The organism is Acinetobacter sp. TG2027 (assembly GCF_000302435.1).
Lineage (GTDB): Bacteria > Pseudomonadota > Gammaproteobacteria > Pseudomonadales > Moraxellaceae > Acinetobacter > Acinetobacter pittii.
This window is the reverse complement of sequence record NZ_AMJN01000022.1, coordinates 1-57,671: the sequence shown is the minus strand read 5'-3', so window position 1 is coordinate 57,671 and position 57,671 is coordinate 1. Positions and strand designations below refer to the sequence as shown.

The 57,671-nt window shown below is 39.4% G+C and carries 57 protein-coding genes (1 of these 57 running past the window's edge); 34 read left to right on the top strand and 23 right to left on the bottom strand.

Annotated features, from left to right (window positions below; all coding sequences use genetic code 11):
* Positions 1–1,062, top strand: partial view of an NAD(P)(+) transhydrogenase (Re/Si-specific) subunit beta gene (locus B806_RS0105540; RefSeq protein ID WP_017387605.1) — the 3' portion only. It extends 393 nt beyond the left edge of the window; only the last 1,062 of its 1,455 coding nucleotides appear in the window; its start codon lies off the left edge, out of view; the stop codon is at positions 1,060–1,062.
* A 56-nt stretch (positions 1,063–1,118) separates the two neighbouring features.
* On the opposite strand, the gene B806_RS0105535 is transcribed toward B806_RS0105540, so the two are convergent.
* From B806_RS0105535 to B806_RS0105510, 6 genes are all read right to left on the bottom strand, one after another.
* Positions 1,119–1,940 carry an SDR family NAD(P)-dependent oxidoreductase gene (locus B806_RS0105535; RefSeq protein ID WP_017402741.1) on the bottom strand — a complete coding sequence of 274 codons (822 nt, stop codon included), beginning with the start codon at positions 1,938–1,940 and terminating at the stop codon, positions 1,119–1,121.
* A gap of 215 nt (positions 1,941–2,155) precedes the next feature.
* Positions 2,156–2,557 (bottom strand): ribosome silencing factor, encoded by a 402-nt coding sequence (gene rsfS, locus B806_RS0105530; protein ID WP_001047580.1) that lies wholly within the window; start codon positions 2,555–2,557, stop codon positions 2,156–2,158.
* An 81-nt stretch (positions 2,558–2,638) separates the two neighbouring features.
* Positions 2,639–3,433 (bottom strand): TIM barrel protein, encoded by a 795-nt coding sequence (locus tag B806_RS0105525; protein ID WP_017402740.1) that lies wholly within the window; start codon positions 3,431–3,433, stop codon positions 2,639–2,641.
* A gap of 13 nt (positions 3,434–3,446) precedes the next feature.
* Complete coding sequence (locus B806_RS0105520; RefSeq protein ID WP_017402739.1) at positions 3,447–4,316, bottom strand: NAD(P)-dependent oxidoreductase; 870 nt, start codon at positions 4,314–4,316, stop codon at positions 3,447–3,449.
* A gap of 12 nt (positions 4,317–4,328) precedes the next feature.
* Entirely contained in the window at positions 4,329–5,117 is a 789-nt protein-coding gene (locus B806_RS0105515) for a crotonase/enoyl-CoA hydratase family protein (RefSeq protein ID WP_017387610.1), read from the bottom strand.
* A 94-nt stretch (positions 5,118–5,211) separates the two neighbouring features.
* The gene (locus B806_RS0105510) at positions 5,212–8,019 is read right to left on the bottom strand and encodes an ATP-binding protein (RefSeq protein ID WP_017402738.1); all 2,808 of its coding nucleotides are present in this window, start codon (positions 8,017–8,019) and stop codon (positions 5,212–5,214) included.
* 172 nt (positions 8,020–8,191) lie between these two features.
* Here B806_RS0105510 and cysM point away from each other — a divergent pair, with 172 nt between their 5' ends.
* The 4 genes from cysM to B806_RS0105490 are packed head-to-tail and all read left to right on the top strand — an operon-like array spanning position 8,192 to position 13,693.
* Positions 8,192–9,124, top strand: a complete 933-nt coding sequence (gene cysM, locus B806_RS0105505) for a cysteine synthase CysM (RefSeq protein WP_002117176.1) — start codon at positions 8,192–8,194, stop codon at positions 9,122–9,124.
* A 12-nt stretch (positions 9,125–9,136) separates the two neighbouring features.
* Complete coding sequence (locus tag B806_RS0105500) at positions 9,137–9,955, top strand: 3'-5' exonuclease (protein WP_005066255.1); 819 nt, start codon at positions 9,137–9,139, stop codon at positions 9,953–9,955.
* Between the two features lie 9 nt (positions 9,956–9,964).
* Entirely contained in the window at positions 9,965–11,356 is a 1,392-nt protein-coding gene (rlmD, locus tag B806_RS0105495) for a 23S rRNA (uracil(1939)-C(5))-methyltransferase RlmD (RefSeq protein ID WP_017402737.1), read from the top strand.
* 30 nt (positions 11,357–11,386) lie between these two features.
* Positions 11,387–13,693, top strand: a complete 2,307-nt coding sequence (locus B806_RS0105490) for a bifunctional (p)ppGpp synthetase/guanosine-3',5'-bis(diphosphate) 3'-pyrophosphohydrolase (protein ID WP_002117181.1) — start codon at positions 11,387–11,389, stop codon at positions 13,691–13,693.
* 46 nt (positions 13,694–13,739) lie between these two features.
* On the opposite strand, the gene B806_RS0105485 is transcribed toward B806_RS0105490, so the two are convergent.
* Positions 13,740–14,513 carry an SDR family oxidoreductase gene (locus tag B806_RS0105485; RefSeq protein WP_017402736.1) on the bottom strand — a complete coding sequence of 258 codons (774 nt, stop codon included), beginning with the start codon at positions 14,511–14,513 and terminating at the stop codon, positions 13,740–13,742.
* Positions 14,514–14,625: 112 nt separating this feature from the next.
* On the opposite strand from B806_RS0105485, the gene mazG reads away from it, so the two are divergent.
* From mazG to yjgA, 9 genes are all read left to right on the top strand, one after another.
* Positions 14,626–15,432: a nucleoside triphosphate pyrophosphohydrolase gene (gene mazG / locus B806_RS0105480; protein WP_017402735.1), complete on the top strand. Its 807-nt coding sequence runs from the start codon at positions 14,626–14,628 to the stop codon at positions 15,430–15,432.
* On the top strand, positions 15,401–15,805 hold the full coding sequence (locus tag B806_RS0105475; RefSeq protein ID WP_017402734.1) for a ComEA family DNA-binding protein: 405 nt from the start codon (positions 15,401–15,403) through the stop codon (positions 15,803–15,805). Before mazG ends, B806_RS0105475 begins: the two co-directional genes overlap by 32 nt.
* 125 nt (positions 15,806–15,930) lie before the next feature.
* Positions 15,931–17,394, top strand: a complete 1,464-nt coding sequence (pcnB, locus tag B806_RS0105470) for a polynucleotide adenylyltransferase PcnB (protein WP_017402733.1) — start codon at positions 15,931–15,933, stop codon at positions 17,392–17,394.
* Positions 17,391–17,873: a 2-amino-4-hydroxy-6-hydroxymethyldihydropteridine diphosphokinase gene (gene folK / locus B806_RS0105465; RefSeq protein ID WP_014208398.1), complete on the top strand. Its 483-nt coding sequence runs from the start codon at positions 17,391–17,393 to the stop codon at positions 17,871–17,873. The genes pcnB and folK overlap by 4 nt, the downstream gene beginning before the upstream one ends.
* 45 nt (positions 17,874–17,918) lie before the next feature.
* Positions 17,919–18,728, top strand: coding sequence for a 3-methyl-2-oxobutanoate hydroxymethyltransferase (panB, locus tag B806_RS0105460; protein ID WP_002117298.1), 810 nt, complete (start codon positions 17,919–17,921; stop codon positions 18,726–18,728).
* Between the two features lie 3 nt (positions 18,729–18,731).
* The gene (gene panC / locus B806_RS0105455; RefSeq protein WP_002117191.1) at positions 18,732–19,580 is read left to right on the top strand and encodes a pantoate--beta-alanine ligase; all 849 of its coding nucleotides are present in this window, start codon (positions 18,732–18,734) and stop codon (positions 19,578–19,580) included.
* 23 nt (positions 19,581–19,603) lie between these two features.
* Positions 19,604–20,455, top strand: a complete 852-nt coding sequence (rapZ, locus tag B806_RS0105450) for an RNase adapter RapZ (RefSeq protein WP_005066272.1) — start codon at positions 19,604–19,606, stop codon at positions 20,453–20,455.
* Positions 20,452–20,721, top strand: coding sequence for an HPr family phosphocarrier protein (locus B806_RS0105445; protein ID WP_000567533.1), 270 nt, complete (start codon positions 20,452–20,454; stop codon positions 20,719–20,721). Before rapZ ends, B806_RS0105445 begins: the two co-directional genes overlap by 4 nt.
* Before the next feature lie 2 nt (positions 20,722–20,723).
* Positions 20,724–21,260 carry a ribosome biogenesis factor YjgA gene (yjgA, locus tag B806_RS0105440; RefSeq protein ID WP_017402732.1) on the top strand — a complete coding sequence of 179 codons (537 nt, stop codon included), beginning with the start codon at positions 20,724–20,726 and terminating at the stop codon, positions 21,258–21,260.
* A 46-nt stretch (positions 21,261–21,306) separates the two neighbouring features.
* On the opposite strand, the gene B806_RS0105435 is transcribed toward yjgA, so the two are convergent.
* Positions 21,307–22,944: an acyl-CoA synthetase gene (locus B806_RS0105435; protein ID WP_017402731.1), complete on the bottom strand. Its 1,638-nt coding sequence runs from the start codon at positions 22,942–22,944 to the stop codon at positions 21,307–21,309.
* 393 nt (positions 22,945–23,337) lie between these two features.
* On the opposite strand from B806_RS0105435, the gene thrS reads away from it, so the two are divergent.
* The 4 genes from thrS (at position 23,338) to B806_RS0105415 (ending at position 27,149) form a co-directional block, all read left to right on the top strand.
* Positions 23,338–25,260, top strand: coding sequence for a threonine--tRNA ligase (gene thrS, locus B806_RS0105430; protein WP_017402730.1), 1,923 nt, complete (start codon positions 23,338–23,340; stop codon positions 25,258–25,260).
* Positions 25,261–25,265: 5 nt separating this feature from the next.
* Positions 25,266–25,817: a translation initiation factor IF-3 gene (infC, locus tag B806_RS0105425; protein ID WP_075383312.1), complete on the top strand. Its 552-nt coding sequence runs from the start codon at positions 25,266–25,268 to the stop codon at positions 25,815–25,817.
* 229 nt (positions 25,818–26,046) lie between these two features.
* Entirely contained in the window at positions 26,047–26,667 is a 621-nt protein-coding gene (locus B806_RS0105420) for a glutathione S-transferase N-terminal domain-containing protein (RefSeq protein ID WP_017387621.1), read from the top strand.
* Between the two features lie 53 nt (positions 26,668–26,720).
* Entirely contained in the window at positions 26,721–27,149 is a 429-nt protein-coding gene (locus B806_RS0105415; RefSeq protein ID WP_017387622.1) for a YqaA family protein, read from the top strand.
* Between the two features lie 40 nt (positions 27,150–27,189).
* Here the strand turns inward: B806_RS0105415 and nreB are convergent, their stop codons facing one another.
* On the bottom strand, positions 27,190–28,440 hold the full coding sequence (gene nreB / locus B806_RS0105410; RefSeq protein WP_002117292.1) for a nickel resistance MFS transporter NreB: 1,251 nt from the start codon (positions 28,438–28,440) through the stop codon (positions 27,190–27,192).
* 38 nt (positions 28,441–28,478) lie between these two features.
* On the opposite strand from nreB, the gene B806_RS0105405 reads away from it, so the two are divergent.
* The 5 genes from B806_RS0105405 to B806_RS0105385 all read left to right on the top strand — a co-directional run bounded on the left by B806_RS0105405 (position 28,479) and on the right by B806_RS0105385 (position 30,454).
* Positions 28,479–28,667, top strand: coding sequence for a hypothetical protein (locus B806_RS0105405; protein ID WP_017387623.1), 189 nt, complete (start codon positions 28,479–28,481; stop codon positions 28,665–28,667).
* Between the two features lie 11 nt (positions 28,668–28,678).
* Complete coding sequence (gene rpmI / locus B806_RS0105400; RefSeq protein WP_002054552.1) at positions 28,679–28,873, top strand: 50S ribosomal protein L35; 195 nt, start codon at positions 28,679–28,681, stop codon at positions 28,871–28,873.
* Between the two features lie 11 nt (positions 28,874–28,884).
* On the top strand, positions 28,885–29,244 hold the full coding sequence (gene rplT / locus B806_RS0105395) for a 50S ribosomal protein L20 (RefSeq protein ID WP_000124858.1): 360 nt from the start codon (positions 28,885–28,887) through the stop codon (positions 29,242–29,244).
* A 91-nt stretch (positions 29,245–29,335) separates the two neighbouring features.
* Entirely contained in the window at positions 29,336–29,893 is a 558-nt protein-coding gene (locus tag B806_RS0105390; RefSeq protein WP_017387624.1) for an NADAR family protein, read from the top strand.
* Between the two features lie 57 nt (positions 29,894–29,950).
* Complete coding sequence (locus tag B806_RS0105385; RefSeq protein ID WP_025466077.1) at positions 29,951–30,454, top strand: GNAT family N-acetyltransferase; 504 nt, start codon at positions 29,951–29,953, stop codon at positions 30,452–30,454.
* Between the two features lie 3 nt (positions 30,455–30,457).
* On the opposite strand, the gene B806_RS0105380 is transcribed toward B806_RS0105385, so the two are convergent.
* A complete protein-coding gene (locus B806_RS0105380; protein ID WP_017387626.1) occupies positions 30,458–31,450 on the bottom strand; it encodes a hypothetical protein in 993 nt (330 codons plus the stop codon).
* Positions 31,451–31,608: 158 nt separating this feature from the next.
* On the opposite strand from B806_RS0105380, the gene pheS reads away from it, so the two are divergent.
* Genes pheS through B806_RS0105365 form a run of 3 tightly spaced genes read left to right on the top strand, consistent with a single transcriptional unit; the run spans position 31,609 to position 35,296 of the window.
* Positions 31,609–32,589, top strand: a complete 981-nt coding sequence (gene pheS, locus B806_RS0105375; RefSeq protein WP_002117277.1) for a phenylalanine--tRNA ligase subunit alpha — start codon at positions 31,609–31,611, stop codon at positions 32,587–32,589.
* A gap of 32 nt (positions 32,590–32,621) precedes the next feature.
* Complete coding sequence (gene pheT / locus B806_RS0105370) at positions 32,622–35,003, top strand: phenylalanine--tRNA ligase subunit beta (protein ID WP_017402728.1); 2,382 nt, start codon at positions 32,622–32,624, stop codon at positions 35,001–35,003.
* Positions 35,000–35,296, top strand: coding sequence for an integration host factor subunit alpha (locus tag B806_RS0105365; protein WP_000126166.1), 297 nt, complete (start codon positions 35,000–35,002; stop codon positions 35,294–35,296). The genes pheT and B806_RS0105365 overlap by 4 nt, the downstream gene beginning before the upstream one ends.
* 140 nt (positions 35,297–35,436) lie before the next feature.
* On the opposite strand, the gene B806_RS0105360 is transcribed toward B806_RS0105365, so the two are convergent.
* Entirely contained in the window at positions 35,437–35,679 is a 243-nt protein-coding gene (locus tag B806_RS0105360) for a hypothetical protein (protein ID WP_017387628.1), read from the bottom strand.
* Between the two features lie 94 nt (positions 35,680–35,773).
* Here B806_RS0105360 and B806_RS19250 point away from each other — a divergent pair, with 94 nt between their 5' ends.
* Positions 35,774–35,899, top strand: coding sequence for a hypothetical protein (locus tag B806_RS19250; protein WP_002117184.1), 126 nt, complete (start codon positions 35,774–35,776; stop codon positions 35,897–35,899).
* Positions 35,900–36,090: 191 nt separating this feature from the next.
* Here the strand turns inward: B806_RS19250 and rho are convergent, their stop codons facing one another.
* Both rho and trxA read right to left on the bottom strand, forming a co-directional pair.
* The gene (gene rho / locus B806_RS0105355) at positions 36,091–37,359 is read right to left on the bottom strand and encodes a transcription termination factor Rho (RefSeq protein ID WP_002117304.1); all 1,269 of its coding nucleotides are present in this window, start codon (positions 37,357–37,359) and stop codon (positions 36,091–36,093) included.
* A 322-nt stretch (positions 37,360–37,681) separates the two neighbouring features.
* The gene (trxA, locus tag B806_RS0105350; protein ID WP_002054512.1) at positions 37,682–38,008 is read right to left on the bottom strand and encodes a thioredoxin; all 327 of its coding nucleotides are present in this window, start codon (positions 38,006–38,008) and stop codon (positions 37,682–37,684) included.
* 275 nt (positions 38,009–38,283) lie between these two features.
* On the opposite strand from trxA, the gene ppx reads away from it, so the two are divergent.
* From ppx to B806_RS0105325, 5 genes are read left to right on the top strand one after another with little or no spacing between them, the layout of a single operon-like run.
* Positions 38,284–39,804: an exopolyphosphatase gene (gene ppx, locus B806_RS0105345; protein WP_014208409.1), complete on the top strand. Its 1,521-nt coding sequence runs from the start codon at positions 38,284–38,286 to the stop codon at positions 39,802–39,804.
* Positions 39,805–39,822: 18 nt separating this feature from the next.
* Entirely contained in the window at positions 39,823–40,644 is an 822-nt protein-coding gene (locus B806_RS0105340; RefSeq protein ID WP_005066304.1) for an acetyl-CoA carboxylase carboxyltransferase subunit alpha, read from the top strand.
* Positions 40,581–41,981, top strand: coding sequence for a tRNA lysidine(34) synthetase TilS (gene tilS, locus B806_RS0105335; RefSeq protein ID WP_079381076.1), 1,401 nt, complete (start codon positions 40,581–40,583; stop codon positions 41,979–41,981). The genes B806_RS0105340 and tilS overlap by 64 nt, the downstream gene beginning before the upstream one ends.
* Positions 41,956–42,792 (top strand): pyrroline-5-carboxylate reductase, encoded by an 837-nt coding sequence (gene proC / locus B806_RS0105330; protein ID WP_005804294.1) that lies wholly within the window; start codon positions 41,956–41,958, stop codon positions 42,790–42,792. Before tilS ends, proC begins: the two co-directional genes overlap by 26 nt.
* A 21-nt stretch (positions 42,793–42,813) precedes the next feature.
* Positions 42,814–43,383, top strand: coding sequence for a YggT family protein (locus B806_RS0105325; protein ID WP_000501183.1), 570 nt, complete (start codon positions 42,814–42,816; stop codon positions 43,381–43,383).
* 52 nt (positions 43,384–43,435) lie between these two features.
* Here B806_RS0105325 and polA read toward each other — a convergent pair whose 3' ends face one another.
* Complete coding sequence (gene polA, locus B806_RS0105320) at positions 43,436–46,207, bottom strand: DNA polymerase I (RefSeq protein WP_017402726.1); 2,772 nt, start codon at positions 46,205–46,207, stop codon at positions 43,436–43,438.
* Positions 46,208–46,361: 154 nt separating this feature from the next.
* Here polA and B806_RS0105315 point away from each other — a divergent pair, with 154 nt between their 5' ends.
* Complete coding sequence (locus tag B806_RS0105315) at positions 46,362–49,166, top strand: DUF2339 domain-containing protein (protein ID WP_017402725.1); 2,805 nt, start codon at positions 46,362–46,364, stop codon at positions 49,164–49,166.
* Here B806_RS0105315 and B806_RS0105310 read toward each other — a convergent pair.
* Both B806_RS0105310 and B806_RS0105305 read right to left on the bottom strand, forming a co-directional pair.
* Positions 49,156–50,073, bottom strand: a complete 918-nt coding sequence (locus B806_RS0105310; protein ID WP_005066312.1) for a mechanosensitive ion channel family protein — start codon at positions 50,071–50,073, stop codon at positions 49,156–49,158. The two genes, B806_RS0105315 and B806_RS0105310, sit on opposite strands and share 11 nt — an antisense overlap.
* Positions 50,074–50,082: 9 nt before the next feature.
* Entirely contained in the window at positions 50,083–50,904 is an 822-nt protein-coding gene (locus B806_RS0105305; protein ID WP_002117309.1) for a hypothetical protein, read from the bottom strand.
* A 96-nt stretch (positions 50,905–51,000) separates the two neighbouring features.
* Here B806_RS0105305 and gspE point away from each other — a divergent pair, with 96 nt between their 5' ends.
* Positions 51,001–52,491: a type II secretion system ATPase GspE gene (gspE, locus tag B806_RS0105300; protein ID WP_002117200.1), complete on the top strand. Its 1,491-nt coding sequence runs from the start codon at positions 51,001–51,003 to the stop codon at positions 52,489–52,491.
* 56 nt (positions 52,492–52,547) lie between these two features.
* On the opposite strand, the gene B806_RS0105295 is transcribed toward gspE, so the two are convergent.
* From B806_RS0105295 to B806_RS0105265, 7 genes are all read right to left on the bottom strand, one after another.
* Positions 52,548–52,979 (bottom strand): organic hydroperoxide resistance protein, encoded by a 432-nt coding sequence (locus B806_RS0105295; protein ID WP_005066315.1) that lies wholly within the window; start codon positions 52,977–52,979, stop codon positions 52,548–52,550.
* Between the two features lie 88 nt (positions 52,980–53,067).
* Positions 53,068–53,505 carry a MarR family transcriptional regulator gene (locus tag B806_RS0105290; RefSeq protein WP_005804299.1) on the bottom strand — a complete coding sequence of 146 codons (438 nt, stop codon included), beginning with the start codon at positions 53,503–53,505 and terminating at the stop codon, positions 53,068–53,070.
* Positions 53,506–53,670: 165 nt separating this feature from the next.
* A complete protein-coding gene (locus B806_RS0105285) occupies positions 53,671–54,045 on the bottom strand; it encodes a DUF4951 domain-containing protein (protein ID WP_017387634.1) in 375 nt (124 codons plus the stop codon).
* A 14-nt stretch (positions 54,046–54,059) separates the two neighbouring features.
* A complete protein-coding gene (locus B806_RS0105280; protein WP_005066320.1) occupies positions 54,060–54,884 on the bottom strand; it encodes a carbon-nitrogen hydrolase family protein in 825 nt (274 codons plus the stop codon).
* 29 nt (positions 54,885–54,913) lie between these two features.
* On the bottom strand, positions 54,914–55,435 hold the full coding sequence (gene gigB, locus B806_RS0105275; protein WP_002117273.1) for an anti-anti-sigma factor GigB: 522 nt from the start codon (positions 55,433–55,435) through the stop codon (positions 54,914–54,916).
* Positions 55,436–55,537: 102 nt separating this feature from the next.
* Positions 55,538–56,506, bottom strand: a complete 969-nt coding sequence (gene gigA / locus B806_RS0105270; RefSeq protein ID WP_002117221.1) for an RsbU family protein phosphatase GigA — start codon at positions 56,504–56,506, stop codon at positions 55,538–55,540.
* Positions 56,507–56,617: 111 nt separating this feature from the next.
* Positions 56,618–57,496 carry a VacJ family lipoprotein gene (locus B806_RS0105265; RefSeq protein ID WP_017387635.1) on the bottom strand — a complete coding sequence of 293 codons (879 nt, stop codon included), beginning with the start codon at positions 57,494–57,496 and terminating at the stop codon, positions 56,618–56,620.
* Positions 57,497–57,671: the final 175 nt, after the last annotated feature.

Here is a 57,671-nt window from a genome sequence, read left to right as displayed (position 1 = left end):
CATGCACACATGAGTAAGGTTCACTTATTTGAATTGTTTGTTGGTTGTTTCGTTGGTGCGATTACCTTTACTGCATCTGTGTTTGCGTATGGTAAATTGGCTGCGAAAAAATGGGCTAAAACAATTTCTGGTGCATGGGTTAAACCTGTTCAAGCACTTATCTTTGTTGCGATGTTGGCTTGTGGTTTCTACTTCTTTACAACTGGCAACATGACTGCTTTCTGGGCAATGACAGCACTTGCACTTGCATTTGGTTGGGTTTGGATTGCACCAGTGGGTGGTGGTGATATGCCTGTAGTGGTATCGCTTCTTAACTCATTCTCTGGTTGGGCAGCGGCAGGTATTGGTTTTACTCTTGAAAACAACATGTTGATCGTTGCAGGTTCGCTTGTAGGTTCATCTGGTGCGATTCTGTCGTACATCATGTGTAAAGCAATGAACCGTTCGATCATCAATGTATTGTTTGGTGGAGCAATGGGTGGTGCAGCAGTTGCATCTGCAGATAAAGGTGAACAAGTTCAACGTAACTACCGTTCAGGTTCTGCTGATGATGCTGGCTTCTTAATGTCAAATGCGGACAGCGTTGTGATTGTACCAGGTTATGGTATGGCGCAAGGTCGTGCTCAAAATGCGGTAAAAGAGTTGTGTGAACTTTTGAAAGAACAGGGTGTTCGCGTTCGCTTTGCAATCCATCCGGTTGCGGGTCGTATGCCTGGTCATATGAACGTACTACTTGCTGAAGCAGACGTAGCATATGAAGACATTTTGGAAATGGATGAGATCAACTCAGATTTCCCTGCAACTGACGTAGTACTTGTAATTGGTGCAAACGACGTTGTAAACCCAGCTGCGAAAGATGATCCAAGCTCACCGATTTATGGTATGCCGATTCTTGAGGCTCATAAAGCGCGTACAATCATGGTGATTAAGCGTTCTATGGCAACTGGTTATGCTGGTCTAGACAACGATTTGTTCTATAACGAAAAAACAATGATGATCTTTGGTGATGCTAAGAAAGTTGTTGAAGATATGACAAAAGCAATTAACGGTACAGGCCACTAATTTGCTTTGAAATAAAAAAACCACCTTCGGGTGGTTTTTTTATTTGGGCTGATTTTTTAAAGAAATTTTTCTACAAGATCCATAGATTGTTGATATAAGTCACGTGCCAGTTGCTGATTTTTAGCATGTGATGATTTCCAGTCTGGCATATGTGCACTGACATATTCGCCATTACGGTGTTGCCATGCTTCAGAAGTTGCCATTTCTGTAATGAGGTTTGCTGGAACTGAAGTTGGTACTAGTCCTAATTTCATCGCCGCATAGACAGGTTTTGGTAAGTCTCGATAAATATCAGAAGCAACACCACCCGGGTGTAATGCATTATTGGTAATTGAACTTCCAGCTAACTGTTCTGCTAATGCATTGCTGAATAGTAAATTCGCAAGCTTTGATTGACCGTAATAGAACAGGGGATTGTAAAAACCTTCTGCGTGAAATTTATTAGGTTTAATTGAACCCACCCAGTGAGCAATAGATGCAAGATGGATAATGCGCGCTTTAGGGGATTGTTGCAAAACTGGAAGTAATTTATGAGTTAATAAAAAATGACCTAAATAATTAACCCCAAATTGTTGCTCAAAGCCTTCACTGGTCAATTGTTTGGTTTTGGCAAATAAACCTGCGTTATTAATGAGTACATCAAGGTTGCCATAGCGATCAGCAATTTCATCGGCAGCTTTTCTGGTTAATTCAAGACTATTTAAGTCGAGAGAAACGATATCGACTTGTCCTTGGTTGAGTGAGCGTAGTTTGTTTTGTGCCTCTTGTGCTTTTTGAGGATTTCGACACGCCAAAATCACATGTTGCCCTTGTTTTACAAGTTGTTCTGCTGTGGCGAAACCTATGCCCGTATTAGCGCCTGTAATTAATATCTTCACTTTCTGTACTCCAGTTATGCTATTTATTGGTGGGGACTTCAAGAATTTGTATAGTGCTGCAAATCTGACAATTTGTCATGTCAAATTTGGTTGTAAGTGATGATTGGTATTTGTGGGGGCTGGAAAGATGATGGGATATTTGAAAATGGTTAAAATCTTTGTTTAGTAAATAAAAAAAGCGGCTCAAAAGAGCCGCTTTTTTTAAAAGCAAAATTTTAAGCAACCGACTCTGGAGCGGTACGCCATAAGCTTTCTAAATCATAGAATTTACGAGCTGTTGGTAGCATCACATGTACTACAACAAAGCCGAGATCAATTAAGATCCATTCTGCATCTCGTTCGCCTTCAACGCCAATCGGGCGGAAACCGGCTTTTCGAGCTTCTTCTGCAACATTGTCAGCAAGTGCTTTGACATGGCGAGTAGAAGTACCACTTGCAATTACAATAGCATCAGCGACATTGCTAATTGAGCTAACATCTAACTGGAGAATATCTTTTGCTTTTACATCAACTAAAGCGTCGTGGACGACTTTGAGACAAGCTTGTACGTCTTTATTTGAGGTGTTCATTGCGAAATCGTGAGAATTAGACACGCTGGGCGATGGTTCTAAATTCATATAGGGTATATTTTCCTGACAATTACTCACTATCTAATATAGTGGTTTTCGCACTAAATTTCAAACAGAAGTCGTAACAGTTTATATATTTACATCATCAGAAAAGTATTTTTTCTTCCATGTAAACGACTGATTTGAACCATTTTCAGGTTTATATTCCGCTGCAATATAGTTCTGATATGAACTTTGCTTTAACCAAGAAAAAATTTGTTCATAAGGAATTTGAGCTGTATCAGGCTCATGGCGGCCCGGACAGTCTGCAAATTGAATATGTCCAATTAAGTTAATATTCTCTTGCAAACCCTCAAGTACATCTTCACCCATCATGGCCATGTGATAGCAGTCATATTGCATTTTGAGGGCAGGGTGATTGACTGCTTCTAGCATTTCTTGGCCCTGCGCAATGTTCTGCACCAAAAAGCGAGGCATATCCGTGCCATTAATCATTTCAAAAACGGGTTCTATATCATGTTCACTGAGTAAGTTGCAGGCAAGTTTTAAATTGGCTGCTAGTGTTTTTAAACAAGGAAGTAAGTCAGCATCTAGTGGTTGCTTACCCGCCAAAATATTAACACGAGGAACGTTTAAAGCTGTGGCATAGCTAATAGCCAATTCTAATGCCTCATGGAAAGCTGTTTCTTGGCCGGGAATGCCTGCTAAACCGTTTCCGCCTTGCATAAGATCACCTGCAGGCACATTAATTAAACAAAGGCTGAGGTTGTAGTGTTCGAGTTGAGTTTGAATATCTGCAATAGACAATTCATAAGGAAATTGAATTTCGACATATTCAAAGCCCTGAGCATGGGCCAGAGCAAAGCGTTCAATTAAAGGAACTTCTGTAAAAATCATGGATAAATTGACTGCAAGACGACCCATACTCAAACTCCGTTTATTTTTGCTCTATTAATTGAATCATAGTAGCTAAATCTTTCTCGGCAAAGCCATTTTTTTGGTGAGTTTGTAGCTGTAATAGAGCTTTTTGTGCAACTGGGATATCTAAATTAACATTGTTAGCCAATGTTACTGCGTTGTTAAGATCCTTTGATAATGTTTGAACTTTCCACTGAACAGGTTCAAAGGTATGAGTTGCCATACGTGGGGTGAGAATTTGAAAAGGTTTTGAATCTGCAAATCCACCTGCTAAGGCTGGAGCGAGCAAAGTGGTATCTACACCAGCTCGGTCTGCTAGTGCAACAGCTTCTGCAATAAGCGCACTGTTGGCTGCAACAATGAGTTGATTGCAGATTTTGGTGGCTTGGCCAGTTCCTGTATCTCCCATTCGTGTTACACGTTGAGATAAAACATTATAAACAGGCGTTAATTTTGTAATGGTTTGAGCATCACCACCTGCAAAAATAACAAGTGTGCCTTGTTCTGCACCAGCGGTTCCACCTGATACGGGTGAATCAATCCATGTAACATCATGCGTGGCAGCAGTTTGAGCAAGCGTTTTTGTTGCAGCAACAGATAAGCTCGAGAAATCAACAATTACCTGTTTAGCTTTTAAGTTCGGCTGAATTTGTTCAAATACTGCCTCTACGGCTTTGTCATCTGCCAGACAGATTAAAATAACAGGATATTCGCCAATATTTATAAGATCTAGAGGCTGTGCGCCGATATCAATCAGTTCTTCACATGCAGAAGGGGTTCGATTCCAGACAGCAACTTGAAAACCTGCCTGAATAAGACGAGTTGCCATGCGGCTCCCCATAAGCCCTATACCTAAAAAAGCAATAGGGGCGTTGCGATCAAAATTCATAATCTAAGCTCTTTATTTATATTGGCGTGGTAAAAAATTAACTTCTGGATGTTTGTCTTTTTTACGAGCAAGTTTGCTATTTTTACCAAGTAATAATTTAAGTTGCCAGATTTTTTCTAGACGCAATGATTTTTCTGGTTGATGCTCCATTGCATCTAGTACGCGTTTTGCCGCTGTGAGGGCATCAGGTGAGCGTTGTAACATTTCAGTGGCAATTTCATTTGCTTTTTCTAGCGGAGAGCCGCTTAAATGAGTTACAAGACCAATTTCTTTTGCATAATTTCCATCAAAAACGCGGGCCGTTAAGGTGAGTTCTTTTGCAAGGTCAACTCCAATTAGTCCCTTCAAGGAGCGAGTAAGTCCCATATCTGGAACTAAACCCCAACGGCTTTCCATAATCGACATTTTTGTGTCTGGATGAGAAATTCGAATATCAGCTGCTAAGGCAAGTTGCATTCCGGCACCAAAACAATATCCTTCAAGAGCTGCAATCACAGGTACAGGTAAATTTTGCCAAATCAGGAATGCTTTTTGGAACAAGCTTTGTCCAGGTTTCACAAGCTCCCAAATGGCAAAGGCAGAATTTTTTGGATTATTCAGATCAGATAAATCAATTCCAGCACTAAAAACTTGTGCTTCACCTGTCAAAATCACACAGCGGATCTCTCTATCTTTTTTAATGGCTTTTGCTGTTGAAACGAGTTCTTTGAGAAGGGCAAAACTCATGGCGTTACGTTTATCAGGACGGTTTAGATAAACTGTTGCAATGCCATTATTCTTTTCAATACGTAAAAGTGCCATGAAATTCCCGCTTATTTTTTTATCGATAAGCGGAGCATAACATGGCTGTAATTTGGAAACATGACAGCTCAGTCATGCCTATTTAGTCGGTCTGTTAGTCAGGGATTACTAAGATTTGATGAGCAGCACTTTCTACTTCTTTTACAACAAGTCCTAACTCATCAAAGCGTCTCATAACTTCTTCAATAAAGCTTTCATCGGCTATACGGCGTTCTTTGCGTAGTGTTGAAACAAATTGCTCAAAGTCACCGGTCACTTGTTGTAGTTTTGGAGTCCCTACATAGCGTGTAGCGCCATAAAGACGATGTAAAACATGCTCAAGTTGAGGGAAGTCTTCAAGCTCAATAAGCTGCTGCATTTCGTCTAGCTCAGTTGGGAAGCTATCTACCAACATTTTGAGAAGATCTTGAGCTAAATCTTCTTTGTTTGCTGCCAGTTGTAAACTTTGCTGCCAATTTAAAATTTCTGGATCTAACGCTTCTGCAACCACATGATGATCTTTAGCTAGATTTTGCGCAGTGAAGTTGTTTTTCGTCCATTGCGTTAAAATTTGAATGATCTGCTCCATTTGAATTGGTTTGGTGACATAGTCATTCATACCAACTTTAAGAAGTTTTTGTTTTTCATCGGCAAGGGCATGGGCGGTTAATGCAATAATTGGAAGCTGCATTTCTCCATCTAAAGTCGACTCTAATGAACGAATAGCACGCGTGGTATCAATACCTGACATGACAGGCATTTGAATATCCATGAACACTAAATCAAATGGTTTGAGTTTCTGATCGATTCGCTCTTGAATCAGATTAAGCGCTTCTTGGCCACTGATTGCTTTAGTTGTTCTAACGTTGAGTTCACCCAGTAGGGCTTCTAAAACAATTAAGTTAGGTAAATGGTCATCCACTGCCAGAATGTGTAAACCCTGACCATTAAAGTCTTGTTGTTCTTCTTCAAATACAGGTTGATCGCTCAACAGTTGAATAAGACCACTTCGGCTGAGTGGTTGATAGAGAGGACGAGCACGATATTCAGTGAGCATATTTGGCTCAAGCGTCATTTGATAGCCATAAACTGCCAAATTACCTTGATAACGACTACGAATTTCTTTTAATAACGCTTCAGTATCACCACTATGGTCAACAATGAGCCAGGTATTATCTTTCTGATCAAGATGTTTTAAACGACTAAATAAGTCCAGAATCGATTGTGTCTCAATGTGCGGAACATGATAGTTTTCAAGGTAATAACGTAAAACACTTGCTGTAGCAGGGTGGGCAAGATAAGACACCACTTGTAAATGCTCAAAGTGTGGATGTTCAATCTCGTAATCTTCATCTACAACAAATTGTGCTGTAAACCAGAAGGTCGAGCCTTTTTCTGTTGGAGCGCGTTCTTGGTTATCCTCAAAGCCAATTTGGCCATGCATGAGATGAACAAGCTGTTTAGAAATAGCTAGACCTAAACCTGTACCGCCAAATTGACGTGTAACGGATGCATCACCTTGCGAGAATGATTCAAATAATTTTTTACGGTCTGTACCGCTTAAACCAATACCACTGTCTTGAACACTAAAATGAAGTAGGCATTGTCCGATATCATCATGTTCCATACGAACACGAACAATAATCTCGCCATCTGGAGTGAACTTAATCGCATTCGAAATCAAGTTGGTCAGAATTTGTTTGAAGCGTAAAGCATCACCAATCACTTGCTGTGGAATGTTATCTGCATAATAAAACGCCATTGCGATATGCTTTTGGGCAGCCAGTGGAGACAGCATATCCATGACATCAAAGACAGCTTCTTCTAAATCAAACGGTGCTGTTTCAAGCTCTAACTTACCAGCATCAATTTTTGAGAAATCTAATACATCATTAATTAATGCTAATAAATGGGCAGATGACTTGCGAATGGTTTGTAGGTAAAGGTTTTGTTCGTTATTTAGGTTTTGTTGACGAAGTAATAAATGAATAAAGCCATCAATACTGTTTAAAGGTGTTCGAAGCTCATGACTAATATTGGCAAGGAAAACCGATTTGGCTTGGTTTGAAGAAATCGCTTGGTCACGTGCTTGACGATAGGTAATGTTTTGAACTTCTAAGGTATCTAACGTTCTACGTAAGTCTTCTTCGGTTTGTTCGGTGTGTTCTTTTAACTCTAAAAAGCTAAAGTGTAATCGTTTAACAACATTCGCAATATCTCGCTGTAACAAACGCAATTCACCCGTACTGTTAATGACCATATGCTGGTCCAACGTGTCTGCATTTAAACGTTGCAACTGCATGCGAATTTCGTACATCGGCGCAATCCAGCGACGCGAATAAAAATTCAAGCAAAGTAAAAGTAACAGTAAGGTCATTAAGCCAGTAATGACGAGGGCAATCAAAATACGGTAACGTGCCAATTCTAGTGGCTGATTGTCCATCTCAATCACGAGCCAGACAGGTGTTTTTCCTGGTGTATCGCTAATACGAAGTCCATAAATATTGTTGTGGTTATAAGAGATTGGACCAAAAAAATTATTTTTTTCAGTAAAATTTGGCCAGTAACGATTGTCTCGATAACCGATACTTAAATAGGTTTGGCCGTTACTATCAATTAAAGCAGCACGTTTGAGATTTTTTTCATTAAACATGCTTTGCATGATGTGCTGAGCATGGTCATATTCATCAGGCTGTAGTTCAACTAGGTGGTATAAATCTAGTGCGATTTGATTATAGCGAGCTAAAATTGCTGAGGCATGATGTAGCTGTTGTTGTTTTACTGAATGTGAGGTTTCAGTTAAAACCAGAAAAGCACCAACACACGTTAAAATCATAATGGGCACAAAAATAAGAGCAATCAATTGCCCATATGCATGATTCAGACGTAAGCGTTTCGATAAGGTTTTATTGAAATTAGACATGGCTACATCAGATTTATCTCTCTGTACGGCATCTTATCACGCTTTATTTTAAAACAGACGGCATTTTATAAATGACCGAGCTTTAATCGCTTTCATGAAAAAGCATATTGAAATGGGTGCAGTACCGAGCATTTTTTCATACAATAGGCCCACCTCGATATAGGTGTTGATCATGAGTAATACACAACCTGATTTTTTAGCTGACGAATTTTTGTTAGATCACTATGTAGGTAAGACACCTCTAGTTCGTTTGCAGCGATTAGCTTCTCATACGCAAGCGATAGTTTTAGCAAAATTGGAAGGTAATAATCCGGCAGGTTCTGTAAAAGACCGTCCTGCATATAACATGATTATGCAGGCAGAAAAACGTGGTCAAATTAAACCGGGTGATACATTAATTGAAGCAACCAGCGGTAATACAGGTATTGCGTTGGCTATGGTTGCGGCAATGCGCGGCTATAAAATGAAACTTATTATGCCGAACAATATGAGCCAAGAGCGTAAAGACGCAATGTTGGCTTATGGCGCAGAGCTGATTGAGGTAACACCACAGCAAGGTATGGAAGGTGCACGAGATTTAGCCTTGCAAATGGAAAAAGAAGGTAAAGGTCACGTTTTAAATCAGTTTGGTAATCCTGATAATGTTGAAGCTCATTATCTAACGACTGGTCCTGAAATCTGGAAGCAAACAGGTGGGAAAATTACCCATTTTGTGAGCTCAATGGGTACCACCGGTACCATTATGGGTGTTTCTAAATATTTAAAAGAACAAAACCCAGATATTCAAATCGTTGGTTTACAACCTGCTGATGGCTCAAGTATCGCTGGTATTCGCCGTTGGCCAAAAGAATATTTACCTACTATTTTTGATAGTAGCCGTGTGGATCGTATTATTGATATTCCACAAATTGAAGCTGAAAAAACTATGCGTAAATTAGCTCGTATGGAAGGTGTTAGTGCTGGTACATCTTCAGGTGGTGCAGTTTGGGCATCAATCAAAATTGCAGAAGAAAATCCGGATGCTGTTATTGTTTGCATTATCTGTGACCGTGGCGATCGCTACTTGTCTACAGGTCTGTTTTCAGTACAGGACGATAACTCATAATTGAGAGAAATAATGCGTTTCCCTACCTTAGTTTTTGATATTGAAACTTTAACTGATTTAAAAGCGGGTGCGCATTTATATCATCTTGATTTACCTGAGGCCGATGTAGAGCAAGCATTGACGAAAATCCGTCGCCAAGAATCAGGTATGGATTTTCAGCGTTTGCCTTTACATGAAATTGTTTGTATTTCTGGCCTATGGATCGATGAGTCTGGTTTTAGATTATTTTCTTTTAGTCGAGAACAATATTCTGAAGCCGAAATTTTACAGAAATTTCTATCTATTTTTGATAAGCGCCATCCGACTCTAGTAAGTTGGAATGGTTCGCAATTTGATTTACCAGTTATCCTATTTCGCGCTATGTATCATGGGCTCTCTGCACCTGGTCTGTTTGATCAAGGTGAGATTGATAGCCAGAAGCGTTTTAATAATTACCAAAACCGTTATCACCATCGCCATATAGATTTAATGGATGTGATGGCAATGTTTAATGGTCGTAATTTTCAAAAGCTTGATGATATTGCCTGTATTTTAGGTTTACCGGGTAAGCGTGGTGAGTCGGGTTATCATGTGCCTGAATATGTTCGTAATCAACAGTGGTTAAAATTGACGAGCTATTGTGAAGGGGATGTGCTCAATACATGGTTTATTTATTTGCGTTGGTTAGTACTAAAAGGCCAATTAAATGCAGATGAGCATAACCACTGGATCAGTTCGAGTATTGAATATTTACAGACTATGCCACAGCAAGCCGACTTCCTTGAAGTATGGGAACGTACTTCGAAACATACTGAATTTACTTCTCACTATTTTAATTCTTCAGATTTTTAGGTTCATTCTTTGAAACAACAAGCCAAATCTCGCAACCTTCAACAATCTGAATATATTTTTCAGGTGGAAACACTTTCTCATGAGGGGCGTGGAATTGCGCATTATGGTTCTCATCCAGATCATCCGGCAGATAAGCATGGCAAAAAAGTTTTTATTCGTTATGCATTGCCAGGAGAAACTGTAAAAGCTCGGATTACCCATCAAGCGAAGCGTCTTGAAGAAGCTGAAATGTTGCAGTTGTTAGGAGAACCTTCAGCACATCGTATCGAGGCAATTTGTCCTCATTATGGTATCTGTGGTGGATGTAGCATGCAGCATATTCACCCTGATGAACAAATCCGTTTAAAACAAAATGTACTCCAGTCACATTTACAGCATTTCGCAGGTATTCAACCTGAACAGTGGCTAGAACCGATTCGATCTTTACAAAGTGATTATCGTCGTCGTGCTCGAATAGGCGTGCGCTATTTGCCAAAACCAGATCGCTTAATCATGGGTTTTCGCGAACATCATAGTAATCGTTTAACTTCGATCCATAGCTGTAGTGTTTTGGATAAAAACTTATCAAATAGTCTGCCTGAGTTACGCACTTTACTCCAAAGTCTAAAAGGCAAAGCGCACATTGGTCATGTAGAATTAGCAAAAGGTGATAATGAAATTTCTTTATTGGTTCGTCATGTAGAAAAATTAAACAATTCTGATGTCAACCAATTAAAGCAATTTGCGTTACACAAAGGGTGGCAGTTGTATTTGCAACCTAAAGGTCCTGAAAGCATTCGTCGTATTGATGATGAACACGGTGCTTTACGTTTACATTATGCCTTGGAAAGGTTTAATGTAAATTTTGCTTTTTCGCCATTGGATTTTACTCAGGTCAATGCCACAGTAAATGAACAGATGGTTCAATTGGCATGTGAATTGCTTCAGTTGCAACCAGGTGAAAAGGTGCTTGATCTATTTTGCGGTTTGGGCAATTTCTCACTCCCGTTAGCACGATGTGTTGGTGAGAGTGGTCAGGTTGTCGGTGTTGAAGGGAGTGAAGAAATGGTGCAGCGAGCAACAGCTAATGCGGAATGCAATAGTTTGGTGCAAGCAACCTTCTTTTCACAAGATTTAACAAAAGATTTTTCGCATCATTCTTGGGCAAATCAAGGATTTGATGCATTATTGATTGATCCTCCTCGTGCTGGTGCATATGAAATTATGCAGTATGTATCAAATTTTGGAGCAAAAAGAATCGTTTATGTATCATGTAATCCAGCTACACTGGCAAGGGATGCGGGTGTTTTGGTCCAATATGGTTACCAGTTAAAAAAAGCAGCAGTGATGGACATGTTTACGCATACCGAACATGTTGAATCCATTGCACTATTTGAAAAAATTCAAGAGATAAACGATTAAAAACATGAGTTACATATTGAGGAGAATGGTATGGTCACAGTACGTGAACAGTTACCTGAACAACTAACCGAGTTGTCAGAGGAAACGACTGTAGAGCATGCCGCCGAAACGCAAATCGGTTTAGCCTCATGGTTGGATCGGGTGCGTGAAATATTAGATGGGGCGGAGCTTGAACAACTTGAAAAAGTCGCTCATTTAACCCTGCAAAAAGAGTTAGATTCAACGGTTAATCATCGTTCCAATACTTTTGCTACAGGCGTTGGAATGGCCGACATTCTGGCACATCTCCATGTAGATGAAGATACTTTATCAGCAGCAATGCTTTATCGTAGTGTGCGTGAAGGCATTACCGATATAGAAGAAGTAAAACAGAAATTCGGGGAGCAAGTTTACAACCTTGTCAAAGGTACTTTGGCAATGGGTAAACTCTCAGAACTTATTGAAAAAAATAAACGGTTAGAAGATCACTTTAATAATAATCAACGAGAACATTTAAGCGGCATTTATAAAATGTTGATTTCGGTGACCGAAGATGTTCGTGTTGTTTTAATTAAACTTGCTGAACGTACTTATTCTTTGCGAGAGCTTGCAAATTCCTCTCGTGAACGCCAAGAACGTGTAGCGCGTGAAATTCTTACTATTTATTCGCCGTTGGCACATCGACTTGGTATTGCTCAGCTTAAATGGGAACTTGAAGATCTAGCGTTTCGCTATTTGGCTCCAGATCGCTATAAAGAGATTGCTTCATTACTCAACGAAAAGCGTTTAGAGCGTGAGCATTATATTCAGTTCGTCATTGACCGTTTGAAAAATGAGTTAGCGTCTTACGGTATTGAAGCTGAAATTACAGGTCGTGCAAAACACATTTATTCGATTTATCGAAAAATGAAGAGCAAAAACCTGAGCTTCGACCAACTTTATGACATTCGTGCTTTGCGTGTGTTGGTCAATAGTGTGCCAGAGTGTTACCACTCTTTAGGTATCGTACATCAAATCTGGCGTCATATTCCGCATCAGTTTGATGACTATATTACCAATCCGAAAGCCAATGGTTACCGTTCTTTGCATACGGCTGTAATTGCTGAAAATAAATCTCTTGAAGTGCAAATTCGTACTCATGAGATGCATGATGAAGCAGAGTTAGGCGTATGTTCACACTTTAACTATAAAGAAGGTTCAAAGAATACCGACCATTCCTTTAACCATCGTTTGCATTCATTACGTGCTGTTTTAGAACACTATCAAGAGCGTAATGAAACGACGGTACATCAAAACGAAGATGAAACAGAAGGCTTTGAACAGTTACAAGACTTTGAAGGCTTTGAGAAGATTTATGTTTTCAGTCGTGATGGTGATATTAAAGAATTGCCGCGTGGCTCAACAGTTTTAGATTTTGCCTATCATGTGCATACAGAAGTAGGGAATAAGTGTTATGCAGCGCGGGTCAACCAGCGTTATGTGCCACTTACCTATACTTTAAAAACGGGTGAACAGGTTGAAATTTTAACTAAAAAAGATCGTGAACCAAACCGTGATTGGTTGGTGAACTCTTTGGGTTATATTAAAACCTCTCGTGCACGTGACAAGTTGCGTCATTGGTTTAGACAGCAAGACCGTAGTAAGAATCTTGAAGTAGGCCGAGAACTGCTTAATAAAGAGTTAGCTCGTCTTGCGATTCACCCAAAAAGTATCGATCTAAACGATTATTCATCACATTTTAATGTGAAGACCGGCGATGACATTTTGGTGAATTTGGTCAGTGGCGATATTAGCTTACATGCTCTGATTAATCAGGTGAACCGCCAAATGCATCTAGATCAGGATGAGCCTGAACTAGTACTTAAACCAACGTTAAATCCGCGTGCTAGCCATACGCTATCAGCACATGGCATTTTAATTGATGGTTTGGATAATGTAGAACTGCACATCGCTCAGTGCTGTCAGCCGGTGCATGGTGAATCAATCGCTGGATATATTACTTTGAACCGTGGTGTCAGCATCCATAAAGTCATTTGCTCTGACTATCAGCGTATGATTAAGCAAGAGCCAGAGCGTGCTGTTGAAGCTGATTGGGAAATGCAGCCAACACGTGGTCAAAGCGTTCAAATTGTGGTGGAAGCTTATGATCGTCGTGGTCTGCTTAAAGACTTAACTCAAGTGATTTTCTCTGACCAAATCAATATTCGTCAGGTTAATACAATTTCTGAGGCAGATGGTATTGCCAATATGAAGTTGCTCATTGAGGTTAAAGGTTTAGCGCAGCTTTCTCGTTTATTGGCTCGCCTAGAGCAACAACCAGGAATCATTAGTGCTCGACGCATGATTCAAGGAGTTTAATAAATTAAGTAAAAAGGCTGTCAAATGACAGCCTTTTTATTGCAAATTACTTTCTAGATAAATAAATATTGGTTAGTCGATTTAGAAATTGTGGGCTCAACGTTGAGAGCTGATAAAGCAGTTTGGTTTTTATACCCACTGGAGTGTGGGTAGGCGTCCAAAAATGAGCCTTTTTCTCTACAAGCGTAAGCACCTGCTGAGCAATATCATTTGGGGTTAAATCTATCCCCATATTCTGAATGGTGCCTGCATCCATATTGTTAACCATTGCAGTTTGGACAAATAGCGGCATCACATCTAAAACACGGATACCATATTTTTTCCATTCCACATCTAAACCTTCAGTAATTCCACGAACTGCAAATTTACTAGCAGAATAAGAAATCAAATCAGCTTGCCCATAAATTGCAGAGGCTGAAGAGAGGTTGATAACACGTGCAAAAAACGCTTGCTTTAAGTAAGGGAGAGCAGCGTGACAGCCATTGATTACGCCGTTTACATTAATATTTATTGTTCTTTGATGAGCTTTAATATCAGTCGTTTCAAACGCGCCAGAATATAAAATACCTGCATTATTTACCAAAATATTAAGTTCACCAGCCCATTCGGTAAATTCTTTTAATATGTGTTGCCACTGGCTGTAGTCACTTACATCTAGATAGCCGGCACGGGCATTTGGCCCTAAGTCATTTGCTAGTTCCTGAGCAAGCGATTCATTAATATCATAAATGCCTACTTTATATCCTTGTTTGTAGAATACACGTGCAATTTCAGCCCCAATACCTTGAGCGGCACCACTAATCAGAATACTGTATCTCATCTTTTTTCTCTTTGTCAGTACAATAGTGCGACTGATTTAATCGCTTTGATTTTGATCATAACAAATTAAAATCTTAGATTGACTGACCGACTTTTTAAACTTGAGAGTTACCATGGATAAATTGCTTAAAATCATGCAAGAGTTACGTGAAAAATGTCCGTGGGATCAACAACAAACCCCAATGTCACTGACTAAATATGCGATTGAAGAGGCGTATGAAGTCGAGTCCGCCATCCGCCATGGCGATATTAATGAAATTAGAAATGAACTAGGCGATTTGTTATTACAGGTTGTGTTTCAATCACAAATGTTTAGTGAGCAAGGCGCTTTTAACTTTCAAGATGTTGTTGAGGCAATAAGTGAAAAGTTAATACGCCGTCATCCCCATGTTTTTCAGACAGATCAATTTAATAATTTAACACCAGAACAAGTAAGTGAGCTTTGGAAGCAAATTAAGCAACAAGAAAAACAAGGCAAGCCGCAATCAAGATTAGATGAAATTAAACATGGGCCAGCCCTGTTACAGACACAAGAAATTCAAGCAAATGTAGCTAAGGTTGGGTTTGATTTCGAAACGGTAGAAGATGCTTATGAAAAACTAGAAGAAGAGTTGGATGAGTTTAAGCAAGCCCTAAAAAATCAAAATGTTGATGAAATTCAAGACGAATTTGGAGATTGCCTGTTTTCATTAGTCAATGTTGGACGTAAACTTGCGATTTCAAGTGAAACATCACTTTTATCGACAATACATAAATTTAGATGCCGTTTTGCTTTTATTGAAGATCAAGCGCAAAAACAGCAAAGAACATTAGAGGACATGACCTTGTCTGAAATGGATGAATTGTGGAATCAGGCAAAGCGGCAGTTAAAGTTAGGGGAAAAAACACATGCAGCTCAGCATGAATCTTTGGAAGAATAAGCACAATATTTTCATTATTTTATTTTGGAGCCTGATCTCATCAACGCTAGTTCAGGCTCAATCTTTTGATCAAAATTTTAAGGAGTGGAAGGCTAAACAGCAGAGGTATGATCAGAATTTGAGCATGCAGCGCTCCGCTCATTCTAATAGCCCAAAAAGTTCAGTTATGACTGATTCGTCAGGGCAAATTCACTTGAATCAAGCCAATATTGATGAGCTCCAAAAGCTAAAAGGTATTGGTGAGAAAAAGGCTCAGGCAATTGTGGAATACCGTCAAAAGAATGGTGGCTTTAAAAATATTGATGAATTTAAAAACGTAAAGGGCATTGGTCCCGCCATTTTTGAAAAGAATAAAACGCGTTTGACTTTATAAATCATCTGTCTGTCAATTATCATTTCATGCGCAAACTACAGAGAATCAAATTGCCCTTTGTGTGCGTTAGAGCTATGATTAGCGACAACTTGTTATTTACGTCCTGACGTAGGAGACAGCGTCTTTTGCAAACCTTGCGAGCGTCAAAATGTGGTTTGTCCACAGCCCAACTTCCTTCTTCGATTTTAGATGTGATCGATAGCCTGACAAAAGCTGGCTATGAAGCTTATATTGTTGGGGGTGGTGTCCGTGATTTAATGCTAGGGCTTAATCCTAAAGATTTCGATGCAGTCACTAATGCAACACCTTCCCAGATTAAAGAAGTTTTTGGTCGACGCTGTCGAATCATTGGCCGTCGATTTGAATTAGCACATGTCTATTCAGGGCGTGAGCTTATTGAAGTTGCAACTTTCCGTGCTCCTCCAAAAAAAGCAGTCACTAGTGCTTCAGGCATGATTTTACGTGACAATAACTGGGGAACCATCGAACAAGACTTTGCTCGCCGTGACTTTTCAATCAATACGCTATATTACCAACCGCGTAAGAGTATTGTGCTTGATTTCTGCAAAGCAATTGACGATGTAAAAAATAAAACTCTACGTTTATTAGGTGATCCGGCACAGCGCTTCGAAGAAGACCCTGTGCGTATGCTGCGGACTTTACGTTTTGCAGCGAAGTTAAATTTTAAAATTGATTCAGATATTCTCGATATATTTGATGCAGAGATGACGCAACTATTGCGTGATGTTTCTCCGCATCGTTTATATGATGAGTCTCAGAAGCTCTTTACAATGGGACATTTGGCGCGTGTTTTGCCAATGTTGATTGAGTTTGGTGTTTGGAAACAACTGTTTGCCGATATTCAGCCTAACCTCACTCCATTTATTCTAAGAGCAGCAAAGAATACAGATCAGCGTATTCAAGTGGGTAAAACAATTAACCCTGCATTTTTCTATGCAGTCTTATTGTGGCAACCATTTTTAGAGCGTTGTGAATTTTATTTATCTAAAGGTGTGGTACCAGCTGAAGCGCGTGCACAAGCTGGTTTAGATGTCTTAAAACGTCAGGCAACACGCACTGTGATTCCTCGTTTTGCAGAAACTTTTATTCGTGAAGTTTGGGAAATGCAGACCCGTTTGCTTAACCCGAAACCACAGCAAATTGAAGCATTGGCTGGACATGCGCGTTTCCGTGCTGGTTTTGACTTCTTGTTACTTCGTGAAAAGTCAGGTGATGACACAACACAGGGAATGGGAAGCTGGTGGGAAGCCTACCAAGAAATGTCGAATGACGAAAAAGAAGCTGCAATTAGCCAGTACAATCGTCAGAAGGCTAGAAACCGTCGTAAAGCTGTTGCTGAACCTGTTGAAAGCAATAAAGTTGAGACGGAAATCGAACCTTTGGTTGATATTCTTGAACCACGCAGCCGTCGTGGAAAAAAAGAACGTGCTCGACAAGAACAATCGATGGGTCGTTTCGTTGAAAAAGCCTCTGCTTCAGAAGCTGGGGTGATGAGCGACCATCCGATTTTGAAGCGTAAGCGAGTACAACGCGATTTAAGCCAAGTTATTTTTGGGCCAACGCAATGACAACGAAGACCTATATTGGTTTAGGAAGTAATTTGGGTGATTCGCGCCAAATCTTATCTGAAGCCATTGCTAAGCTTAAAACTTTAGGTGGAGTGAAAGTTTCTAAACTTTATCAAAGTCCACCTATGGGGCCTCAAGATCAACCAAATTATTTAAATGCAGTTGCAGAGCTAAATACGGATCTCATGCCTTTAGATTTGTTAGACCAGTTACAGCGATTTGAGCAAGAAGCTGGTCGTGTACGCCTTCGTCGTTGGGGAGAGCGTACCTTGGATCTGGATTTGCTTATATATGGTGATGAAAAAATTCAAAATGAGCGCTTAACTGTGCCACACATTGGAATTCTAGAGCGAGATTTCGTTGTAATTCCTTTATTAGATTTAGACGCTGATTTACATATTAACGATCAGCCACTTAAAAATTTAGAACTCATACAGCAGCCTACGCTGACTGTACTTGCTGATGAGTCTTGGGCTTAAAGCCTGACTTATTACGTTCTGCAAACTCCTGTAGAGGATACCATCATGATTAGTCTAAGTGACTTAAGAAAATTTAAAGCCGAAGGACGTAAGTTCTCTTGTCTAACTTGTTACGATGCGAGTATGGCAAAAGCAATGGAACTTGCTGAAATTGATACAATCTTAATTGGTGATTCTCTTGGAATGGCAATTCAAGGTCGTGACTCAACTTTACCTGTAACTGTTGAGGACATGGCTTATCATACGGCGGCTGTGCGTCGTGGTAACCAGCATGCTTTGATTATGACTGATTTACCATTTATGAGTTATGCCACTTTAAATGATGCTTTGCAAAACGCAAGAACAGTTATGCAAGCTGGTGCCCAGATGATCAAAATCGAAGGCGGCGCTTGGCTAAGTGAAACTGTACAAGTGTTAACTCGTAATGGTGTACCTGTGTGCGTACATTTAGGTTTAACTCCTCAATCTGTACACGTATTTGGCGGTTACAAATTACAAGCTAAAACACGTGAAGCAGCTGATCAACTTATTGCTGACTGTACGGCAGTGGTTGAAGCAGGTGCGGCAGTTCTATTGCTTGAATGTGTTCCTGCTCAGTTGGGACAAGAAATTGCTGAACTATTTCCAAATACACCTGTGATTGGTATTGGTGCGGGTAATGCGACTGATGGTCAGGTACTTGTAGTACAGGACATGTTGGGCTTAACTTTTGGTCGAGTTGCGCGTTTTGTCCGTAACTTTATGAAAGAACAATCTGGTGAAACAGCAATCCTAGATGCTTTTAAAGCTTTTCATGCTGCTGTGCAGGACCAGTCATTTCCAGCCAAAGAACATACTTTCCACGTTGAGCTGTAATTCATGAAAACAGAAACCACCATACAAGGTCTTGCAGCTTCTTTAAATCCTGCTAGAGCTGCGCGTAAAATTATTGGTTTTGTCCCAACAATGGGAAATCTACATGAAGGACATCTCACACTTGTTCGTGAAGCGAAAAAGTTATGTGATGTTGTGGTTGTTAGTATCTTCGTAAATCCAACTCAATTTGGACCGGGTGAAGATTTTGACAACTATCCTCGTACTTTAGAACAAGATAGTCGTCTATTAGCCGATGTTGGTTGTGACATTATTTTTGCACCATCAGTTGAGCAAATGTACGGTACTCAGCCACGTTTAACCAATATAAGTGTTAGCCAAATTACTGATGCTTTATGTGGTAGCTCGCGTCCAGGTCATTTTGATGGCGTAGCTTTGGTGGTCACCAAACTCTTTAATATTGTGCAACCTAACTATGCTTTCTTTGGTCAAAAAGATTACCAACAGTTAGCAGTGATTCGCCAGTTTGTACAAGATTTAAATATCCCGCTAGAAGTAATTGGTGTGCCAATTGTTCGTGCAGCAGATGGCTTAGCTCTTAGTTCAAGAAATGGTTATTTAAGTCCAGAGCAACGTCAGGTCGCTCCGGTTATTTATCAAAGTTTAAAGCAAGCTGAGCAGCAGTTACATCAAGGCAAAGATCTACAACAAGTTTTAGAAGATATCAAAACTCAGTTGACAGATAATGGGTTTGTTGTGGATTATGTCGAAGCTCGTCAGTCAAATCTGTTACCTGCTACTCAGTTTGATCGTGATATTGTGTTGTTCATCGCGGCAAAATTGGGTGCAACTCGTTTGATTGATAATTTAGAAGTTGCCTTTACACCCCAATAAACAGATCAAAGGACAGCCATGCCATGAAGCGTATACTTATCGTGACAGGACAGTCTGGTTCAGGAAAATCTTCAGCTCTCCAAGTGTTAGAAGATTTGGGCTATTACTGTATTGATAATTTGCCTTTGGCATTGCTGCCCGAAATTGTGGCAAAGCTAGATCATGAAAATAACCTAGAGCAATTGGCATTAGGTGTGGATGTTCGAAGCACTCGTGCAGATATGCAAGAGTTCGATCATGTTTTTGAGCAACTACAAAAACATGGCACAGTTGATGTGATTTATCTGACTACGCAAGATCAGGATTTGATCGCACGTTTTAGTGCATCACGTCGTCCACATCCATTAGCCAATCGTTTTAAAAGTCTGTTGCAATGTATTCATGAAGAAAAGCAGTTACTGCTGCCAATTCAGTTCCGCGCTACTGTTCATATTGATACAACAGATAAAAGTGTGCATGATTTAAAGCATATTTTACTGTCTAAATTGGGGCAGTCAGATAAGCTCATCGTGATATTGCAGTCATTTGGATATAAACATGGCATTCCTTTAGATGCTGATTATGTTTTTGATGTACGGCATTTACCAAATCCGCATTGGGATTTAGAATTGAGACGTTTTTCTGGTTTGGATGAGCCAGTAAGACAATTTTTAGAAGCAAGTCCGCAAGCAAACGAAATGTTTGACGATATTCTTCACTTCTTAAAAAAATGGCTTCCAGCATTTGCTGAAGGACATCGTCACTATATGACGATTTCTATTGGTTGTACTGGTGGTCAACATCGTTCCGTTTATATCGTAGATAGACTAAAACAAGCACTTGAGGCAGAATGGTCTGTTCAGGTCTTACACAGAGAAATGAAGCACTGGTCATGATAGACACAACTGTTGATGTAATTAATAAACTCGGTTTACATGCTCGTGCATCAGGAAAACTGATAGAGGTCACTACAAAATTTCGTTCGTCGATCCAAATTGGAAAAGGCGATCATTTAGTAGATGCAAAAAATATTATGTCTTTGCTGATGTTAGGTGCAGGTAAAGGGACCACTTTACGATTGGTCATTGATGGTACCGACGAAGAGCAGGCATTAAATGAAGTACAGGCGTTATTCGCCGCAAAATTTTATGAGGCAGATTAATCGTGGCACGTCGTCCCCAACGTTATACTGAAGAAGATTTTGGCTCTTTAGAAGGACGTGCAAGTAAGACAGAGCAGAAAAAAGCAGTTCAACGTATGGCTGCTTTAGGTGAGCAGTTAGCACAACTTTCTATTAAGCAGATTCAAAAACTCCCAGTTGATGAACGTTTAATTGATGCGTTAATGGAAGTGCAGAACATTAGTTCTTTTGAAGCTCGTCGTCGTCAGTTTCAACGTATTGGTAAATTATTGCGTAATGAAGATGAGACCGTTATTTTGTCTTATTTAACTCCGCAGCAAGGCGCAAAAAAACAGGCTCAATTGATGCGTTGGGTTGATCGTATGATCGAACAAGGCGACCCTGCAATTAATGAATTTAGTAAAATTTATAATGCATCGGAACGTCACACCTTGCGTCAGCATGTGTTGAGAATCAACCGTGATAAGAGTCAACAAGTGAGTGAAGCAGAGCTTGAGGTGTCAAAAGGTAAATTTGTGAACTATGTGCAGCAAATTGCCCTATTGTCTGATCAAGGCTAAATGCTCTTCCATAAAAAAGCGACGCTCAAGGCGTCGCTTTTTTTATTTATACATTTTCAGCCCGTTCTTTTGCCCATTCACGTAAGATAAATTTCTGTAATTTACCTGTCGATGTTTTCGGAATTTCTGTAATAACCACATCTTTAGGCACTTTAAAGCGCGCTAATTCTTTTTGGCAGTGTGCAATAATTTCTTCAGGTGTTGCTGTAGTACCCATCTTTAATTCAATAAACGCGCATGGTACTTCTTGCCAACGTGCATCGGGTTTAGCGACTACCGCAGCGGTTAATACAGCAGGATGTTTATACAAAACATCTTCTACTTCTAAAGATGAAATGTTTTCTCCACCTGAAATAATAATGTCTTTCGAACGATCAGTAATTTTTGCATAACCATCTGGGTGGCAAACGGCTAAGTCTCCCGTATGGAACCATCCGCCAGCAAAGGCTTCTTGAGTTGCTTTAGGGTTCTTTAAATAGCCTTTCATGACAATATTGCCACGGAACATGATTTCTCCCATGGTTTGACCATCATTAGGTACAGGTTCCATAGTCTCGGGGTCTAACACACGCATACTGTCTTGCAACGGGTAGGGTACGCCTTGACGGGAATGAAGTTGGGCTTGTTCAGCAATTGATAGCTCATTCCATCCAGATTGAGAAGCACATAGGGCAGAAGGTCCATAAGTTTCTGTTAAGCCATATACATGGTTTACGTTAATCCCCATGTTTCGCATCCCTTCAATAATGGCAACAGGGGGAGCTGCCCCAGCAACCATAACTTCAACATGGTGATCAAAGTTCGCTTGTTTTTCTTTGGGTAAGTTAAGAATCATTGAAAGAACAATAGGTGCACCACAGAAATAATCAACTTTGTGTTCTGCAATCAATTGCATGACTAATTCTGGATCGACTTTGCGTAAACAAATATTGGTTCCACCACTTGCTGCTATGCTCCACGCAAAACACCAGCCATTACAATGAAAGAGCGGCAGTGTCCATAAATACACAGCACGTGGTTTCATTCCACAAGCCAAGATATTGCTTGCAGCATTAAGATAAGCTCCGCGATGATGATAGACCACACCTTTAGGATTACCTGTAGTTCCAGATGTGTAATTTAAGCTAATCGCATCCCACTCATCTTCTGGTAAATGCCAAGAGAAGTTAATGTCGCCTTGAGTGATCCATTCTTCATATTCAAAGGAACCTAAAAACTGATTTTCACCTTCGTATTCCGTATCGGCTACATCAATTACAATAATGTGTTGATTCGGAATAAGTGAGAGAGCCTCTCTTGCCAAATTCACAAATTCAGGGTCAACCAACAGTACTTTACTTTCAGCATGTTCCAACATGAAAGCGATTGTTTTTGCATCTAAACGTGTATTGAGGGTATTAAGTACCGCACCCGCCATAGGAACTGCAAAATGCGCTTCAATCATGGCTGGAATATTTGGCAATAAAACGGATACCGTATCATTTTTCTCAATTCCCAGCTGCTTGAGCTGAGATGCAAATTGACAGCAGCGCTGATAAGTTTCTTTCCATGAAATTTGGCGCTTACCATGAATAATCGAAGCTTGATCTGGGTAAATATAAGCCGCACGTTCTAGGTAGCGTAGAGGTGATAACGCAACAAAGTTTGCGGGTGTGCGTGGTAACTCATCATAAGCACTAACCATGTGAAACAACTCCGTGTTCTATTTTTAATTCATTCTTTGAACATATGATTTAATATTAATCAAAGCATCTATGCTTTAGTCTTAAAGAACGATACCCTCCAGTCAAAAAATGAGCAGAAATGCTATTTTCTTCATCTTAAACCACTTGTGTTAAACATGTTTAAAAATCATCTCAATATATTTTTTAAGTCATTTATTGCTGTTTACGTGATAAGCAAAATGTATTTATGATTTTATGGACTCAAAGGTTTTCACATTGCTTGAACAAGTGTAAAATCTTTCAGGTTTTTTAACTTTGATTTACACCGTTTTTATATTTTGAGGTTCGCCTCGATCATAATCTCGCGGTGAAATGCTCCTTCGTATAGGGCATCACTCCTTAAGGATTTTTTTATGCCAATTATCACATTGCCAAATGGCGATCAAAAGAGTTTTGATCACGCTGTATCTGTTATGGAAGTTGCCCAAAGTATCGGGCCTGGTCTAGCAAAAAATACTATTGCTGGCCGTGTAAATGATCGCTTAGTTGATGCATGTGACTTAATTACCGAAGATTCGACCTTACAAATTATCACTCCAAAAGATGAGGAAGGTCTTGAAATTATTCGCCATTCTTGTGCACACCTTGTAGGGCATGCTGTTAAACAGCTTTTCCCGGAAGCCAAGATGGTGATTGGTCCAGTCATTGAAGAAGGTTTTTACTACGACATCTGGATGCCACGTCCTTTTACATTAGATGATATGGCAGCTATCGAAGAGCGTATGAAAAAGCTCATTGATCAAGATTACGATGTCGTTAAAAAAATGACACCACGTGATGAAGTTATTGCTGAATTCACTGCGCGTGGCGAAGAATACAAATTACGCTTGATTGCAGACATGCCTGAAGAAACACAAATGGGCTTGTACTACCATCAAGATTATTTGGATATGTGTCGTGGTCCACACGTACCGAATACTAAATTCTTAAAATCGTTCAAGCTCACTAAAATCTCTGGTGCATACTGGCGTGGTGATGCGAAGAACGAACAGCTTCAACGTATTTATGGTACAGCTTGGGCAGACAAAAAACAGCTCGCTGCATACATCAAACGTATCGAAGAAGCTGAAAAGCGTGACCATCGTAAAATTGGTAAAGCTTTAGACTTGTTCCATATGCAAGAAGAAGCACCGGGTATGGTGTTCTGGCATCCAAATGGCTGGACTATTTACCAAGTACTTGAACAATACATGCGTAAAGTTCAGCAAGACAATGGTTACCTTGAGATTAAGACACCACAAATCGTAGATTTTACATTGTGGGAAAAATCAGGTCATGCGGCGAACTATGCTGACAACATGTTTACGACTCATTCTGAGAATCGTAACTATGCGGTTAAGCCAATGAACTGCCCATGTCATGTGCAAGTTTTCAACCAAGGTTTGAAGTCTTACCGTGATCTACCGATTCGTTTAGCAGAGTTTGGTTCTTGTCATCGTAACGAACCATCAGGTTCTTTACACGGCATTATGCGTGTACGTGGCTTTACACAAGATGACGCACATATTTTCTGTACTAAAGAACAGATCGGTCAAGAAGTTGCAGACTTTATTAAGCTGACTTTAGAAGTTTATAAAGATTTTGGCTTTGAAGAAGTGCAAATGAAACTTTCTACACGTCCAGAAAAACGTGTCGGTGATGATGCACTTTGGGATATGGCTGAAAAATCTTTAGCAGATGCTTTAGATGCAGCGGGTCTCGAATGGGAATTACAACCTGGTGAAGGTGCGTTCTACGGTCCGAAAATTGAATTCTCATTGAAAGACTGTCTCGGACGTGTATGGCAGTGTGGTACTATTCAGTGTGACTTCAACTTACCAGAACGTTTAGATGCGTCTTATGTAACTGAAGACAATGATCGTGATCAGCCTGTAATGTTGCATCGTGCAATTCTTGGCAGTTTTGAGCGTTTTATTGGTATACTAATTGAACACTACGCTGGTTTCATGCCACCTTGGTTGTCACCGTTACAAGCATGTGTCATGAATATTACCGACTCTCAAGCTGAAGCTTGTGAGAAAGTCGTAGCAAAACTCAAAGAAAATGGCCTTCGTGCTATTTCTGACTTGAGAAATGAAAAAATCGGATTTAAGATTCGTGAGCGTACTCTAGAGCGTATTCCTTACCTATTAGTTCTTGGTGATCGAGAAGTTGAAGAAGGTACAGTGAATGTGCGTACCCGCTCAGGAAAAAATTTAGGTACTATGTCAGTAGATGCATTCATTGACTTAGTGAAGTCTGCCGTCGCCGAACGTGGCCGGTATATTGTGGAGTAAGAAAGATTAAACAGCCTGACCGTAACCAACAACAAGGTGCAAAAAGCAACCGTCCAGCAATTAACGACGAGATCCGTGCAAAAGAAGTACGCCTCGTTGGTGCTGACGGTGAGCAAAAAGGAATTGTTTCATTAAATGAAGCACTGCGCGCTGCTGAAGAGGCAGATCTTGACCTAGTTGAGATCGTTGCAAACGCCGAGCCGCCTGTTTGTAAAATTATGGATTACAACAAGCACTTGTTTGACCTTAAGCAGAAGCAAAAAGATGCGAAGAAAAAACAGCATCAAGTGCAAGTGAAGGAAATCAAACTGCGCCCTGCAACTGATGTTGGTGATTATCAAGTTAAGCTTCGTGCTATTTTGAAATTCCTTGAAGAAGGAAACAAAGTGAAAATCACTTTACGTTTCCGTGGTCGTGAAATGGCTCACCAACAACTTGGCTTAGCTCAATTACAAAAGATTGAAGCTGATGTTGCTGAGTTTGGGGTTGTGGAACAAGCACCTAAAATGGAAGGCCGTCAAATGGGTATGTTACTTGGACCTAAAAAGAAAAAGTAATACTCAAAAAAAGCACTGCAAAAGCAGTGCTTTTTTATATCCTTATCATAATAAAAAAAGATGATTTAATTTTCTCTGTTCAGTTTTATTTAAGACAATTGCTATATCTTTTAAAAGAAATTCAATTCTTGAATTTTATGTATTTTTTAGTGTTAGAAATCTCATCGTCCCTCTTAAAACATGCTATAACGCAAGACGCAGTCATGATAACGATGAATAGGAAAATAGAATGATTGATCTATATTATTGGGGAACTCCCAATGGACATAAAATCACAATTGCCTTAGAAGAAATGGGACTGGACTACACTCTTTACCCAATCAATATTTTAGAAAATGATCAATTTCAACCAGACTTTCTGAGAATTTCTCCAAATAATAAAATTCCGGCAATTGTTGACCAAGATGGACCTCGTGGTGAGCCAATTTCAATATTTGAATCAGGTGCGATCCTGCAATATCTAGGTCGAAAAACTGGATTATTTTATCCAACTGATGAGCAAGAGCGAGTTGAAGTTGAACAATGGCTCATGTGGCAAATGGGTGGACTAGGGCCTATGCTAGGGCAGAATCATCATTTTAACCGCTTTGCACCAGAAAAAATTCCATATGCGATAGACCGCTATATAAATGAAACTAAGCGCTTATATGGTGTGCTGAATAAGCAGCTTATTGGTCAGAAGTTTGTTGCAGGTGAATACTCGATTGCTGATATGGCAATTTTACCTTGGATCTTGCGCTATGAATGGCAAGGTATTCAGCTAGTGGATTATCCTTATGTACAAGAATATATTGTTCGCTTGACGGCACGTCCTGCGGTACAAAAAGCACTATCAATTAAAGTCATCTAACTCTTATTGGTAGCGTAATGAATAAAGTGAAAGGTGATTTGGTCTAATTTAATATGCTAAGTTACTTTTTACTTTTTTTGAGCGCGTTTGGTGCTGCTACATTATTACCGTTACAATCAGAAGCTGTACTCGCCACCTTATTATTAAAAAAAGAATATTCTGCTTTTCTTCTAATTTCTATCGCCACTTTCGGAAATGTACTTGGCTCGTGTGTGAACTGGTGGCTTGGTTTAAAAATAGAGCAGTTTAAACACAAAAAGTGGTTCCCAGTTTCTGAAAAACGTTTAGAACAAGCTCAGCGTTTTTATCATAAGTATGGGTTTTATTCACTGCTGCTAAGTTGGACACCTGTGATTGGTGACCCAATTACTTTAGCTGCAGGTTTATTCAAAGAAAATTTTTGGCGCTTTTTAATTATAGTTTTGATTGCTAAAGCAGGACGCTATATTTTTATTTATTGGGTGATTACAGATTTTATTTAAAATAAAAGCATCCGAAGATGCTTTTATTAAAATGGTTTAACTAGTCTTCTGAGCTTTTAGTAATATCGACTTTAAATAGGTCATTGGTTTTTAGCCAACAGAAGGTGACCACTGCAAGTGTCATACAACCCCCAAAAATAGTCGCTGCAATTGTTCCTAAATATTTGGCTGCTAAACCTGACTCAAATGCACCAAGCTCATTACTTGATGAAACGAACATTCCGTTTACAGCAGCAACGCGACCACGCATATTTTCTGGTGGAAAAATTTGCAAAATGGTTTGTCTAACCACAACTGAAATACTGTCACAAGCGCCTGTCATAGCCAACGCAAATAGTGATAACCACATGTTGTTTGAGAATGCGAAAAGAATCGTGAAAACACCAAATCCTGCAACAGCAAGTAGCATGTTACGCCATGCATGTTGAGTTGGCGGGAAGCGAGTCAAAGCAATCATAGTGACGAGTGCTCCAATAGATGGCGCCGCACGCAAATATCCCAGTCCTTCTGGGCCGACTTTTAAGATATCTTCTGCAAAAATTGGTAATAATGCGATGACTCCACCAAATAAAACAGAAGCTAAATCAAGAGAAATTGCCCAAAGAACAATTTTAGTTTTCCAGATAAAACGGAAACCATCTCCTAAACTTTCTAAAACATTAGCAGTTTCAATTTTAGGAAAAGTACGCTTATGCAATAGGTTAATTAAGATGAAACAAATACCAAGTAAAACCGCAACACTAAATAGACTTGTTTCTCGGCCTAAATAGGCAAGCATGAAACCACCAAGCATTGGCCCGATAATTACACCACTTTGCCAACCGATCGTCGTCCATGTTGCACCATTTGCATACAGTTCACGAGGTATCAAAAATGGTTTTAAAGACGTTGCAGAGGGATTATAAAACCCGCGTATAGTACCTAAGCCAAAAATAACAGCATAAATACCCCAAGAAAGGAAATTTACGCTGATATGACCTAGACCATGCAGATGGAACAGCGACCACAACACTAAAGGAAGAGGAACCGAAAAAAATAAACAGATCTTCATAATAATCTGTTTATTAAATCTATCTGCAAAATAGCCACCCCAAAGAGAAAGAGCAATAAAAGGAATGGCTTCTGCGAGTCCAATTAAACCTAGAGTCAAAGGGTCTTTGGTGATTTGATAGAGTGAGTAGGCAACAATAATTTCTTGAATCAGAATTGCTAAAGTTAAGCAAAATTGATTAATCGTAACAATTGAGAAATCTCTGTAACGTAAGGCAGCAAATGCATCATGTTTCTGCATTAGGAATATCGTATGTTGATAATTTGATCGTATTATAAATGGAAAAAAGCACAGGTGCTTTATTTATTATTGATATTGTTGGCACGGTTGAATTTGGAAAAGTCTTTCTTGCACTCATAAAAACAGTAACTAATAGTTTTAATTTTAGTCAGCATGCTATAAAATACGCGCTTCCTTACCTGCAGGTCGATTTTGCAATGGTGCAATCGCGCCGAACAGGTGCCTAAAAGAGGTTACTATGGCTAAGTTAAAAACTCGCCGTGGTGCAGCTAAACGCTTCAAAGCGACTGCAAACGGTTTTAAGCGCAAACAAGCATTCAAGCGCCACATTTTGACCAAAAAATCTGCTAAACGTATCCGTCAATTACGCGGCTGTGTAATGGTTCATGTTTCTGACATGAATTCAGTTCGTCGTATGTGCCCATACATCTAAGGAGATTATAAATGGCTCGTGTAAAACGTGGTGTAGTGGCTCATCGTCGTCACAAAAAAATTCTTGCTCGCGCTAAAGGTTACTACGGTGCTCGTTCACGCGTTTACCGCGTAGCGTTCCAAGCGGTAATCAAAGCTGGTCAATACGCTTACCGTGACCGCCGTCAAAAGAAACGTCAATTCCGTGCTCTATGGATTGCGCGTATCAATGCTGGTGCTCGTCAAAACGGTTTGTCTTACAGCCGTATGATCGATGGCTTGAAAAAAGCTCAAGTGATCATCGACCGTCGCGTATTAGCTGACATCGCTATGCATGATGCAGTAGCATTTGCTGCTTTAGCTGAAAAAGCTAAAGGTGCATTAGCTGCATAAGCTTAGAGATTCAAAGAAAGACCGCTTTTTAGCGGTCTTTTTTATTTTTAGCGGTTCTATTTTAAAAAGAGATAACAATCAGAGATAAAAGATGAAAGACGAAAAATTTCTTAATGATTTAATTCAAAAAGTACAGCAAGGTCACCAGTTCAAATATTTATATTTCTGGGGACATACTCCTAAGAAAGTTGATCTTGTTGATAAGAGTTGTTTTAGCCAGTGGTTTCCTGCGCAATTTGAGATAGAGGGTATCGGATATTTTACTGCTGAACATTATATGATGGCGCAAAAAGCAAAAATATTTAATGATGAAGAAATTTTTGCACGGATTTTGCAAGTTAAACATCCTAATGAGGCGAAACAACTAGGTCGCAAAGTACGTAATTATGAGGAACAGATATGGCAAGAAAAACGGTTTGATATTGTCGTACAGGCGAATTTTGCCAAATTCTCACAGCATCCTGAGTTGAAGAAATTCTTATTAGCAACGAAAGACCGTATTTTAGTTGAAGCATCTCCAGTCGATAAAATTTGGGGAATTGGTATGGCGCAGGACCATCCACATATTCAAGATCCATCTCTATGGCAAGGACTAAATTTGTTGGGTTTTGCTTTAATGCATGTTCGAGAGCTACTTTTAACTGAGTAGGTTGGTTTGAGACCAATCAATGCTTCACTTTAAAAGTAGTGACGTGAGGGAAGTAAATTGAAATCATTAAATGACATGGATATTCGTATAGCATCACTTAAGGATGCATTATCTATTGCAGAAGTACATGTACAGGGGTGGAAAGAAACCTATACAGGTATAATTAAGCAAGAAATATTAGATGAGCTTAAAATCCTAGATAAGGAGTTATTATGGAAAGAAATAGCAAAAAGCCCTGATCATAAGTTATTTGTCTATACTGAAAATGGGATAGTGAAAGGCTTTCTCGATGGTTATTTAAACCCAGAAAATAATATTGCTGAAATTATGGCTTTTTATCTTTTAAAAGAAGTTCAAAAGCAAGGCATAGGACGTGAGTTATTTCAAAAGTTCTACCAATGCGCTTTAAATCAAGGATACAGTTTTATTCGCTTAGAAGTTTTTAATAAAAATCCAAGTCGTTTCTTCTACGAAAAAATGGGAGCTAAATTAATTGGGGAAGCCGAACTACCTGAGTTCGGCCCCGAAATAACAGAGTTATTTTATCAATGGGAACTCTAATCTTTAAAGTCCAAAATAATAAGCCAAAGCACAAATAATAATCGTTAGAATAACCAGTTTAATAACGCCTGAACCAGTGCCTTTATGGTGCTGAGACTTGAGATGCTGTGGATTTTCATTTGATTGCTCAAATGGAGATGCTTTAACTACAGGCACTATCTGAGCTGTCTGATAATGGTTGGCAACTTTTACAATAAGCTTGGCAAACAAATCATCAGTTTTTTGCGTAAAATTTCTTAAATTAATGAGTTGTTCTTGGTCTAGTTCTTCTCCCAAAGGATCATTTGCAATACGTTTCTTTTGTTCTAAGTAGTCAGCTAATGCTTGAGTACGAGATAAAAGTTGATGGGCATAATCTGCGGGATAATTCTCTGGAATTAATGCAAGTTTTGGTTCTAAGCTTTTAATATTTGTACCATCAAAAAGAGCATTTTGAAGTTCTGGCTCCTCAAAGCCTGCTGCATATTTACTATGAAATAATTCACTATCCATAAAATCAGCTATTTCTTGCCATGGCGGATTTTTTAAATCAGCTTCAATTTTTTTTGATAATTTTTCATTGAGTTCAAAACGCCAGAAAGTTTCTAAACGAAGCTCACAGGTTTGTGAGGCAGGGGCTTCAAACTCATTATCATTGTTATACCATTCGGCAAGCTCATGGCCAAAAATCCAAGCAAATTTCTTATCATTTTGATGACTCACAATAAAATGAGTATAAGGTAAGAGCTCGACATTACTGTTTGGATTTTGCTCTTCATTGAGAAGGCTTGATAAATGTAAACTGAGCTGAGTGGTGCCTTGTTTTTTTAGCGCTTCTAGCCAAACTTGGAAGTGTTGAGCGAGTAAATGCTGAGAAGCTAAGTCACGAAACTGAAAACTATGATGGTCGAAAATATGATGTTGTCGCCATTGGTTAAAGCTTAAATTCTGACGGAGGTATTCATTACCATATGTCACAAGCGTAAGTTGTTGTTTCCAAATCTGATTAAGCGCCATAATAGTTGATCTCATTGACGATACTATTATCTTATACGTTTTATCTTTTTGTTGCCTAATACATTTTTCATGATGGATAAACTTCATCAATTCGATGAAAAACTGTTAGAATGCAGTGTTTTATTATATTTTTTAAATTTGTTGCTTTGAGAGTTAATATGTCACTGGAAGCCCTGACCACAGAAGCGCTTGCTGCCATTGCAGCAGCTCAAGACCTTGTTGCACTTGATCAGGTGCGTGTGCAATTTACAGGGAAAAAAAGCCAGCTTGCAGAACAATCGAAAGCATTAGGGAAAATGGACCCTGAAGAACGCAAAGTACAAGGTGCTGCGATTCATGCTGTTCGAGAAACAATTAATACTGCATTAACAGAGCGTCAAGCGGCACTACAACAGGCAGCACTTGCACAAAAGCTAGCAAGTGAAACGATTGATATTACATTGCCGGGCCGTGGTCAACGTATTGGTACGGTTCATCCTGTTACTCAGGTACAAGAGCGAATTTGTCAGTTCTTCACTAAAGCTGGTTTTACAGTTGCAACTGGTCCAGAAGTTGAAGATGACTATCACAATTTCGAAGCATTAAATATTCCTGGTCACCATCCAGCACGTGCTATGCACGATACTTTCTACTTTGATGCTACTCACCTACTACGTACGCATACCTCTGGGGTACAGATCCGTACAATGGAAACGAGTGAGCCGCCAATTCGTATCGTGTGCCCTGGCCGTGTTTACCGTTGTGATTCGGATCAAACGCATTCGCCAATGTTCCATCAGATCGAAGGTTTATATGTTGCGGAGAACACAAGCTTTGCTGAATTAAAAGGTTTATTGATTAACCTACTGAATGAATTTTTTGAGAAAGATTTAAAAGTACGTTTCCGCCCTTCATATTTCCCATTTACAGAGCCTAGTGCAGAAGTAGATATCATGGATGAGCGTGGACGTTGGTTAGAAGTATTAGGCTGTGGCATGGTACATCCAAATGTATTGCGTGCTGCGGGTATTGATCCTGATAAATACAAAGGCTTTGCTTTTGGTTTAGGGGTAGAGCGTTTTGCAATGTTGCGTTATGGCATTAATGATTTGCGTATGTTCTATCAAAATGATGTGCGTTTCTTACGCCAATTTGCCTAACAATTTTTCAGGATTAAAAAAGGTTTATAAAGATGAAGATTAGCGAAAATTGGTTACGCACATGGGTTAACCCAGCAATTGATAGTGAGACATTGTCTGATCAGTTAACTATGCTTGGTCTTGAAGTTGATGAACTTGCACCTGTTGCTAAGCCATTTACTGGCGTCGTGGTCGGCGAAGTTTTAACAGTTGAGCAGCATCCAGATGCAGACCGTCTGCGTGTAACAACAGTTAATATTGGTTCGGGTGAGCCTTTACAAATTGTTTGCGGGGCACCGAATGTTCGTGCTGGCATGAAAGCGCCTGTGGCAACGATTGGTGCTGTGTTACCGGGTGATTTCAAAATCAAAAAAGGTAAACTTCGTGGAGTTGAGTCACAAGGCATGCTTTGTGGTGCTTCTGAAATTGATCTTGAAGATAAAATCGATGGTTTGCTTGAGTTACCTACCGATGCTCCAGTAGGGGTAAACATCCGTGAATACTTAAAACTCGATGATAACGTCATCGATATCAGTATTACACCAAACCGTGGTGACTGTTTCAGTATCCGTGGTATCGCTCGTGAGATTGCAGTAATTAACCAACTGCAAATGAATGAACCTGATATTAAATCAGTTGATGCGACAATTGCTGATGAGAAGAAAGTAGTGATCAGCACTGAAGGTGCTCCACGCTACTTAGGACGTGTAATTAAAAACGTTAATGTAAAAGCTGCTACTCCTGAGTGGATGGAGCAGGCTTTAGCTCGTTCAGGAATTCGCACGCACAGTATTTTGGTTGATGTGACGAACTATGTCCTTATGGAACTGGGTCAGCCAATGCATGCTTTCGATTTAGCTAAAATTGAAGGAACTGTACATGTGCGTCAAGCTCAGCCACAAGAAAAACTACAACTTCTTAATGATCAAGAAGTTGAGTTGCAAGAAGATATAATGGTGATTGCTGATGACCAGAAAGCTTTGGCAATTGCCGGAATTATGGGTGGTTTAGCATCAAGCGTAACTGATGATACTACCGATATCTTCCTAGAAAGTGCTTTCTTCGCGCCACTTGCTATTGCTGGACGTGCTCGTCGTTTTGGCTTGCATACTGATTCTTCGCAGCGTTATGAACGTGGTGTAGATTTTGAGTTGCCGTTAATTGCCATGAACCGTGCTTCGCAGCTTATTCAAGAGTTAGCAGGTGGTGAGTTTGGTCCAATTACTGTAGCTGAAAAAACTGAAATTTTACCAAAACGTGAAGCAATTGAACTGAAACAAGCTCAGGTAGACCAATTGTTGGGATATCAATTGACGGCTGATTTCATTGCAGATGCTTTAACTCGACTAGGGTGTGAAGTAACTGTTAAAGCTGAAGGTGAGTGGAATGTAGTACCTCCATCACATCGCTATGACATGGCTATTTATCAAGACTTAATTGAAGAAGTGGCACGTATTGATGGTTATGATAATATCCAAATTAGCTTACCAAGCATGGATGTTCAATTAGCTAAATATCAAGACCGGTTTGAAATTGCAGAGTTACGCCAAACTATCGTGACTTTAGGTTATCAAGAAGCAATTAGTTTTAGCTTTGCTGATGCAAAACTTGAAAAGCAATTGAACCCGCAAGTAAACCCGTTAATGCTAGCAAATCCAATTTCAAGTGATTTGGCTGCGATGCGTAGTACTTTGCTTTCAAGTTTAATCCCTTGCGTACAATATAATCTCAACCGTCAACAAAGTCGTGTTCGTTTCTTTGAATTAGGACTTCGTTTTGATTATCAAAATGCTAAAAGTATTGAAGATCTAAAACAGATTCCAACTTTAGCTTTGGTTGCAGTAGGTTCACAACAACCTGAATCTTGGCATGTTAAGCCTCAGCCAATGGATTTCTTCGACTTCAAAGGAGAAATTGAAGAGATTTTAGCTGCTAGTCGTGTCAAAGTTGAATATGTCCGTTCTGAGCGTGCATGGTTGCATCCGGGGCAGTCTGCTGAAATTTTAGTTGATGGGCAATCAATTGGTTACTTAGGCCGTCTGCATCCATCTTTAGAAAATGAGCTAGATTTAAGCACAACTTGGGTTGCTGAACTTAATCAAACAGCCGTTTTGCAATCTTATGTATCTAATTTTACAGAATTATCACGTTTTCCTTCGATTAGACGTGATATTGCGCTTTTAATCTCTGATAATATAAATGTTAGAGATATTCAGCAGTTAATCGAAAAAACTGGTGGAGAGCTTTTAGACTCTACATGGTTATTCGATGTGTATACGGGGCAGGGTGTCGAAGAAGGTAAGCGCTCATTGGCGTTTGCATTATTATGGCAACATCCTTCACGTACGCTTGAAGATGCTGAAATTAAATCTGGTATGGACAATATAATCCAAGTGTTGGAAAACACTTATCAAGCGACATTGAGGGCCTCATGACAGCATTAACTAAAGCAGACATGGCTGATCATTTAAGTGAGTTAACCAGCTTAAATCGCCGTGAAGCAAAACAAATGGTCGAGTTGTTCTTCGACGAGATTAGCCAAGCGCTTATTGCAGGGGAGCAGGTTAAGCTTTCTGGTTTTGGTAATTTCGAGTTAAGAGATAAACGCGAACGCCCAGGACGTAACCCTAAGACAGGCGAGGAAATTCCAATTTCTGCGCGCCGTGTAGTTACGTTCAGAGCGGGTCAGAAGTTTAGACAGCGCGTTGGAAATGAGCAGATCGATTGATCTGCTTTTTTTTATATTTTAAATAGCTTTATATAGTTTATTGGGCAGCAATATAGGACCGCTTAATCTTAGAAAATCAAAATTTAGATATAAAAAAAGAGGACAAAATGTCCTCTTTTTTATCTAATCTAGAATATAGATTAGTGTGCAGCAGAAGCAGCAGCAACGTCAGAAGCAGCAGCAGCAACGTCAGAAGCAGCAGCAGCAGTTTCAGAAGCAGCAGCGTCAACAGCTACAGCAGCTTCAGAAGCAGCAGCAGTAGCTTCAGAAGCAGCAGCTACAGCTTCAGAAGCAGCAGCAGGAGCTTCTTCTTTCTTAGAACAACCAACGAAAGCTAAAGTAGCAGCAACAGCAGCAGCAACAGCGAATTTTTTGAATAACATGGCATCACTCTCACAAAAAAGATTTGAGATTAAAAAAACCTAAGTTGGACTGTTTTGCTTTTATTATTCCTAAAACGTAGCTAGGTAACAACGCATGGAGCAGTCTAACTGGTCTGCCGCTATGCTATCACTGCAAATGCTGAAATACTACTGTCGTCTGTCAAAAAAACGTATGAAAAAGAGAAAAACAGACTGTTTTTTAACAGAAAAAAACAATTAATCAGCTCGTATATATTGGAAAAGGTAGAGGTAAGCTACTAAAAAAATTAAGCTTTTTTATGCAAAAATATTTATTATCAAAAACTTATAAATAATTTTACATAAAAATCAGCGAAATGTATTTTTGTGTAAAGCTTGTCAACCAAATAAAAAACCACTCAAAAGAGTGGCTTTTTATTAAGGTTTAAGCAATTAAGTTGAAGCTTTACGTTTCATTTGATCAAAGAAATCATCGTTTGTTTTCGTTTCTTTCATACGGTCAAGTAAGAATTCCATTGCTGCCAATTCATCCATAGGGTGAAGTAGCTTACGAAGAATCCATACTTTACGTAATTTATCTTCATCCATTAAACGCTCTTCACGACGTGTGCCAGATTTTTTGATATTCATAGCAGGGAAGACACGTTTTTCAGCAATACGGCGATCAAGCGTAATCTCTTGGTTACCTGTACCTTTGAATTCTTCATAAATTACGTCATCCATTTTACTGCCTGTTTCAATCAAAGCAGTAGAGATGATCGTAAGTGAACCACCTTCTTCGATATTACGCGCAGCACCGAAGAAACGTTTAGGGCGCTCTAATGCATGAGCGTCTACACCACCAGTTAACACTTTGCCTGATGACGGGATTACTGTGTTGTAAGCACGTGCAAGGCGAGTAATAGAGTCAAGAAGAATCACAACATCTTTTTTATGTTCAACAAGACGTTTAGCTTTTTCAATTACCATTTCTGCAACTTGTACATGGCGAGCCGGTGCTTCATCAAATGTTGAGGCAATAACTTCGCCGCGAACAGTACGCTCCATTTCGGTTACTTCTTCTGGACGTTCGTCAATTAATAGAACGATCAGGAATACTTCTGGATTGTTTCTAACAATCGATTGAGCAATATTTTGAAGTAACATTGTTTTACCCGCTTTCGGCGGTGCAACAATAATAGAACGTTGGCCTTTACCAATTGGCGCAACTAAATCAACGACACGAGCAGTTAAGTCTTCTGTCGTACCATTACCTAATTCCATAACCAATTGTTCGGTCGGGAAAAGGGGAGTTAAGTTTTCAAATAAAATTTTATTACGAGAATTTTCTGGCGTGTCGTAGTTAATCTGGTTAACTTTGAGCAACGCAAAATAACGCTCACCTTCTTTTGGAGGGCGAATAGTACCTGTGATGGTATCACCTGTACGCAAGTTAAAGCGTCGGATCTGTGAAGGACTCACATAAATATCATCCGGACCTGCTAAATACGAACCTGCGGCAGAACGCAAAAAACCAAAACCATCAGAGAGAATTTCGAGAACGCCATCACCAAAAATTTCTTCGCCATTCATCGCATGGCGTTTCAAAATGGCAAAAATAATATCTTGCTTTCTGTTACGAGCCATACCTTCCAGGCCCATAAATTCAGCAATTTTAATTAGTTCGCCGATTGGTTTTTTCTTGAGTTCAGTTAAATTCATAAGGGTCAGAATTAGGAAAGAGTAGAGTGTGGTTTAAAAAGGAGAAAAATCGCTCGCATACAAAAAAGATTATCGCAATTGTATTTACACAATAACAATTCAGAAGTCTGATTAATTGTTTCGAAGAGAAATGTGAAAAAACAATTTCTGTTGCCGAGTGGCGATCTTTATGTTTGTGTCTTGTAAGAAGCCGGACGAAGATGATTCCCTTCAGTGCCTCTTGAGCATGCAATATAAGCCAGCCTAGCAAATTTGTCAATTTATAGGCGAAAAAAATACGCTATAAAAAAGTATAGCGTATTTTCTTTTTTAGCATTTTGACTTAAACGTTTTCATCAATAAAGCTAACAAGTTTAGAGCGAGGTACAGCACCAATTTGTTGAGCTACAACTTCACCATTTTTGAAAAGTAGTAAAGCAGGAATGTTACGGATGTTGTATTTCACTGCTGTATCTTCGCAAGAAGTCACATCAACTTTAACAATTTTTACTTTACCAGCATATTCACTTGATAGGTCTTCAAGAACAGGTGCGATTGCTTTACAAGGTGCACACCATCCTGCCCAGAAGTCAACAAGTACAGGGGTTTCAGCATCTAAAACATCTGCTTGGAAGTTATCATCAGTTGTATTTACAATAGTCGCAGACATGGTACGGCTCCAATTTTTAGAAAAAAGTGCTATTACAGGAGAAATTATCTCTATCAGTATTACATAGCTACTTAGTTCAATGTAAGGGTTTGATGCTATTATTCAAGGCTTAACTAAATTTGTCTAATGGATGCTCACGATATTCATCATCGACTTGTACAATCAACTAATAAATAGAAAAATTTAAATCACAGCTAATTGTTGATGAAAATGGCTTTTCAATTGCATTCTTGTGAATTACTCTAGGCGTGAATTGTTATGGGTTTAGTTCAATAATGTCTGATTTTCTGATTGATGAAGAATTACTTGCCGCCATAGATATGGGGTCGAACAGTTTTCACCTTGCAATTGCACGGGTAGATCATGGCGAAGTTAAAAAAGTTGCTTCGATGTCAGAAAAAGTACAGCTCGCAGCTGGTTTAGATGAGAATAAAAACCTAACAGAAGCCGCTCAGCAACGAGGCTTAGCCTGCTTGGCTCGTTTTGTAGGGAGATTAAGTTCTGTTCAACCAAATCGCTTACGAATTGTGGCGACCAATGCTTTGCGTCAGGCAAAAAATGGCCATGAATTTATTCAAAAAGCAGCAGAAATTTTGCCTAAACCTATTGAAATTATTGCTGGGCGAGAAGAAGCACGTCTGATTTATCTTGGCGTATCGCATACCATGGCAAATGGTGGTCGACGTTTAGTTGTAGATATTGGTGGTGGTTCTACTGAGTTCATTATTGGTGAAGAGTTTGAGCCTATTTATACAGAGTCATTGCAAATGGGATGTGTGGCTTATACAAAAGCCTACTTTGCCGATGGCGAAATCACACAAAAAGCCTTTGATAAAGCAGTAGTTGCTGCCCGTAAAGAACTTTCAGCTATTGCAACAACGTATAAAATGGAAGGTTGGGATACTGTCGTTGGTTCTAGTGGAACGATTAAAGCTTGCCGCCAAATTATGGTGAATATGGGCTTGAGTGATGAACAAGAAAACGTCACTCGAGAAGGGTTATATAAACTCAAAGATAAATTACTTAAGTTTAAAAATATTTCTGAAATTGATTTTGAAGGGTTAAGAGAAGACCGACGAGCAGTTTTGCCAGCCGGATTGGCAATTTTGTACGCAGTTTTCGAAGTTTTAGAAATTGATCGTTTGGCATATTCTGATGGTGCATTACGTGAAGGAGTCATGTATGACCTATTAGGTCGTTTTAAACATGAAGATATCCGTGATCGTAGTGTACAAGCCTTAATGGGACGGTATAACGCAGATCCAAAACAAGCAGAGCGAGTTGTAAATACAGCACAACAATTATTTGATGGTGTTGCAGAATCTCTTAATTTAACTAGTGAAGACAGTGACTTACTGCGCCGAGCTGCCTATTTGCACGAAATTGGTTTGGCGATTAGTCATGGTGGGTATCACCGTCATGGTGCTTATTTATTGCAGCATTCTGATATTCCGGGCTTCTCACAAATTGATCAAAATCACCTTTCACATTTGGTCGCTCACCATCGTCGTAAATTGCGAAATGATGTAAAAAATGAAATTTTGAAGGCTGGTGGTAATAAATTACTTTATCTATGTTTATTACTTCGCCTAGCAGTTTTACTCAACCATAGTCGAAGTGATCAGATGCTTCCTGCCATTGAACTGACCATCATAAATGATCAACAATGGCAACTTAGTGTTTCTGGTGATGCCAAACAATGGCCATTGTTAGTTGCCGACTTGCATGATGAGCAAGAGCAGTTTAAGCATTGGGACATTGAATTGAATATTCAGTCGGAAAAATTTATCGATTAAAGGGATAATATTCGACCTATGAAAAAAGCTACTCAGTCCAAAGCGTGGACAACGGTTCAAATTGCACGTCATCCTGATCGTCCGCAGTTTCTAGATTATGTCGGTGAAATCTTTACAGAGTTTGATGCCTTGCATGGTGATCGTTTGTTTGGTGACGATGGTGCGATGGTAGGTGGTCTTGCTCGTTTTGATGGTCAACCTGTGATGGTTATTGGCCAACACCGTGGTCGTAGTACCCGTGAAAAATTAAAGCACAACTTCGGTATGGCTAACCCAGAAGGTTACCGTAAATCTCAACGCCTATTAGATATGGCAGAGCGCTTTAACCTTCCGGTCTTCACATTTATTGATACTATGGGTGCTTATCCAGGTGTTGGTGCTGAAGAGCGTGGACAAGCTGAAGCAATTGCAACTAGCCTGGCTCAACTTTCAAGTTTGAAAGTTCCTGTTGTTGCAACAGTACTCGGTGAGGGCGGTTCTGGTGGTGCTCTAGGTATTGGTGTTGCTGACCGAGTAATTATGTTGTCGCATAGTATTTATTCTGTGATTTCACCAGAAGGCTGTGCATCTATTTTGTGGAAAACTGCTGAAAAAGCGGCTCAAGCAAGTGAAGCTTTAGGTTTGACAGCAGATAAATTACAATCTCTAGGTATTGTTGAATATGTAGTAGATGAAGGCGAAGGGGCTCATTTAGACCCTGAGCAAGTCATGCAAAACCTAAAAGTAGTTTTGAAGCAAGCTTTGGATGAGTTGCTACCAATGGATGCAAATGAACGATGCGAAGCACGTTATCAACGTTTAATGAAGTTTGGCAGCGAAAATTTAGGCATTGCGTCTTAAAACAGGCTCAAGAGTTTTCAGAAAATAGTACTTTTCTTATTGGATGTAGTGGTGGCATGGATTCAATGCTGCTACTACATTTGATGTCTCAAATTTTCCCTCAAAAGATCCGAGTAATTTACATAGATCATCAACTGCAATCAAAAAGTGCAGAGTGGGGGAAACTCGTTTCTAAACAAGCGACTCGTTTAAATATTCCTTATACCATTCAAAAAGTTCAAGTTACTGACGGTAATTTGGAAGCTCAAGCACGTCAGGCACGTTATCACGCTTATCTACAACGTTTGCAAGCCAACGAAATTTTAGTGCTCGCTCATCATCAGCAAGATCAGGCTGAAACAGTAATATTGCGTTTATTGTCGGGTACAGGTGTTGATGGGCTTGCTGCTATGCAGACTATTGATTACCGTAAAGATATGACAATTTGGCGCCCTTTTTTGGATTTAACCCGTGAGCAGATTGCCGAATGGACCACTCAACTTGAGATTGAGTATGTAGATGATCCTACAAATTACGATATCTATTATGATCGGGCGTGGTCGCGTGAAGAACTTTGGCCCTTCTTACAAAACCGTTTTCCAAAAATGCAGCAAGCACTTAGTCGTACTAGCTATTTGATGCAAGATGCTTCTGAAATTTTAGAAGAAGTTTTAAAAGCTGATTTGCAAAATTGTGGTACGGACGAATGTTTGGATTTAACTCAGCTATTAGAACTATCTTCTGCTCGACAGCGTCAATTACTTTCGGTTTGGATGAAAGGTGATGGGCAATATCGCCCTGCATTTGAAATGGTTGAGCGGTTAAAAAATGAAGTAATTGATTCAAAGTCTGATGCACAAGCTGCATTACATTGGAACCAGTTTTACTATGTCCGTTATCAACATCATCTTTATAGATTGAGTCGACAAGTTTTTCTTGCTGAAAAATTAAACCCAGTTGAAACCGAGATGGAGCATTATTTTCAACTAGGGGAAATAGTGGAATGCGCTTCAGGACAATTTCAAATTACTCAAAAAAATATGGGTTTGTCTGCATCTTTATTAAATAAAAAATTAAAAATTATTCGACGCCAAGGTGGTGAAAAGGTCCATTTATATGGTCGTGTTGGGCAATGGCCATTAAAAAAAGCAATTCAAGAAGCACATATTTTGCCTTGGCTTCGTCATACAATTCAAATATTAGTCATAGATAATGTTATGCTTGGGGTTTTTACACCGAAAGGATTTTGGTTGGCTCAGTCTCCGTATTGTGAGCAAGGAGGATGGCAACCAGATTTAATTTCTTATTCTTGTAATCTGGTAAATGGCGAAGATGGTTATGACAAGTGCAGTAAATAGTAATATCTGTTTTATTGGTGGTGGTAATATGGCCCAAGCTTTGATTGGTGGGCTCATTTCAAGAGGTTTACCGCCAACACGTATTACCGTTTCAGATCCTGTTGAGCAAATCCGCCAACTATTGCAAGAAAAAGAAGTCCATGTGACACAAGATAATGTAGCTGCAATTAAAAATGCTGACGTCGTTGTACTGGCAGTAAAACCACAAGTTTTGGCGACTGTTTTACGTCCTTTAAAAGGACTGTTATCAGATAAATTGGTTATTTCAATTATTGCTGGTGCTGAAATCCAAACGATATCAAACTTAATTGATAGCAATCGAATTGTTCGAGTTATGCCAAATACGCCAGCTCTAGTTCAGACGGGTGCGCATGGTATCTATGCAAATGATGTAGTAGGTACTTCGGATCGTGAATTAACAAGTCAGATTTTAGCAGCCACAGGCTTAACAATTTGGGTAAACTCCGAAGCTCAAATTGATGCGGTAACAGCGGTTTCTGGCTCAGGTCCTGCATATTTCTTCTATCTCATGGAAAGTATGATCCGTGCGGGTAAAAATTTAGGACTTGATGAAAAAGTTGCAACTGCGTTGACTCTTCAAACGGCATTAGGTGCAGCTCAAATGGCAATTACTAGTTCAAACACTCCTTCTGAACTTCGTAAGAATGTGACATCGCCAAATGGCACAACTCAAGCTGCACTTGAAGTTTTTGACCGTGCACAAATCTCCCAAAATATTCAATCTGCATTGGCTGCTGCACAGAAGCGTAGTCAAGAATTGGCTCAAGAATTGAGTGACAGTGCGAAATAGCTTAAATAGGATAAGACAACTATGGGTGCAAATTCTGCGCTAATTTTTGGAATTTTAATTAATGTCGCGATTTTATTGGTCTTTTTCCGTTTTTTAATGCAATTGGCGGCAGTAAGTCCTTATAATCCTGTGGTTTTATCGACTGTAAAGGCGACTAAAATTGTTGATATTTTTGGCCGAATTTTTCCGACGGTCGCAAAAGGCCGATTTAATTTGGCTGCGTTGGTTCTTTTAATTATTTTATATTTGCTGAAAATTTTTGGCGTGATGTATCTTTCTGGTTCTATGCCAAATAGTCCGGTTCACTTAGTGATTCTGACATTTGTGACGATGATTCAGGACCTAATTCGTTTCTGCCGTTATTTAATTTTCGCGACAATTATTTTGAGTTGGGTGGTTATGTTCACTCAATCGCGTTCACCTTATATTGAAGTGATTCAAGATTTAGCTGAACCATTACTCGCGCCATTCCGTCGTTTATTGCCTAATATGGGAATGATTGACTTATCTCCAATTTTGGCGTTTTTGGCGCTTTATATTGCCGAGATATTAATGAATGAAGTTGCAAAAGTTCTTTTAACAGGACTTTAAGTTAACGCAATAAAAAAGGGCTGTTAATACAGCCCTTTTTTATTTCTACTAATTAATGGGCATCATCCCAGTTTTGCCCTTGCCCAACTTCAACAACTAAAGGCACAGAAATTTTTACTACAGATTCCATGACAGTCGCGATTTGCTTAGAGAGCTCTTCGGCAATATTTTGATCTGCTTCAAAAACTAATTCATCGTGTACTTGAAGAAGTAACTTGGCTTGATCTTTTGGCAAGATTTTATCGACTTCAATCATTGCAAGTTTAATGATATCAGCGGCACTACCTTGTAACGGTGCATTAATTGCAGCACGTTCGGCAGCCTTACGTACCATTACATTTCGTGCATCAATATCAGGTGTATAAAGACGACGACCTAAAATAGTTTCAACAAAACCTTGCTCTGATGCAACTTGACGTGTGCGTTGCATATATTCATAGATGCCAGGATAGCGTTGGAAATATTGCTTAATATAGTTTTGCGATTCTTGACGTGTAAAGCCTAATTGACGAATCAAACCAAACTCAGACATACCATAAAGTAGGCCAAAGTTAACTGCTTTCGCTTGACGGCGTTGGTCATTGGTCACATCTTCGATAGCAATACCCAATACTTCTGCAGCAGTACGGCGGTGAACATCTTGTCCGTGCTGGAACGCATGTACTAAAGCATCATCTTGAGAAAAATGAGCCATTAAACGTAATTCAATTTGCGAGTAATCGGCAGCTAATAGTACTCGGCCTTCTGGCGCAATGAATGCTTTACGAATTTGGCGCCCAATTTGTCTACGAATTGGAATATTTTGTAAGTTAGGATCAGAAGAGGAGAGACGGCCTGTCGCTGTCAGTGCTTGGTGATAGCTCGTATGTACGCGATGCGTGTCGTTATGAGATTGCTCAACTAGACGATCAGTATAGGTACTTTTTAGCTTTGCTAAACCGCGATGCTCTAAAATAATTTCCGCTAAAGGATGTTCAATTTTTTCTAAAACACTTTCACTGGTGCTGTATTGTCCAGTTGCAGTTTTTTTACCGCCTTTAATTCCTAATTTATCAAATAGGATTTCACCTACTTGTTTAGGAGATGCAATATTAAAAGTTTCATCTGCAATTTCCATCGCCTGATTTTCAAGCCCTTCCATTGTTTTTGCAAATTCAACGCTTAATTTATCTAAGAAGGCATGATCTAGACGAATACCATCTTCTTCCATACCCGATAAAATACGGGCAACTGGCATTTCGATGTTATATAAAATATTTTCTAGCTCAGGAAATGGCTTAAGTTTGTTTGAAAGCACTTCATATAAACGATAAGTCACATGAGCATCTTCTGCAGCATAGTGAGCAGCAACTTCAATCTCAATTTGATTGAAAGTCTTTTGTTTGGCGCCCTTACCAGCAATTTGTTCAAAGGTGGTGGTTAAGTGGCTTAAGTAGACACGAGCTACGTCATCCATGCCGTGACGAGTGGCTGCTGCATTCAATACATAAGATGCAAGCATGCTATCGAAATACCAGCCTTTAAGTTCTATGCCATGATTGGCAAAGATATGGGCATCATATTTAAGGTGATGCCCAATTTTTTTAACTGCTTCATTTTCTAGCACAGGCTTAATTTGAGCCAGAATTTGATCACGATCCAGTTGTTGTGGCGCATTTTCATAATTATGCGCTAATGGAACATAGTAGGCATCTTTCGCATCAAATGCGATTGAAAAACCAACCATCTCGGCAATACGGTAATCAAGGCTTGTAGTTTCTGTATCAATAGCAAAATGATCGGCATTTTGCATGCGTTGCCAGAGCTGATCCCATGCTTCTTGGGTTAAAACAGTGTGATAATTTGCAGTTCCAAGCTGGTCATCTTGACTGGTTAAGCTTGCTTGATCTTCAGTTTCTATAGATTCAGCAGGTTTAACTTCATTTTGAACAATAGTCTGTGAAGCTTGTTGTTTATAGCTTGAGCTATTTGGATTGTTTGGATGATCAAGCGACTGTAATTGGTTTCTAAACTCAAGCTCAGTATAAAGATTACGTAGAGCCTCTACATTTGGATCAGTAAGCTTTAACTCATGCCAATCGAGTTCTAAAGGAAGATCACAGACGATACTAGCTAACTGGTGGTCAAGCTTAATATTGTCTAAGTTATCTTTAATATTTTGGCTAAGTTTGCCTTTAAGTTGGTCTGCATTGGCAATAATATTGTCTAAAGTGCCATATTCAGTTAGTAACTTGGCTGCTGTTTTTGCACCTACGCCAGGTACACCCATGATGCCATCAGACGCATCGCCCATAAGGGTTAAGTAATCGATAATTTGATTTGGCCAAACACCAAATTTTTCAAATACCCCGTCGGTATCCATGACGCGATCTTTAAAGCTATCTTCAAGTTTTACATGATCATTGACGAGCTGAGCCATGTCTTTATCTCCGGTTGAGATAAGTACATGATGGCCTTCGAGTACGGCACGTTTAGCGAGCGTACCGATAATATCATCTGCTTCTGCACCCGGAAGACTATATAAAGGAATTCCTTGAGCTTTAATCAATGCATGTAAATATGGAATCTGTTGAGATAACTCTTCCGGCATGGTCGGGCGATCACCTTTATAAATAGGTGAAAGCTTGTGGCGGAAAGTTGGCTCAGGCGTATCAAAAATGACAGCCATATGTGTCGGCTGCATACGGCGCATTAATTTTTGAATGGCAGAAATTGCCCCACGTATTGCATTGGTATGTAACCCTGTAGAGGTCGTCAATGGTGGTAATGCATGATATGCACGAAATAAAAAATAGGACCCATCAACCAAGACAAATGGTGGCATTGAACAATTCCTTAATTTGAATTAGGGGTATTTTACGTGAAAACGGCTATGAATGCAGGTTTATGATTTTTGCAGTATTTTGTATGTATAAATATACGCTTGTATTGGCTTGAAGTAAGATGACCTGTAATGAAGGTGTCATATTGCTAAGCCCATGTATAAAAAAGACAAACAGGGAATGATCATTGTTTTGATCGCTTTGACTTTGTTTTTAGCCATTTCAATTGGTTTTAAATTTCAGAGTGCTGTTATTGCTTTATCTATTGCACTTACTGTCATTCTAGTTCAATTACTGTCAAATCTACATGAGCGTTTGACTCATTTAGAACAGCAGTTTTCTCAGCAGAAAACGCCACTTTATTCTATTCACATGCAAAGAACAGTGATTTATGCAGCCGCCTTGGTTGCATTAGTGGCTTATATAAATCATTGGATGTGGATTGCTGGTGGGGCTTTACTGGTTTTATTGCTATGTTTGATTCAAACCATCAGTGCATTTCATACTCGACTATTATACCTCGAGTCTGCAAAACAAACAGTTCATGTAAATGAGACCATACAAACAGAAGTTATAAATCCTGTAATAGACCAAGTTAGTTCCAATAATACGGATACGCTAGTTTCAGCGGGAACGGCACCTTTAAATCAAACAGAACAACCAGCTCATGTACAAACCGTATGGTGGCAACCAGCCGTGGATTGGATGATTCATGGCAATCCAATCTTAAGAGTTGCTGTTGCTGTGCTTATGGTTGGGGTCGTGTTGTTATTACGTTTTGCAAGTGAGCATTGGCAGCTTAGTTTAGGTGTAAAACTTGGATTTATTGCGATTGCTGGAGGTGTGTTAACGGCATTTGGGTATACATTGCAAAAGAAAAATCAGCTTTTTGCTGTGGCATTGCAAGGTGTCGGGCTGGCTGTTGTATTCCTGACACTTGTGTTCTCACATCATTTTGGTGTAATTGCCAACCTAACTACAGCGAGTATTCTGTTTACGATTTTATTAGCTATTACGGTATTCCTGAGCTTAAAACAACAAGCTATTTATTTGGCAATATTAGCACTTGGTATGGCTTATGCGGCTCCTTTAGTTATTCCACAATATCGCCCTGATGTAACCTTCTTATTTAGCTATTACTTAGTAATTAACTTAGCAGTTGCTGCGGTTAATTTTATTCAGCCTTGGAAAATCTTAAATCAAATAGCTTTTTTTGCCACAATGTTTATTGGTGGTAGTGCAATCGCATTTTATGCAGAACCCGCAAAATTTAATACATTAGACTGGATTTTGTGGTGCCATATCTCGCTGTTTATTTGGCTTAGTGTCCGTTATAGCCAAAATATATCTCGGACGTCAGCACATGAAAAACAAGAAGGGATTCGTTTACCTCCGCTCTTAGATGTGGGACTTATTTTTAGTGTGCCAGTACTGGGCTTTACCCTTCATGCTTACTTGGTACATGAGTCTACACAAGCATTGACGATTGGTGCTGCTGTCTTGGCGGGTACCTATGCAATATTAACTTTCTGGATTAAAAAAACTCATCCTCAGCTTTCAGTTCTTGCAAAAAGCTTTTTCATTCTCGCGGTTGCATTTTTTGCCTTAATTTTCCCGCTTGCAAAAGGAGCACATTGGACAGCAATTGGTTGGGTTGCTCAAGGTACGGCTTTAATTGTGTGGGGAGTAACTGAGCGTTACCGTTTAAGCCGATATATTGGTGTGGTTTTAGTTTTACTTAGTTCTATTGCGCTGTTTTATCAGGTGTGGGCAAATGAAGAGTTCCCAACGCTAAGCACAAGCATCTATGCAATTGCTCAATTTATTTCTGCCTTTTATTTATTGCAATACAACAGTAAAGAGCAACACTATTTTAGCGCAAGCATGTTTAGTGGCATTTTCTTGTGTTTAGGGATGTATGCGGGTGCTGTAGCTGGTGTAGAAATCATGGCATGGCATCATCATGCTTTGAGTCCATATTTGATGTTCGCCGTAGTTCTAATAGCAATATTTAGCGCAGTTGTTCACTATAAACTTCGTGTGCAATGGCAAAGTTTGCAGTTAATTTTAATTAGCCTGTTACTGTTGTTAGTTTTGGGTGAAGCGTTTGCGAGACAAATGTTTACGTTGTTTAAATGGGTAGACTCATTACAACAAACTACTTTCCTAGTCGCTACCATTATTCTTGGTAGCTTATTTATTATGGCTCAACCGCAGTCGGATGAGTCTGGGTACTTAAATGTCTGGGCTGGTTTAAGCTGGTTGGCGTTAGCAGTAGTTGGTTTGGCGATCTTTCCAAAAATGCCAGTTGTTGCTCTGGCTTTTATCCCTGTGGTTTATTCGCTTTGGGCGTATAAGGCTCATAAAACGACACTATTGCATCAAATTCCGGTTTGGTGTTTAAGCTTAATTTGGTTGCTAGTTGTGAGCGTCGATCGCCACTCTGCTGAGTACCTTTATTTTGTTCCTTTATTTAACTTAACTGATTTTCTTTCTATTGTAGTATTTGCAGGTCTGCTCTTTATTATTTATCAACATGCTTTTGATCAAGATAAATCACTAGAGTGGACTTTTAAAATTACAACAATTTTAGCTGGGTTATTGGTATTCAGTAGTGTGGTCGTTAGGGGCTTACATCATTACTGGGGGACACCACTATGGAGCTTAGCAATTTGGACGAATGGTGAAGTGCAGTTAAGTTTGACATTGCTTTGGGTCATTTTGGCATTTATATTAACTACATTCTCAAGCCGTAAAATGATTCGTCAACTCTGGTTTGTAGGTGCTGCGCTTTTAGGTATTGTGGTATTAAAGTTGATTTTGCTTGATCTATCACAAAGTGCGACATTAACTCGAGTCATTTCATTTATTGGAGCAGGTGGAGTAATGTTAATTATTGCTTATCTTGCGCCATTACCCCCGTCGTCTACCGCGCAGAAGAATCAAGAGCCTAAGCTTTAGGCTCTCGTTTTAACTCTTTTTGATTGCTATATTGATCGATATCGTCTTCAGCAAAACCGGTAGACGGCCGATCAATCAAGCCCATTTTAGGAACAGGAATTTCAATTCGGTTATCTAAAAATCCATTTCTGATTCGTTCTTGCATTTCATCTCGAACTTTTAAAGAGTTTTCTTGTCGACACCACATTGTGAATAAAAGCTCAATTGATGACTCCCTGAATGCGGTAACCGTAACTGCGGGTTTTGGATCATCCAGTACAAGTGGATAATGAGCTGCTACATTCAGTAGAACCTCACGGACTTTAATAATATCTTCGTGAAAGTTGATTGCGAGCGTAATTGGGATACGTCGTATCGGATATTTAGACAAGTTGTGTACAGGCGCACGAATAAGCTGTTCATTCGGCAAACGAATATAGACATTGTCGAGTGTAAGTAATTTTACCGAAAGCAAATCAATTGAAATGACTTCGCCTTCAATTGTATTACCACGAATGAGAGTAATCTGGATCGTATCACCGACTTCAAATGAACCCTCACCAATCAAAAATAAACCACTAATCAAGTTACTGGCAGATGTTTGCGATGCAAAACCGAGTGCTACAGTTAAAATCCCTGCTGCACCGAGGAATACACTAAGTTTGAACCCAGCTTCTTTCAAACTCGTCATGATGAAGAGTAAGAAAATGAAATAAAAAATACCACGGCGCCATACAAGGCGTTGGTGAGCATTAAAACGTGAGCCAATGGTTCTAATAAACGTATTGGAAATAATACGGGCAAGAACAAAGCCAATGAAACACAGTACAACAGCGACTAAAATTTCACTAATACGTTCGGTATTGATATTGGTAAATATGCTTTTGAGGCTATCAGCGATATCTTTTGGAATATTTGAATCAGCCATATAAACCTCTTAAAAGAATGAATCAAACATATTGAATAATGCTCCACCAGGTGAACGTGGTGGGTGAACATAGGTCACTTCACCAGCAAGAGGTGGTGTACGATTTTCAATACGAATACGTGCCGGACGATCAGAACCCTCATAATAAACTTTAATTTGTGAAGTCCATAAACGACCTGTACTTTCACTATAAAAAAGAGGAAGGGCGGTAACTGGCACATTCATACGATCAAAGCGTAATTGATGATTACTTGTGTTGTGAAAGTCGATTGGAGTAACAGCACGGAAAGCGCGTGGTGTTAATAGATTCAAATCAGTACGGCCATCCACGGAAGTGGCATAACAGATTTCACCTTGCTGTGCATTAGGACCAAACCACGTATCTTTAGGCTGAATCACGGGAATCTCAAACAAAGGTTCATGCTGACTTTCAACTAAGCCTGCAATCCATAATGGTGTGCTTATATATAGAGTCCCACGTTGACCTGCTGGAATATAAATAGGATCAACAGGTTTAATAACCACAGAACGATCTGCCAGACGTGGCATCAGTAAAAATTCTGGGTTGGTCTTTCGAAACATGTAACGTTCTACTTGAACCGTATGCGGAAAGGCAAAATGTGGATCGGCAATTGGGTGCCAATCTTGTTCATTATCGTCTTGAAGAGAGGGACGATAATATTCGATGCGCCATTCTTTTATGCCACGTGTTAAACGAAAGAGCATTGAACCGAATTGCCATGCTTTGGACTGGTTAATTTCAAAGTGCTGTTCACCCCACCATTTTAAAGAATTCTGGGGGCGAGGCTGATATTCATTATTTTCAAACAAGACGCAAAATTCCTCTACCGAGTTGTTAAACAGACTTCACGCTGTAATCTGCTTAGAGTACACTCAAAATCATCTTACTCATCATTATAAATTGTGATGCAAATATTGAAACAAATACAAGTTCCATATAGTTTTGCCAAGCGTCATGGTGTTTTATTTCGTTATGACGGTGATCAGGTATTTATTATTAGACGTCAAAACACTGAAAAAATTGCATTACAGGAAGCAAGACGCATCTTGGGTAAGCCAGCTCATTATCAATTATGTACTGAACAAGAATTTAATACGCTCTTAAGTACGAGTTACGCAGGTGATACAGGGGAATCACAACAAGTTGCAGCTGGTTTAGAAGATCATCCGGATTTATTGAGTTTGGCTGACCAGGTTCCCGAAACAGAAGATTTGATGGACCAAGAAGATGACGCGCCTATTGTTCGTCTGATCAATGCACTTCTCTCTGAAGCAATTCGAGTAGGGGCTTCTGATATTCATATTGAAGCTTTTGAAAAGAAACTATCTGTACGATTACGTGTAGATGGTCAACTACGTGAGATTGTACAACCACGCCGTGAGCTGGCGCCTCTACTGGTTTCGCGTATTAAAGTTATGGCGAAGCTCGATATTGCCGAGAAACGTGTACCACAAGATGGACGTATTTCTTTACGTCTGGCTGGCCGTGAAGTGGATGTGCGTGTTTCAACTTTGCCATCGTCACATGGTGAAAGGGTTGTTATGCGTTTGCTTGATAAACAAGCGGGCCGACTCAACATGACTCATTTAGGTTTAATGGCTAATGACTATGAGCGTTTAACTCAGTTAGTACATCGTCCCCACGGTATTATTTTGGTCACAGGCCCTACAGGTTCGGGGAAAACGACCACCTTATATGCCGCCTTATCCGATCTAAACGACAATACCCGTAATATCTTAACTGCTGAAGATCCAATCGAATATCAACTCGAAGGCATTGGCCAAACCCAAGTGAATACCAAAGTAGATATGACATTTGCTCGTGCTTTAAAAGCAATGTTACGTCAAGATCCTGATGTGGTAATGGTGGGGGAGATCCGTGATCTGGAAACTGCTGAAATTGCGGTTCAAGCATCTTTAACAGGCCATTTGGTCTTATCAACACTACATACCAATACAGCTATTGGTGCAGTTACTCGTCTTAAAGATATGGGGATTGAACCCTTCTTGTTATCAAGCTCTTTAATTGGGGTGATTGCTCAACGTTTGGTTCGTACTTTATGTCCACATTGTATGACATGGCGTGAAGCCGATACTTTTGAGAAACAGGTTTTTCAGCATATTCATAATGAACCGTTATTGCAGTTACCTGAAGCCAAAGGGTGCGATCATTGTTCACATTTAGGTTTTAATGGACGTACAGCGATTTATGAAATCGTACCAGTTGATGAACCCATGCGCCGTCTGATTCATGGTAATGCAGCTGAATATGAATTAGAAAATCATGCTCGTGAGTATTCAGGTTCTATTCGTGATGATGGTTTGCGCAAAGTACTGGCGGGTAAAACTACACTCGAAGAAGTGCTTCGTGTAACTAATGAGGCAAGTGAAGCATAATATTTAAGATGTAAAAAATGCCCGATTTGATTCGGGCATTTTTTAAATATCAAAACTTATTCAGTCACAATATTAAACGTCACATCAATATTATTGCGAGTTGCATTTGAATATGGGCAAACAATATGAGCTGCTGCAACTAACTTTTCAGCTTCTTCACGATCCATACCCACTAAGTAAACATTTAAAGTCGCTTCGATGCTAAAACCTGTAGGAATTGGACCAATACCTACTTCACCTTCTACATAAGCGTCTTTACTAATATTAAATTTATCGCGGTTTGCAACAAATTTTAAAGCACCTAAAAAGCATGCTGAATAACCAGCTGCGAATAGTTGCTCTGGATTTGTTACAGCACCGCCTGCGCCACCCATTTCTTTAGGCACACCAAGCTGTACATCTAATACGCCGTCTGATGAAGTCGCACGGCCATCACGACCACCGGTTGCTTTAGCTTTTGCACGATAAACAACTTTTTCTAATGACATCGTTTTTATTCCTAAAATAAATTGAATACAAATATATCGTACACGACTTAATTATTTTGACAAGTATATTTTTTAAAAAAATTGCTGTTTATTTGACTAAGTTTGTACGGAGTTTAGTAAGTTGATCTTTAAGGCCTAGTAGTGTTGTCATATCACATGAACTTGCTTCTAATACGCCTGATGGAATATGGATTGCTTGATCTTTTAATTTTTTTCCTTCATCACTTAGCGTAATAATCACTTGTCTCTCATCTTGAGTTGAACGGGTACGATGAAGTAAATGCGAGGCTTCTAACTTTTTCAAGATAGGAGTGAGGGTAGATGATTCTAAAAAAAGTTTAGCTCCAATTTCTGAAACAGTCACTTCATCCTGCTCCCATAACACTAACATAACTAAATATTGGGGATAGGTAATGCCCAAAGGTGCTAGAAGTTTTCTGTAGAGTTGATTAAGCGCTAAATTCGTTGAATAAATGAGGAAACATAATTGATTCTCAAGCTTTAAGTTTTGACAGTCTTGGTCCATATCTTCCTCAAAGAAACTAGTATTGCTTTTGTAGTATATCGCGTTCTATTCAGTTTCTTAAATGTTCATAAGAATAGGCTATGAATAAAGTAAATTAAGGGATATAAAAAATGGAATAATTACATCAATTATTCCATAAGATAAAAATAGTCTAGATGAAAGTGTTTACCACAAATCTGCAATCTTTTTCATTAAACGCGCACGATACTTCGCAGTAGGATTATTTGCATTGCGTTGCTGCTCTTGTTCATAAAAATCTTGCCATGCGGTAATCATTTCAAGCGTAGTTCCTTGTTTTTTTATCACAGAAACATCTGCTGGCTGAATATTTTCTAAACGTTGTCTTGCACCTTCTGCGCCCGTACCCCAACCAATAATTCTTTGGCCAAAAGCGGGCAAGGGGATATTTTTAGGAGTTTCTGGAAGAATATCTGATTTGAGCTGTGCAGTAGGCGAAACAAAATGGTTTGTTGTACCAAACTCTGCATAACAATGAATATTTGCCCCCAAGCAAAAAATGCTAAATAAGTATTTCCACATGAATAATTAAACTTTTAATAATGAATCAATTTACGGTGAGTCATCAAAGGCATTGAAGAGCGGACGAGTTCTTGTGCTGTTAAATCAAAGGGTACAGTGATTAAACCACTCCCTTCATATCCAATCATACTTAAAATTTGACCACGACTATCTGTTGCCCCAGAGTGTCCCCAGGTTTGTCGTTTTTCACCATGCCAGCCCTGTTGTGCTGCGCCTAAAACATAACATTGGCTATCCATTGCCCGAGCTTGTAGCAAAAGCTGCCAGTGCATTTGTCCAGTTGTATAAGTAAATGCAGCAGGAGCAGTCAGAATATGAGCGCCTTGTTGTCTCAGAGTTAGAGCAAGCTCTGGAAAACGTAAGTCATAACATACCATTAAGCCAATATTGCCAAAAGGGGTAGATGTGACTACTACGTCTGTTCCAGGTTCAAAAAAACGAGACTCTTGATAACCACCGACCGCATCGCCCACTTGTACATCAAATAAATGGATCTTGTCATAACGTGCTTCTGTACGCTCAGGGCTAATACAAAGACTAACCGTCCGGACTCGACCATCTTGAATAGTAGATCCATCTGGACGAAATGGGCATGGTAAGGTACCGGCCACAATCCAGATTTGATATTGATGTGCTAGCTTCTCAAGCCGTTGTTGAATAGACTCAAATTGCTCAGCTGTTTCGCGTTGTTTTCCAGCTGCAAAACATACAAAGTTTTCGGGGAAAACAATCAGGCTAGCATTTTGCGCCTTACTTTGTTGAATCAACGACTCAATGACTTGAAAATTATTTTCAATATCATCTTGAGAGTTCATTTGAGCAACAGAAATAAGGGTCATATTCTAATAATCCGGCTTAATGATTAAAGTCAGGCATTTTGCTTATCTGATACCTGTTCAAGCGTATCTTGTTCTTTCTGTAACTGCTTCACAAGTGGCTCAAACATATTCTGATTGTTTGCATTGAGTTTCATCAATGTCTTATGCGCATCCAGAACTGTTCTTAGCATTGCATTATGAGTGATCTGTTCATCAGTTAACGTTAGTGTGCAAACGTTAGGATCGCCACAGTAATTCAAAATGACAAAAACCTGCCCTAGCCCCATACTGTTGGCTAAGGTTGTGATATCTGGATTGGTAGATAGCATCACAGCTTGAATATGATGAGTTTGTTTAAGCTTTAAACCTAGCTTAGCTAGGATGCCTAACACCGTACTATCAATAAATGTTGTTTGGGTTAAATCAACGATTGCACCAACAACATTCTCTTGCTGTTCAATTCTGTTTAAAAGTTTGTCTAGACTTATACAAGAATGGGCTCGCACTTCACCAATAAGTTTGAAAATATGCGTTCCATTTAAACTTGCATATTCAACATGACCTGTTGACATATAAATGCCATTTTCAGAGAAGGATAGAAAAATTATCACATAGTGCCATCGCAGACTCAAGAGTCCTTAAGTCGTATATTATGTAATTAATTGATTCGTAAATTAATTCATTCGGCAAAGACTGAAAATGGCAATGTCATCAGCCACATGATCGGGTGCTTGGAATGATTGATTTTGCAAATGATGGACCAATTGTTGGAACTGATCATTTAACCCACCATCAAAAGGTTCAAGTGCTCCATCTGAGCAAACAATGAAACGTGCTTGGTGATTTAATGTACAAACATGCTCTTCAACTTCGAGTTCATCAGTTAAGCCTAATGGGAAGCTACTTGTTGTTAAAATTTTTGGAGCTTGATTAGGTTCAAAAATGATAGGAGGGGGGTAGTGCCCAGCACTTGACCAGCGAAGCGTATGTGTTTCAAGGTTTAAAATACCCACCACAATCGTAATGTGCTTTTCAATATTCTCTTGAACCAGCATCCCATTTAATTTTTTTATTAATTGTCTTGGGGTTTTAGAACGGCCATGAAAAGCTGCCATCCATGATGTTAATAAACTACTGGTTACACCATGTCCTGAAACATCGGCAAGATAAAATAAAACTTCCTTATCATTTAATTTCCAGTAGTCATACCAATCACCAGAAAGATAAGCTGAAGGCTGAAAGAAAGTTTCGACTTGATAATTTAATAAATCAATTGGATTAGGTAATAGTCTTTTTTGTAGTTCAGCAGCCGAAGGTAAATCGCGGCTATCTTGGTTACGTTTATATTGGGCATCGATTCTTGATAATGCTTTATTTAAATCGTTAGGTAGTTGATTCCATACCCAACCTGCAAGAGCACCCGCTTCCCAAGCTTGAGCTAAAGCGCTGCCTTCATGTTCAAAAGCAATGACAATGGTGGGTAAATTCCATTTATATGTCAGGAAATCTTGTACATCTGCTATTGCAATGATAGTTGGATCATATAAATCTAAATCATCTATGTTAATGACTTGTAAGCCTGGCAACTTATCCAAAGCTTGCTCTAAATAAGGAATAGAGCGTGTCGGTTTAATAAAATACATAGAAGAGATGGTAGTCCTTTTATATGATCACTTTATTCATCATAGAGTATGTATGATCAAAATCAAGGTATTGCCCAACTCTTAATCCAAGCAATACCTTAATTTCATCTTTTAAGGGTTTTGATTCTCATCTGGTGTATCTTCTGAGTCATCATCAATGAAAGATACATCAGCTGAGTCGCCCTTTTTCTCTGCAATTTGGAATGCTTTACGTTGCAGATATAAATCCCGAATCATGGCGTATTGATCCCCCTGTAAGGTCTGATCTAGATCCAGATATTGAGCGCGTGTATCAACCGCTTGTAACATATTACTTGACCAATAAAGACCATCTTGATCATCCATAACATATTTCTGTGGGCGTGCTTGGGCGTCTACTGCTAAACCAAAACCATCACGTAAGGTACTTGGACCGAAAAAAGGCAACATCAGGAATGGGCCAGAAGGAACACCATAGTAACCGAGAGTTACACCAAAATTCTCTTCTTCAGTCGGTAAACCTAAACGGCTGGCAGGGTCAGCTAAACCAAGAGTGGTTAACGTATTAATTGTAAAGCGACCTAGGGTTTTTGCCGCACGACCAGGGCGACCTTGAATAAGCTGGTTAACAGCATTCCAAGGTTCTCCAAGATTTTTACGGAACTGACGATAAGAACCACGGACATCTTCTGGAGTCTTTTCTCTATATTGCACAGCAACTGGGCGTAAAAAATTTCGATCCAACATGTCGTTAAATGAGTAAATTGGACGATTTAATGATTGTAATGGGTCTTTTACAGGATCTGGTTGTGCTGCATTCGCATTAATTTTTAAATCTTTAACTTTAATATTTTTTAAATCTTTAATAATTTGTGAGCGCGTATGAGTCGGTGCTGTTTCTTCTAGTGAGCTAGCATCAGAAGATTCACTTATAGTATTTTCTTGAGCATATAGAGAGGTACAAACACCTACAGATAATACGCTTAGTAAAATTAAATTAGAATAATTCATATAATTCCTTAACCGCCAGCCAGGCTAATACTTAAATGTGCAGTTGGGTGGAGATATGTTTTAATACAAAATTGATAACCTATTATCAATGTAAAATTGATCAAATAATATAGATAAAATGCTAAAAAGCTTAAAAAGTATCCAGTTGATGATATTGATTTAAAAAAAGGGTTGC

Coding starts and splice junctions, on each gene's coding strand:
- rsfS (WP_001047580.1), bottom strand. CDS start 2,557: ATGAATTTAGAACCATCGCCCAGCGTGTCTAATTCTCACGATTTCGCA.
- B806_RS0105525 (WP_017402740.1), bottom strand. CDS start 3,433: ATGGGTCGTCTTGCAGTCAATTTATCCATGATTTTTACAGAAGTTCCT.
- B806_RS0105520 (WP_017402739.1), bottom strand. CDS start 4,316: ATGAATTTTGATCGCAACGCCCCTATTGCTTTTTTAGGTATAGGGCTT.
- B806_RS0105515 (WP_017387610.1), bottom strand. CDS start 5,117: ATGGCACTTTTACGTATTGAAAAGAATAATGGCATTGCAACAGTTTAT.
- B806_RS0105510 (WP_017402738.1), bottom strand. CDS start 8,019: ATGTCTAATTTCAATAAAACCTTATCGAAACGCTTACGTCTGAATCAT.
- cysM (WP_002117176.1), top strand. CDS start 8,192: ATGAGTAATACACAACCTGATTTTTTAGCTGACGAATTTTTGTTAGAT.
- B806_RS0105500 (WP_005066255.1), top strand. CDS start 9,137: ATGCGTTTCCCTACCTTAGTTTTTGATATTGAAACTTTAACTGATTTA.
- B806_RS0105490 (WP_002117181.1), top strand. CDS start 11,387: ATGGTCACAGTACGTGAACAGTTACCTGAACAACTAACCGAGTTGTCA.
- B806_RS0105485 (WP_017402736.1), bottom strand. CDS start 14,513: ATGAGATACAGTATTCTGATTAGTGGTGCCGCTCAAGGTATTGGGGCT.
- mazG (WP_017402735.1), top strand. CDS start 14,626: ATGGATAAATTGCTTAAAATCATGCAAGAGTTACGTGAAAAATGTCCG.
- B806_RS0105475 (WP_017402734.1), top strand. CDS start 15,401: ATGCAGCTCAGCATGAATCTTTGGAAGAATAAGCACAATATTTTCATT.
- folK (WP_014208398.1), top strand. CDS start 17,391: ATGACAACGAAGACCTATATTGGTTTAGGAAGTAATTTGGGTGATTCG.
- panB (WP_002117298.1), top strand. CDS start 17,919: ATGATTAGTCTAAGTGACTTAAGAAAATTTAAAGCCGAAGGACGTAAG.
- panC (WP_002117191.1), top strand. CDS start 18,732: ATGAAAACAGAAACCACCATACAAGGTCTTGCAGCTTCTTTAAATCCT.
- rapZ (WP_005066272.1), top strand. CDS start 19,604: ATGAAGCGTATACTTATCGTGACAGGACAGTCTGGTTCAGGAAAATCT.
- B806_RS0105445 (WP_000567533.1), top strand. CDS start 20,452: ATGATAGACACAACTGTTGATGTAATTAATAAACTCGGTTTACATGCT.
- B806_RS0105435 (WP_017402731.1), bottom strand. CDS start 22,944: ATGGTTAGTGCTTATGATGAGTTACCACGCACACCCGCAAACTTTGTT.
- thrS (WP_017402730.1), top strand. CDS start 23,338: ATGCCAATTATCACATTGCCAAATGGCGATCAAAAGAGTTTTGATCAC.
- B806_RS0105420 (WP_017387621.1), top strand. CDS start 26,047: ATGATTGATCTATATTATTGGGGAACTCCCAATGGACATAAAATCACA.
- B806_RS0105415 (WP_017387622.1), top strand. CDS start 26,721: ATGCTAAGTTACTTTTTACTTTTTTTGAGCGCGTTTGGTGCTGCTACA.
- nreB (WP_002117292.1), bottom strand. CDS start 28,440: ATGCAGAAACATGATGCATTTGCTGCCTTACGTTACAGAGATTTCTCA.
- B806_RS0105405 (WP_017387623.1), top strand. CDS start 28,479: ATGGAAAAAAGCACAGGTGCTTTATTTATTATTGATATTGTTGGCACG.
- rpmI (WP_002054552.1), top strand. CDS start 28,679: ATGGCTAAGTTAAAAACTCGCCGTGGTGCAGCTAAACGCTTCAAAGCG.
- rplT (WP_000124858.1), top strand. CDS start 28,885: ATGGCTCGTGTAAAACGTGGTGTAGTGGCTCATCGTCGTCACAAAAAA.
- B806_RS0105390 (WP_017387624.1), top strand. CDS start 29,336: ATGAAAGACGAAAAATTTCTTAATGATTTAATTCAAAAAGTACAGCAA.
- B806_RS0105380 (WP_017387626.1), bottom strand. CDS start 31,450: ATGGCGCTTAATCAGATTTGGAAACAACAACTTACGCTTGTGACATAT.
- pheS (WP_002117277.1), top strand. CDS start 31,609: ATGTCACTGGAAGCCCTGACCACAGAAGCGCTTGCTGCCATTGCAGCA.
- pheT (WP_017402728.1), top strand. CDS start 32,622: ATGAAGATTAGCGAAAATTGGTTACGCACATGGGTTAACCCAGCAATT.
- B806_RS0105365 (WP_000126166.1), top strand. CDS start 35,000: ATGACAGCATTAACTAAAGCAGACATGGCTGATCATTTAAGTGAGTTA.
- B806_RS0105360 (WP_017387628.1), bottom strand. CDS start 35,679: ATGTTATTCAAAAAATTCGCTGTTGCTGCTGCTGTTGCTGCTACTTTA.
- B806_RS19250 (WP_002117184.1), top strand. CDS start 35,774: ATGGAGCAGTCTAACTGGTCTGCCGCTATGCTATCACTGCAAATGCTG.
- rho (WP_002117304.1), bottom strand. CDS start 37,359: ATGAATTTAACTGAACTCAAGAAAAAACCAATCGGCGAACTAATTAAA.
- trxA (WP_002054512.1), bottom strand. CDS start 38,008: ATGTCTGCGACTATTGTAAATACAACTGATGATAACTTCCAAGCAGAT.
- ppx (WP_014208409.1), top strand. CDS start 38,284: ATGTCTGATTTTCTGATTGATGAAGAATTACTTGCCGCCATAGATATG.
- B806_RS0105340 (WP_005066304.1), top strand. CDS start 39,823: ATGAAAAAAGCTACTCAGTCCAAAGCGTGGACAACGGTTCAAATTGCA.
- tilS (WP_079381076.1), top strand. CDS start 40,581: ATGCGAAGCACGTTATCAACGTTTAATGAAGTTTGGCAGCGAAAATTT.
- proC (WP_005804294.1), top strand. CDS start 41,956: ATGGTTATGACAAGTGCAGTAAATAGTAATATCTGTTTTATTGGTGGT.
- B806_RS0105325 (WP_000501183.1), top strand. CDS start 42,814: ATGGGTGCAAATTCTGCGCTAATTTTTGGAATTTTAATTAATGTCGCG.
- polA (WP_017402726.1), bottom strand. CDS start 46,207: ATGCCACCATTTGTCTTGGTTGATGGGTCCTATTTTTTATTTCGTGCA.
- B806_RS0105315 (WP_017402725.1), top strand. CDS start 46,362: ATGTATAAAAAAGACAAACAGGGAATGATCATTGTTTTGATCGCTTTG.
- B806_RS0105310 (WP_005066312.1), bottom strand. CDS start 50,073: ATGGCTGATTCAAATATTCCAAAAGATATCGCTGATAGCCTCAAAAGC.
- gspE (WP_002117200.1), top strand. CDS start 51,001: ATGCAAATATTGAAACAAATACAAGTTCCATATAGTTTTGCCAAGCGT.
- B806_RS0105295 (WP_005066315.1), bottom strand. CDS start 52,979: ATGTCATTAGAAAAAGTTGTTTATCGTGCAAAAGCTAAAGCAACCGGT.
- B806_RS0105290 (WP_005804299.1), bottom strand. CDS start 53,505: ATGGACCAAGACTGTCAAAACTTAAAGCTTGAGAATCAATTATGTTTC.
- B806_RS0105285 (WP_017387634.1), bottom strand. CDS start 54,045: ATGTGGAAATACTTATTTAGCATTTTTTGCTTGGGGGCAAATATTCAT.
- B806_RS0105280 (WP_005066320.1), bottom strand. CDS start 54,884: ATGACCCTTATTTCTGTTGCTCAAATGAACTCTCAAGATGATATTGAA.
- gigB (WP_002117273.1), bottom strand. CDS start 55,435: ATGTCAACAGGTCATGTTGAATATGCAAGTTTAAATGGAACGCATATT.
- gigA (WP_002117221.1), bottom strand. CDS start 56,506: ATGTATTTTATTAAACCGACACGCTCTATTCCTTATTTAGAGCAAGCT.
- B806_RS0105265 (WP_017387635.1), bottom strand. CDS start 57,496: ATGAATTATTCTAATTTAATTTTACTAAGCGTATTATCTGTAGGTGTT.